This is a genomic window from uncultured Parasphingopyxis sp. (genome assembly GCF_937129435.1).
Taxonomy (GTDB): Bacteria; Pseudomonadota; Alphaproteobacteria; order Sphingomonadales; family Sphingomonadaceae; genus Parasphingopyxis.
Map to the genome: position 1 here is coordinate 1 of NZ_CAKZNF010000091.1, position 57,155 is coordinate 57,155.

Genomic DNA, 57,155 nt, shown 5'->3' on the forward strand with positions numbered 1-57,155 from the left:
CGGCACGGGGAGGTGGCAGCCCGAAGGGCTGACGGAGGGGGCTGTCCTCTTGCGGCGCGCTTTGAGGCGGGCGCCCCTCCACCATGCTTCGCATGGTCCCCCTCCCCGTGCCGGGGAGGAATTAGTCAGCGTAGAGCGGTTCGAAGCTGAAGACCCAAGGCGTTTCGGTGTCGACGCCCACGCGTACGGCGCGAATTTCGGGCGCACCGTAAACCTGCAGTCGGGTGATATTGCCATAGAGCGGCGCCTCGCCTTCGCCGCGATCGACAAGGAAGGGGCGGTCTATCGTGAACTCGTGAAAATCGCCGTTGATCAGCAGCACCGGCTTGCCGAAGCGCGCGGCATAGTCGCGGATGGCGAGGACGATCCAGCCATAGGGTCCCGTTCGCCCGCCGCGGATCGCCTGGCCGGTGAAGCTGTCACCCTCCTCGCCGGTGAACATGCCGGCATGGAGCGCGATGACGATGGCGGGGGCATCGTTTGCCATGGCCTGTGCGAACGTTTCGGCGATCCAGGCGACATTGGCGCGGTTGCGGCGCTGGGCGGCACTGGCCCGCGCCTCGTCATTGATCAGGAAGTCGTTGTCCGACCCGGGTACATGGACGGTCGCGAAGACGACGCCGTCGTGAGTCCAGCGCGCATTCTCGACCATCTCGGGAAAGTCGCCGCCGGCATCGGCCTGCCGCGCCAGCGGCATCGGATTGGCGCCGAGGCTCTCCGATCCCGGATAGAAGACGCCGCGCAGCGTATCGAGCGTCGCCAGCACATCGACATAGGCGGAGTTGGCGAAGGCGTTCTCGAAGCGCATCGCCTCGCCGAGCGCCTGCCGGTCCTCGGGCGAACCCACGCCCATAAATGCGCGCACGATCCGCATGTCGCGGCAATCGGTCCACTCATTGTCGCCCGGCGTATAGACGACCGGTGCCTCGTAGCGCGCAAACCATGTCGCGGCGTCGCGATAGCTTTCCTCATTGCATTCGCGCGCGCCCCAGATGTCGCCGACATGGATGGTAAAAGCGGGATCGGCCGCGTTGATCGTGTCGATCAGCCGCTGATAGTGCGGCAGGTCGCCGGGGAGGTTGTAGGCGGTATCGCCGAGCGCGACGAAATCGAACTGCGCGGCGGTGGCTGGTGCGGCGAGCAGCGTGCCGATGAGCCCGATAGCCAGTTGCACGACTTTCATAGCATTCCCCCTTCGCCCAATTTCGTCATCCTGAACTTGTTTCAGGATCCACTCTTCCAAATGCCGAGCGGGTGCGGAAGGAGGGGTGGATGCTGAAACAAGTTCAGCATGACAGTTGCATTTTTTTTACCCCTCCACCCCGAAATACAACCTCGGCAGGTCCTTCTTCATAATCTTGCCGTTTGCGTTGCGCGGCAGCGTTTCCTCGACGAAGGCGATCTTGACCGGCACCTTGAACCTGGCGAGCCGCTCGGCGACCCAGGCCTGCAATTCCGCCTCGCTCACCTCCTGCCCTTTGGTGCAATGGACGACCGCTGCGGGCTCCTCGCCCAGCTGCTTGTGGGGCAGGCCGACCAGCGCCGCATCGGTGACCGAGGGATGGTCGTAGAGGACGTTCTCGACTTCGCTGGAGTAGATGTTTTCGCCGCCGCGGATGATCATGTCCTTGGCGCGGTCGCAGATATAGCAGAAGCCTTCCTCGTCGAGCTTGGCGAGGTCGCCGGTGCGGATCCAGCCGTCGACAAAGGTTTCGGCATTGGCTTCCGGCTTGTTCCAGTAGCCGCGCACGACCTGCGCGCCGAACGCCCATAATTCGCCGATCTCTCCGGTCGGCAGCTCGCGGCTGCCGTCTTCGGACATGATCTTGAGCTTCGCCACCGGCACGGGCGGGCCGCAGCTGTCGGGTCGGTTCAGATAGTCCTCGGCGCTGTGCCCGGTAACGGTACCCGAGGTTTCGGTCATGCCCCAACCCATCGCCGGTGATGCCTTGAAGTCGCCCTTGATCTTGCGGACGAGATCGGGCGAGGCTGGCGCGCCGCCATAGGTGATACTGTCGAGGCTGGAGAGGTCGTATTTGTCGCGATCGGGATGTTCGAGGATCTGCCAGGCGATGGTCGGGACGCCGCCGGTCAGCGTCACCTTCTCGCGCTCGATCAGCTCCATCGCGCGGACCGTGTCCCATTTGTGCATCAGCACCATCTTCGATCCGCCCGCGATCAGCGGCCCCATCATCGCCGTGCAGCCGGTGACGTGGAATAGCGGGATCACGAGCAGCAAGCACATCGGATCGGGGATCGTGCCGGGCGGCGCGACGGGATCGCCGCGGCGGAGAGCCCCGCGCGCGACGGCATAGCCGGACGAGAGCAGGTTGGTCAGCGAATTGCGATGCGTCGCGATCGCGCCCTTGGGCTTGCCGGTCGTGCCGCTGGTGTAGAGGATCGAGGCGTCGGTTTCGGGCCCGATATCGGCGGCCGGGATATCCTCGTCGGGGAGGTTCGCCCAGTCGGCGCTCGTGCCGATCAGATCGCTCAGGAGCGTCACGTCTTCGCCGAGTTCGCCGCCGGGACGGGTGACGATGATCTTTTCGATTCCGGGAAGGTTCGCAAGGTGCGGGGCGATCCGGTCATAGCGTTCGCCATCGGCGACCAGGATCTTGGCGCCCGAATCAGCCAGCCCATATTCGAGTTCGCCGCCCGTCCACCAGCCATTGAGCGGCACGGCGATGGCGCCGATCGACAGCGTCGCGAAATAGACGACCGGCCATTCGGGAAGGTTGCGGGTGGCAAGCGCGATCCGGTCGCCCTTCTGAACGCCCATCTCCTGGAATTTCCGGGCCAGCGCGGAAACGGCGCGGAACCATGCATCGTAGGTGACGCGCTCGTCTTCGAACACGACGAACTCGCGCGCGGCAAAGGCCATGCGCGCGGCGCGGGCGAAATCGGCGAAGCTCGGCGGGATGTTCTTCCAGACCGTGGTCGGGCGGCCGTTGATCTCGACCGTTTCGGTCTCGAACGTGCTCCCTTCGGCGGTCAGGATCGCATTGGCCTCGGCCAGCGATACCAATGGCCAGTCCGGATGTTCCGGATTGAGCGCCATCGGGTTTTCGGCAATTTCGGCTTCGGTGTCGGCCACCATCTCGTTCACGCTGTCTCTCCATTTCTCCGGCCTCGCCTTTGCGCGAATCCCGGAGCCTATTTGTTTTTTCCGCACGCTATGAGCCGAGCCCGTCAATCTCAAGTGATTCCCGCGCGGCGGGTTGACGTAACGACAGCCTTGCCAAGCCTCGCACCGATGGGCGACACTCGAAAGAAAAAAGCCCGAGTCTTTAGGAGACCCATCACATGTCCGTAGTCACCACCGAACGTCATGGCGACGTGCTCGTCATCGTGTCCGACAACCCGCCCGTCAACGCGCTGGGCGCCGCCGTCCGCCAGGGACTGGTCGACGGCGTCGAGGAGGCGCTGGGCGACGACAGCGTCAAGGCCGTTGTCGTCCGCTGCGACGGCCGGACCTTCCACGCCGGCGCCGACATCACCGAATTCGGCAAGCCACCGCAAGGGCCAAGCCTCGGCGAAGCGCTCGACAAGATGGAAGCGGGCGACAAGCCGGTTGTCGCCGCGATCCACGGAACGGCACTGGGCGGCGGGTGCGAGGTCGCGCTTGCCTGCCATTATCGCGTCGCGGTGCCGAGCGCCAAACTGGGCCTGCCCGAGGTGAAGCTGGGGCTGATTCCGGGTGCTGCGGGGACGCAGCGGCTGCCGCGCGTCGTCGGCGCCAAGGCGGCGCTGCCGATGGTCGTGATCGGCGATCCGATCAGCGCGAAAAAAGCGAAGGAGATCGGCCTGGTCGACGAGATCGTCGGGGAAGACACGCTCGCCGAGGACGCGATCGCCTTTGCGCGCTCGAAGATCGGACAACCCGTCCCGCGTTCGAGCGAGGGCACGGCGAATGAGGACGGCGTCAAGGATCCTTCGATCTTCGACGAGTTCCGCCAGAAGAACGGGCGCCGCCTGCGGGGTTTCGATGCGCCCGAAGCGGGCATCCAGGCGGTCAAGGCGGCGGGCGAGATGTCCTATGCCGACGGCGTGAAGAAAGAGCGCGAGCTCTTCATGCAGCTGATGACCGGCACCCAGTCCGCCGCGATGCGCCACTATTTCTTCGCCGAGCGCGCCGCGAACAAGATCGACGATATCGATCCGAATATCGACCTCATCCCGATCAGGAAGGTCGGCGTGATCGGCGCCGGCACGATGGGCGGCGGCATTTCGATGAACTTCCTCTCGGCGGGCATCCCGGTGACGATCGTCGAGATGCAGCAGGACGCGCTCGACCGCGGCACCGGCACGATGCGGAAGAATTACGAACGGACGGCCCAGCGCGGCCGGATGACCGACGAGCAGGTCGAACAGGCGATGGGCCTGCTCACGCCGAGCCTCGACTATGCCGACTTCGCCGATTGCGACCTCGTGATCGAGGCGGTGTTCGAAAATATGGACATCAAGAAGGAGGTGTTTGCGAAGCTCGACGGCATCGTGAAGCAGGGTGCGATCCTTGCCTCCAACACCTCCTATCTCAACGTCGACGAGATCGCTTCGGCGACGAGCCGGCCGGAATATGTGCTGGGCCTGCATTTCTTCTCGCCGGCCAATGTCATGAAATTGCTCGAGATCGTACGCGGCGAAAAGACCGCCGACGATGTGCTGATGACCTCGATGAAGCTTGCCAAGAAGATCGGCAAGATCGCGGTGGTGGCGGGCGTGTGCCCCGGCTTTATCGGCAACCGCATGCTCTCGCCGCGCCAGCAGCAGGCGCAAAAGCTGATCATGGAGGGCGCGAATTATTGGGACGTCGACGACGTGCTGCTCGATTTCGGTTTCCCGATGGGGCCCTTCCAGATGTCCGACCTCGCCGGCCTCGATATCGGCTGGCATCGGGACCCCGAGCGGATCGAGAGCGTCCGCGATGCGCTGTGCGCGATGGACCGGCGCGGGCAGAAGACCGGCGCGGGCTATTACGATTATGACGAAGCGCGCAACCGCACCCCGTCCGACGATGTGAAGAAGGTCATCGCCGAATTCGCCGAGAAGCAGGGCATCGAGCAGCGCGAGATCTCCAAGGAGGAGATCAAGGAGCGTCTGCTCTACCCGATGGTCAATGAGGGGGCGCTGATCCTCGAGGAAGGCATGTCGCAGCGCGCGAGCGATATCGATGTCGTCTGGATCAACGGCTATGGCTGGCCGCTCTACACCGGCGGGCCGATGTTCTGGGCCGATACCGTCGGTCTCGACAATGTCGTGGCGGGGCTCGAGAAACACGGCGACCGGCTCGGCGAGAACTTCAGGATGTCGAAGCTGCTTAAGGACAAGGCGGCGGCGGGAGAGAAGTTCAACTAGCGATCCTCCCCGGAACGGGGAGGGGGACCGCGACGCGAAGCGGCGGGGTGGAGGGGCGCCTGCCACGTTAGTGTGCCGTTTGTGGTGGGTGCCCCTCCACCAGCCTGCGGCCGGTCCCCCTCCCCGTGACGGGGAGGATTTTGGGAGGAATGCCATGATTCACGTAACCGAAAAGACCGCCATCGAAACCGCCGCCGCGATCGCGAAGGGCGAGAGCAGCGCCGTCGACGAATGCGAGGCGGCGATCCGGCGGATCGAGGAGCGCGACGGCGAGATCAACGCCGTCGTCGTGCGCGATTTCGACCGGGCGATGGATGCGGCCAAGGCGGCCGACGACCGGCGCACGCGGGGCGAAAGCGGGGCGCTGCTCGGTGTGCCGATGACGGTGAAGGAATCGCATGACGTTGCGGGCCTGCCTTCCACCTGGGGCGTGGAATCGAACCGCGACTATATTCCCGGCCGCGATTCCTATGTCGTCCGCCGGCTGAAGGACGCCGGCGCGATCATCCTCGGCAAGACGAACGTGCCGCCGATGCTTGCCGACTGGATGTCGAACAATCCCGTCTACGGCCGCACCAACAACCCGCACGATCATGGCCGCGTCGTCGGCGGGTCGTCGGGCGGCTCGGCGGCGGCGCTGGCGGCGGGGATGGTGCCGCTCGAATATGGGTCGGACATCGGCGGATCGATCCGCATCCCGGCCAATTATTGCGGCGTCTATGGCCTCAAGCCGAGCTATGGCGTCGTCCCGCTCGAGGGGCACTATTTCCCGGGGACCGATACGGCGGATATCCCACTGTCGGTGACGGGGCCGCTGGCACGGTCGACAGACGACCTCGCACTGGCGATCGACCTGACGGCGGAGATCGCGCTGCCGCGGGCGCGCAAGAAGAAGCTTGAGGACTATCGGCTTCTGGTGGTGACGGAGACGGACATGGCGGTCGCCGACGATGCGATCGTGAACGCGGTCGAGGGCATAGCCGAGCTATGCGCCAAAGCCGGCGCCACCGTCGATCACAAGAGCGATCTCGCGCCCGATTTCGCGACGCTGCACAGCCAGTATCTGCACATGCTGCTGACGGTGCTCGCCGTCCGCGATCCGTCGTCCGGATATCCACTGCCCGATTATCCCGGCTGGGTCGAAATGGTGGACCAGCAGGCGCGGGCCGGCCGGCAATATCGCGACCTGTTCGAGGAATATGACGCGATCCTCTGCCCCAATTCGGGCACCACGGCCTTCCCGCACACCGATGTGCCGATGAACGACCGCAAGCTCGTCATCAATGGCGAGGAAACCGAATTCGGCCGCCAGTTCGGCTGGGTGTCGATCGCGACCTATCCGGGCCTTCCGGCCGTTTCGATGCCGATCGGCGAGGATGCCGACGGCCTGCCGATCGGGTTGCAGATCGTGACCGCCAAATATCGCGAACAGGAAGCGGTGACGCTTGCCGACCTGATCGGGAAAGCCATGCAATGAGCGAATCCGATCCGGCGGGCGATTTCGATCCGTACACGGCCTCGCCGCAGCAACTGGTCGACGAGTTCGTCGGGCTGCTCGACGTCGAACCGATCGACACCGATCTGTATCGCGGCGCGCAGCTCCATGGCGGGCGCGGGCGGATCTTCGGCGGGCAGGTGATTGCGCAGGCGCTGGCGGCGGCGGAAAAGTCGGTCGGCGACGATCGCACCGCCCATTCGCTCCACGCCTATTTCACGCGCGCCGGCGATGAGAATTTCCCGGTCATCTACCGCGTGACGCGCGACCGCGACGGCCGCAGCTTTTCGACGCGCCGTGTCATCGCCCAGCAAAAGGGGCGGCCAATCCTGTCGATGGCGGTCAATTTCCAGGTGCCGGAAGAAGGCCTGCATCACCAGTTCGACATGCCCGATGCGCCGCCGCCCGAGAATCTGATCAGCGAGCTCGATTTCTGGAAGGCGCACGAAGACAAAATTCCCGAGGCCTTTCGCTGGATGATGCTGCGGCCGCGACCCATCGAGATGCGGCCCTGCGAAGACTATCGGCCGCAAGGCGGTGCGAAACGCGAACCGGTCTCGAAGCTCTGGATAAAGGCGGTGGCGCCGCTGCCCGATGACCCCGCCATTCATCGCGCGGCGCTTGCCCATGCCTCGGACGCGCGGTTGATGGGCACGTCGATGCTGCCGCACGGCGTCGACTGGCAGAGCGGCGGGATGCAGACCGCCAGCCTCGATCATGCGCTCTGGCTGCACGAGGATTTCCGGATCGACGAATGGCTGCTCTACGTCATGGACAGCCCCTGGTCGGGCCATGCGCGCGGCATGAATCGCGGCCAGATCTATACCCGCGACGGGCGGCTGGTGGCGAGCGTGGCGCAGGAAGGCCTGATCCGGCAGGTCGACAGAGGCTAGCCGATCCGGCCGCCCATGCCGCCGTCGACGGGGAGCAGCGCGCCGGTGACGAAGGCCGCTTCGTCCGAGGCGAGATACAGCGCGGCATAGGCCGCGTCCCAGGCCGTCCCCATCTTGCCGCCGAGCGGCACGCGCTTGTCGCGTTCGGCGCGGCCCTCTTCGACCGGCGCGCCGCGCGCGGCGGCAATGCCTTCGACCGCCATCGGCGTATCGAGAAAACCCGGCAGGATCGCATTGCACCGGATATTGCGCCCGGCATTGGCCTGGGCAACGCTGGTCGTCAGCCGGTTCACCGCCGCCTTGGACATTTCGTAGCCGAGCTGGAAGCCACCGGCGAGCGAGGCCAGCGACGAGACATTGACGATCGCCCCGGCGCGCGCCTCGCGCATCTGCGGCAGCACCGCGCGGATGGTGAGCCACATGCCCTTCAGGTTAACCGCCATGATCCGATCATAGGCATCCTCGGTCCGGGTGTGGGCAGGCCCGTCGCCACCGCCGCCGATCCCGACATTGTTGATCAGGATATCGGCTGCGCCCCAGCGATCGGCCGCCGCTTCGGCAATGGCCGCGCAGTCGTCGGCCTTTGCGATATTGGCGGCCAACGCATGCGCGGTTCCGCCTTCTTCGCCGATCGCGGCCACCGTCTCCCCGGCGCGCTCGCCGTTGCGGTCGACGCACAGGACTTCGGCGCCTTCTCGGGCGAACAGGATCGCGGTCGCCTTGCCGTTGCCCATCGTCTGGCCCGGCGTCTGACCAGCGCCGACGACGATGGCGCGCTTGCTGGCGAGACGGCCGCTCACCGCGTCAGGTCCGGGTCGAGCGTGAGGCCGTCGTCGAGCTGGACGCCGAAACTGTTCAACATCATCGAGACCTGGGTGTACTGGCCGACGGTGAAGACGAGATCCATCTTTGCCTTGTCGGACAGGAAATCGAGCGCCGCCCAGCTCGCATCGCTGATGAAATGATCGCGGACAAGGTCGTCGGTTGCGCGCAGCATCGCCGCGTCCTCGCTGTTCCAGCCATCGGCGTCGGCACCGTCCTTGATACGGGCGATCTCCTTGTCGGTCAGCCCGCAGCGCTTGCCGATCACTTCATGCTGCGCCCATTCATAGCCGGCCGAACACAGAAAGCCGGTGCGCAGGATGACGAGCTCGCGCTCGCGCGGGGGCAGGGCGTTGTGTTCGGAGAGGATATAGCCGCCCCACAGGTTGAACCGCTTCAGCGCCTTGGGGGCATGGGCCAGGGTGCGGAAGATGTTGAAGACCCGCCCGGTCTCGAAAAAGGCGTTGAGCGATTCGCGCTGATCGGCGTCGAGTTCGTCGTCCGCCAGGGGGGCGATTCGGGGGCGATTGAGCCGCATCGGGTTGGGTCCTTTCGATTCGCTGCAGGATGTCACCGGAATTCTTATTGGTGCGTTTGTCAATTTTTCCGGGCGCCGCGCGCCACTTTCCGTAGCGTTAGGGCGCGCAATGCCCGGCCTGTCAGGGCACGCGCGTCGCGAGGGCCCTTGTCTCGCCTTTTCGAACCTGCCTATGATTGCACAAAATAAAAAGAACATATTGCCCCTGGAGAGAAGGCATGGCCTGGGACTTCGAGACCGAACCCGAGTTTCAGGAGAAGCTCGACTGGATGGAGGAATTCGTCCGCGATGAAGTCGAGCCCCTGATTTACGCCGGCGTCCACCCATCGGACGTCACCAACCCGAAATACGAGAAACTGGTGCGACCGTTGCAGCAGCGGGTGAAGGAGAAAGGCCTTTGGGCCTGTCACCTCGGGCCGGAGCTCGGCGGGCAGGGCTATGGCCAGTTGAAGCTCGGTCTGATGAATGAGATCATCGGCGGCTACCCCTTCGCCCCTTCGGTCTTCGGCTGCCAGGCGCCCGATACCGGCAATGCCGAGATCATCGCCCATTTCGGCACCGAGGAGCAGAAGAAGCGCTATCTCGAGCCGTTGCTCGAAAACCGGATCGTCTCGAGCTTCTCGATGACCGAGCCGCAGGGCGGCTCAGACCCGACCAATTTCGTGACGCGCGCCGAACTCGATGGCGGCGATTGGGTCATCAACGGCGAGAAGTGGTTTTCGACCAACGCGAAATGGGCCGAATTCCTCGTCGTCATGGCGGTGACCGACCCGGACGCGGAAAGGCGCCACCATCGCACCTCGATGTTCCTCGTTCCGGCCGACACGCCCGGTGTCGAGGTCGTCCGTTCGCTCGGCGTCGGCGCGGGCAATGACGACGGGTCGGAAGGCTATATCCGCTACACCGATGTTCGCATTCCCGAGGATCATCTTCTCGGCGAACGCGGCAAGGCCTTCATGATCTCGCAGGTGCGGCTGGGCGGCGGGCGCATCCATCACGCGATGCGCACGGTCGGCCAGTGCAAAAAGGCGCTCGACCAGATGTGCCAGCGCGCCGTGTCACGCCAAACGCGCGACGGGACGCTGGCCGACAAGCAACTGGTGCAGGCCGATATCGCCGACAGCTATGTCCAGCTCCAGCAGTTCCGGCTGCAGGTGCTCTACACGGCCTGGCTCATCGACAAGCACAAGGACTATCGAAAGGTGCGAAAGGACATCGCGGCGGTGAAGGTCGCGATGCCCAAGGTCTATCACGACATCGTCAGCCGCGCGATGCACCTGCACGGGTCGCTCGGCGTGTCGAACGAGATGGGCTTCACACGCCAGCTGATCGGCGCCTATGACATGGGCATCGCCGATGGCCCGACCGAGGTCCACAAGGTGACGATCGCCAAGCAATTGCTGCGCGATTACGATGCGGGGAACGAACTTTTCCCGGATTACACCATCCCGAACAAGCGCGCCGCCGCGCTCGCACGGCTTGGCGATCCGACCGAGTTCGCGCAGGACGCCGATGCCGGGGAGCTCGCCCGCAGCGGCAAGCTCGCGCAAGCCTGAGCGCGGATATGGCAAGCACAACCGCGGGCGCGGGAACGACCGAAAATCCGTCCGTGCCGCCCTTGGGGTTCGGCACGAAATTCTCATACGGCTTCGGGGCGATCGCCAATGGCGTGAAGAATGCCGCCTTCGCCACCTACCTGATGCTCTATTTCAATCAGGTGGTGGGGGTTCCGGCGGGAATCGTCGGTACGGCGCTTGCCTGTACGCTGCTGGTCGACGCCTTTGTCGATCCGGCGATCGGCCGCTGGGCCGATGTGACGCGATCGCGCTGGGGACGGCGCCATCCCTTCATCTACGGATCGGCGGTTCCGACGGCGATCTTCTTCATTCTGACATGGTTTCCGCCCGACGGGCTGACCCATGTGCAGCTGGGCTTCTGGATTTTCGCGATGGCGTCGCTGACGCGCGCGTCGATTTCGCTTTTCGAGATCAACGCCAGCGCCATGGCACCGGAACTGTCCGATGTTTATGCAACGCGAACCAAATTGTTCTCGCTGCGATACTGGTTCGGCTATGCGGGCAGCTTCGGCTTTGCCGCCTTTTCGCTCGCCGTCATCTTCGTGGCGACGGACCAATATCCGGTCGGCCAGCTCAATCCCGACAGCTACGCCAATTTCGCCATCCTCGGTGCTGCGTTGATCTTCATCGCGATCGTCGTCTTCGGTGTCGGCACGCACAATCGTATCCCCCATCTGCGGCAGGCTGATGTGCCGACCGGCAAGACATCGCTAGGTCAGCATTTGCGCGAAATGTTCGCCGCATTCCGCAATCGCGGCTTCCTCTCCATTTTCGGTTTCGGCGTGTTCAAATACACGGCGATTGGCCTATACGGCGCGACGACGCTCTATTTCGGCACCTATCTCTTCAAGCTGTCGAGCGGGCAACTGGCGATCCTGACATTCGACAGCCTGGTCGCGGCGACGCTCGCCGCACCGCTCGCGCCGTATTTCTCCAACCTGATGGGCAAGCGTGCCAGCTCGATGATCTTCGCCGTGGTCGGCGTCGGCATCGGGGTCACGCCGCTCTGGATGAGCCTGTTCGACATCTATTTCCCCGTCGGCCATCCGCTGCTCGTGCCGAGCCTGTTTCTCGTCGGAGCGGTCTATGGGGCGATGGTCGCGATCTCGCTGATCAACACGTCCTCGATGCTGGCCGATGTCGTCGAGGACAGCGCCGTCCAGACCGGGCGGCATACGGCGGGCACCTTCTTCGCGGCATCCAGCTTCATGCAGCAATGTTCGGCGGCGCTCGGCGTGTTCGTGGCGGGTCGGGTGCTGGAATGGTCGGCTTTCCCCGAGCGCGCGGATCCCGCAACGATCCCCGACGCAACGGTCGACAGCCTGCTGATTCATTATATTCCGACGTCGTTCGGATTATGGGCAATCGGTTGTCTGTTCCTCTTCTTCTATCCGATCACGCGTCAGCGGCACGAGAGCAATATCGAGATCCTGCGTGCCCGCGAGGCCGAGGCGCGGGAAGCAGAGATGCGCGATGCCCCGATCGGAGCGCCTGCGCGATGACCCAGGCGGCGACGCCTCCACCTCCGCCGCTGTCTCTGCCGACCAAGGTCCTCTACGGCTTTGGATCGGTGGGATATGGCGTGAAGGACGTCGCCTTCCGTTCGTTCCTGCTGCTTTATTACAACCAGGTCATCGGCGTGCGCGCCGAGCTGGTATCGTTCGCGATCCTCGTGGCCCTGGTCGTCGATGCGGTGTCCGACCCGATCGTGGGGCAGTTTTCGGACAATCTGCGGACCCGATGGGGCAGGCGGCATCCGCTGATGTTCGCCTCGGCCATTCCCGCGGCCGGCAGCCTGTTGCTGCTCTTCATGCCGCCCGAGGGGATGAGCGACACGCAGATGTTCGTCTATATCCTGGTCGTCGGTTGCTGCGTCCGGACGTTCATCACATTCTACGAAATCCCTAGCAGCGCGCTCGCGCCCGAGCTGACCACCGACTATGACGAGCGGACATCGGTCGCGAGCTATCGCTATTTCTTTGCCTATCTCGGCGGGATCGCGCTGGCCTTCGCGACGCTGTACATATTCCTCGCGCCGACCGCCGAATATCCGGTCGGCCAGCTCAATCCGGCCGGTTACTGGAAATTCGCGCTGCTCGGATCGGCATTGATGTTCGGGTGTATCGTCATCTCGAGCCTCGGGACCTTCCACCGGGTCAAATATTTCCGGCCGATCGCGCCGCCGGAGAAGATCGGTTTCGTGAGGACGGTCGGCCAGATGCGGACGACGCTCGCCAATCGCGGCTTTCTTGCGATTCTCGCCTTCGGCCTGCTAAAATATACCGCGATCGGGCTCACCTCCGCTCTCAACATCTATTTCGGCACCTATCTCTGGGGGCTGAACTCGGCCGAGCTTGCGATCCTGACGCTCGACTCGCTCGTCGGCGCCTTTCTGGGCCTGCTGATCGCGCCGCAAATCTCCAAACGTTTCGGCAAGCGCAACGCGGCGTTCGGGCTGGCGGTCGTCGCCGTTCTCGTCGTGTCGGCGCCGTACCTGCTGCGGATCGCCGGGCTGTTTTTCGACAATGGAAACCCCGCCCTGGTGCCGACATTGTTCGCCGTCAGCATCGTCTACGCGACCTGCGGCGTTTCGTCCGCGATCCTCGTCCATGCGATGGTCGGCGACGTGGTCGAGGAAAGCGAACTGAAAACCGGCAGGCGTTCGGAAGGCATCTTCTACGCCGCCAATACCTTCATCCAGAAAGCGGTGTCGGGTCTCGGCGTCTTTTTCGCGGGTCTCGTGATCGCGCTGGTCGGGCTGCAGCCGGGAACGGATCCGGCGACCGTCGATCCGGCCGTGCCGCTCAATCTGGCGGTGGTCTATGTGCCGCTTCTCGTCGCCTTCTATATCGTCGGTGCCTGTTTTCTGTTCTATTATCGGATCGACCGTCAGAGCCATCAGGCGAATCTCGACGAGTTGAAGCTGCGCGAAGCCGCCGCACTCGCCGAACAGGAAAAGGAAATCGAGCCGGGCGGCCTGGGGCGCAATGTGAATCCGGCGACGACGAACTGAATGGGAAGATGAGATGACCGACCCCAACCTCACCTGGACCTACGCCGCGATCTGGGAATCGATCGCCGCCGCGCAGCCCGATGCGGATGCGTTCATCCAGGGCGACGAACATCTGAGCTGGGCGGAGTTCGACCGGCAGGGCGATGCGCTGGCCGCGTATCTCGTCGAGGCGGGGCTGGGGCGGCATGCGACGGTCGCCGCCTATATGCCGAACCGGCCGGAGTACATGACGACCTATAATGCCGCGATCAAGGCGGCGCTGACGCCGATCAACATCAACTATCGCTACACATCGGGCGAGCTTGAATATCTGATCGACAATTCGGATGCCGAGGCGGTCGTCTTCGATGCGCGCTATGCCGGAACGATCGAGGAAGTGCGCGGATCGCTCGACCGGGTGAAATGCTGGATCGCGGTCGGCGCCGACAGCGATTGCCCTGACTGGGCCGCGCGCTGGGAAGACGCGATCGCGAAAACGCCCGATGCCCGGCCGTTCGAGGCGCCCTGGGGCCGGTCGAACGACGACATGCTGATGATCTATACCGGCGGCACCACCGGAATGCCCAAGGGCGTGATGTGGCGGCTGTCGGACCTGATCGCCAAGGGAAATTACGGCGCCAATCCGCTGCTCGGCGTTCCGCCGCTCGAAAAGCCCGAAGATGCCGGGCCGCGCGCCGCCGCCGCGGTGTTCAAATCGCGCTCGCTGATCGCGCCGCCGCTGATGCACGGAACCGGGCTGCTGACGGCGATGGCCGCGCTGGTCGCGGGCGGCACGGTGCTGCTGCTCCCCGACGCGAAATTCTCTGCCGAAGGGCTGCTCGACATGGCGCAGCAGCACAAGGCGACGCGGATGACGATCGTCGGCGAACCGTTCGCCCGGCCGATCCTCGATGCGCTCGAGGCCGAGCCCGAACGCTGGGACATGACGGGCGTGCTGCTGATGACGTCCTCGGGCGCGATGTGGACGCGCGAGACCAAGCTGGGGCTGATCAAGCACATGCCCAACGTCAACCTGATGGACGCCTACAGCTCGTCCGAGGCGCTCGGCATGGGAATGTCGGTCACCAATGCGCAGGGCGAGACGCAGACCGCGCGGTTCGAGATCGGCGAGACGTGTTCGGTCTTCACCGAGGACCATCGCCGCGTCGAACCGGGGTCGGGCGAGAAGGGGCTACTCGCGGTCGGCGGCATCAATCCGATCGGATATTACAAGGACGAGGAGAAGACCGCGAAGACCTTCCCCGTGATCGAGGGCGAGCGCTGGTGCATCCCGGGCGACTGGGCGATCGTGCATGCGGACGGCAGCCTCGAAATCCTGGGCCGCGGTTCGCAGTGCATCAATACCGGCGGCGAGAAGGTCTTTCCCGAAGAGGTGGAGGAGGCGCTGCGCAGGCATGAAGCGGTCAACGACGTCGCCGTGACCGGCCTTCCCGATCCGCGCTGGGGCGAACGCATCTGCGCTGTCGTCGAATTGCGCTCTGGTGCGGCGCGGCCCGCCGAACAGGAACTGGCCGACTGGGTGCGCGGGCAGCTTGCCGACTATAAGACCCCGCGCGATTTCGTCTTCGTCGACAGCGTCGGCCGGGCGCCCAATGGCAAGCTCGATTACAAGGCGGTCAAGCAAATCGCGCTCGATGCGGTGGGAGAGCAAGCCGCGTGAGCATCAAGGGCAAGGCGTATATTGCCGGTGCGTTCGAACATCCGCTGCGCAAGGCGCCGGACGTGTCGACGCCGCAGCTTCATGCCGAATGCGCGATGGGGGCGCTGGCCGATGCGGGGCTGAGCCTCGACGATGTCGACGGCTATTTCTGCTCCGGCGATGCGCCGGGGTTCGGCGGGCTGTCGATGGCCGACTATCTGGGGCTGACCGGCCTCTCGCATATCGACAGCACCGAGACGGGCGGATCGTCCTATATCCTGCATGTGAGCCATGCCGCGCAGGCGATCGCGATGGGCAAGTGCACGGTCGCGCTGATCACGCTCGCCGGGCGGCCGCGTTCGGAGCAGGTGCGCTGGCCGCGTCCGAACAGCTTCGAAGGACCGTTCGAGGCCTGGTGCGGCGGATCGACGCACAACACCTATGGGATGGCCGCGATGCGGCACATACATGAGTTTGGGACAACGTCCGAACAGCTCGCCTGGATCAAGGTCGCGGCGAGCCAGCACGCGCAATATAACGAACATGCGATGTTGCGCGACGTCGTGACGGTCGAGGACGTGCTTCAATCGCCGATGATCTCCGATCCGCTCCACCGGCTCGATTGCTGTGTGGTGTCGGACGGCGGCGGCGCGCTCGTCGTCGTCGCGCCCGAGGTGATGAAATCGCTCGACCGGCCGGCGGTGAAAATCCTCGGTGCGGGCGAGGCGGTGAAGGGGCAGAATGGCGGCAAGGTCGATCTGACCTACAGCGCTGCCGCGAAGTCCGGGCCGGCGGCCTTTGCCGAGGCCGGGGTGACGCCTGCCGATATCAAATATGCCTCGATCTACGACAGCTTCACGATCACCGTGCTGATGCAGATCGAGGATCTCGGCTTTTGCGAGAAGGGGAAGGGCGGTGCGTTCGTCACCGACGGCAATTTGATTTCGGGGAGCGGCAAGCTGCCCTTCAACACCGATGGCGGCGGCCTCTGCAACAACCACCCGACCAACAGAGGCGGCATGACCAAGGTGATCGAGGCGGTGCGGCAGCTGCGCGGCGAGGCGCATCCGGCGGTGCAGGTGCCCAATTGCGACCTTGCGCTGGCGACCGGGATCGGCGGCTCGCTCGGCATCCGCCACGGCGCCGCGACCCTGATCATGGAGCGCGCGGCATGAACGAAACGCGCAAACTGGCACAGCCCGAAGCGACACCCGAGACACAGCCCTTCTGGGACGCGGCGCGCGAGGGCAAGCTGCTGATCAAGCGATGCGGCGGATGCGGCGAAGCGCATTATCCGCCGCGTGCGATCTGCCCCTTTTGCCACTCCGCCGATACGGCTTGGGAGAAATCGAAGGGTGCGGGCTCGGTCTACAGCTTCTCGATCATGCGCCGCTCGCCGACCGGGCCCTACACCATCGCCTATGTCCAACTTGACGAAGGTCCGCGCATGCTGACCAATATCATCGATGCCGATCCTGACTCGCTTGCCATTGGCGGGCGTGTGTGCTTGACGTTTACGGAAACCGGCGGCGATGCACCGCCCGTTCCGATGTTCCGACCGGCCCCGCAAGCTAGCTGAATGGAGAGAGATCATGGCCACTGCCGCTGAAACGATCGACGAGAACGAAGCCTTTCGCGAGGAAGCGCGCGCCTGGCTCGCCGAGAATTTTCCCGAAGAGCTGAAGAACCAGGGCAATGCCATGGCAGGCGTCGACGGCCCGACCGCCGAAACGCCGGTGCAGAGGCAGTGGCGCGAGGCGATGGGCGAAAAGGGCTGGGGCGTTCCGACCTGGCCGGAAAAATATGGCGGCGGCGGGCTGACGCCGAAACAGGCGCGCATCCTGACCGAGGAAATGAACCGGATCGGCGCCTATAATCCGATCGGCGGCATGGGCGTCATGATGTTCGGCCCGACGCTGCTCGAATATGGCACCGAGGAACAGAAGCAGGAGCATATCCCGCCGATCTGCAAGGGCGAGATCCGCTGGTGCCAGGGCTATTCGGAGCCGGGCGCGGGATCCGACCTCGCCTCGCTCCAGACCTTCGGTGAGGACAAGGGCGACCATTATCTCGTCAACGGCCAGAAGACCTGGACCAGCGGCGGCCAATGGGCTGACAAATGCTTCTGCCTCGTCCGCACCGACAAGAGCGAGAAGCACAAGGGTATCAGCTTCATGCTCATCGACATGAACGATCCCGGCGTCGAGACGCGGCCGATCCGGCTGATCTCGGGCGCGTCGCCGTTCTGCGAAACTTTCTTCACCGATGTGAAGGTGCCGAAGGAAAACCTCGTCGGGGCCGAGGGAGAGGGCTGGACGATCGGCAAGCGCCTGCTGCAGCATGAACGTTCGAGCCTGTCGGGCGGCGGCGGCGCGGCGGCGCGGATGTTCTCGGGCGGTTCGCTTTCCGATCAGGCCAAGCAGTATCGCGGCGTCAACGACAATGGCGAAATCGCCGACAAGGAGTTGCGCGACAAGATTATCAAGTTCGAGATGCTCCAGCGCAACTTCATGAACACGCTGCGCCGCGCCTCCGAAGAGGCGAAGGGCAATCAGGGGCCGACCGCGGCGACTTCGATCATGAAGAATGTCGGTGGCAAGATCACCCAGGAACGCGCCGAGCTGGTGCTCGAGATCATGGGGATGAACGGGCTCGGTTGGGAAGGCGAAGGCTTCGAACCCGCCGAACTCGCGGCAACGCGCGCCTGGCTCTGGGGCAAGGCGGTGTCGGTCTATGGCGGCAGCTTCGAGATCCAGAACAACATCGTGGCGAAGCGAATTCTGGGCATGCAGGACCACCAATAGCGAAACGCCCTCTCCCCTTCAGGGGAGAGGGAAGAGCCGCGTAGCGGCGAAGGGAGAGGGGCAGTCTCCCGAACAGTTGAAACCTTGGGTCGGTGGACGCCCCCTCTCCCCGGCCCTCTCCCCTGAAGGGGAGAGGGAGATGAATAAATGGCAGCGCTGAACGAAGAACAGACGATGCTCCGCGACATGGCGCGCGACTGGTCGAACGAGAAATCGCCGGTTTCCGCTTTCCGCAAGATGCGCAACGATGCGCCCGCCGAAGGATATGACGTAACGGCCTGGGGCGAGCAGGCGGAAATGGGCTGGGCCGGGATCATCATCCCCGAAGCCTATGGCGGCAGCGATTTCGGCTGGCTGAGCCTTGGCCTCGTGCTCGAGGAACTGGGCCGCAATCTCAACGCCTCACCGCTGGGCGCCAGCGCGGCGGCAGCTTCGGCGATCATCCTCGGCGGGTCCGACGCGCAGAAAGAGGCGTGGCTGCCCAAGCTCGCGAGCGGCGAAGTCGTCGGCACGCTGGCCATCGACGAAGGGCCGCACCACCGTCCCGACAAGATCGAAACGAGCCTATCGGGCGGCAAACTGAGCGGCACCAAGGAGTTCGTGCCCGAGGGCGACAGCGCCGGGCTGTTCGTCGTCGCGGCGACGGACGGGCTTTATCTCGTGGACGGCAGCGACGGCGGCGTGAGTCGCGCCTCGCGCACCATGACCGATCATCGCAGCCATGCGCAGGTGACCTTCGAGGGCGTTGCGGCCGAAAAGCTTGAAGGCGGCGGGGATGACCTCACCGATCAGGTGCTCGACCGCGCCCGCGCCATTGCGTGCGCCGAGATGCTCGGAATGGCGGTGCAGGCCTTCGAGACGACACTCGATTATCTCAAGCAGCGCGTCCAGTTCGGCCAGGTGCTGGCGAGCTTCCAGGCGTTGCAACATCGCATGGCGAACATGTTCGCCGAGATCGAGCTGATGCGCTCTTCGGTCGAGGGCGCGCTGCAGGCGATCGACAGCGGCATGGGCGTCGCCCAGGCCGTCAGCACGGCGAAGGCGACGGCGAACGACACGCTCAACCTCGTCAGCCGCGAGATGATCCAGCTGCATGGCGGCATCGGCATGACCGACGAGCATGATGCGGGCTTCTACATCAAGCGCGCGCGCATCCTGGAGAACCAGTGGGGCAATGCGAGCTTCCACCGCGAGCGGTTTGCCCAGCTGAGCGGCTATTGATCAACCAGTGCTCCCGCGAAGGCGGGAGCCCAGGACCTCGGGCGACACCGCTTGCCGCCCTGGGCTCCTGCCTTCGCAGGAGCACGTGAGAGCGGATGGCCGATAACGCCCCCTCCCTCGCCGAACAGGAGGCCGAGTACGACGCCTTCGTGAACGAGAATTTGCGCGCCAATTACATCGCGCATTTCTCGCACGGCATGCTGGGCATGACCGGCTTTCGCATCATGATGGCGCCGACTTTCCTGCCGGCCTATCTCTTCCTGATCACGGGCTCGAATTTCCTGGTCGGTCTCGGCCAGTCGCTACAGCAGATGGGCGCGGTGCTGTCGCCCATGATCAGCGCATCGAATGTCGAGCACCGCAAGCGCGTGCTGCCCGTCGCGATCCGCATCGGCGCGGCGATGCGCGTGCAGATCCTGCTTCTCGCGCTTGCCGGCTATTTCCTGACCGGCAGCCTGCTGATCTTCGCGACCTTCTTCTTCCTGTTCTGCCTCGGCTTTTTCATGGGACAGCAGCGCGTCGCGTTCCAGATGCTGCTCGCCAAGGTGATCCCGATCGAACGGCGCGGACGGCTTCAGGCTTATCGCAACATTGCCGGCGGCGCTGTCGCCGCGCTGCTCTCCTATTTCGCCGGCGCCTATTTCATCACGCACAATGTACTCGGCAACGGCTATGCGACGACCTTCCTGCTCTCCTTCATTCTCACCAGCATCGGTCTCTACGTGCTCTGGCGTTTCATGCGCGAACCCGAGCCGCCGACGATCCGGCCGCGCGTTTCGATGCGCGAACGGTTGCGCGATTTCCCCGAACTGCTCGGCGATCGCGACTATCGAAACTTCCTGATCGCGCAGCTACTCGTCGTTGCCGCCCGGATATCGACGCCGTTCTGCATCCTCTATGCCGCCGACAAGATGGATATGGACGGCACCGCGATCGGGATGCTGACGCTTGCCTTTCTCGGTGCCGACACGCTCTCCAATCTGATCTGGGGTCATCTGGGGGACCGGCAGGGCTACCGGCTCACCTTCATCGTATCGATCCTGATCTGGATGATCGCGCTGGTGCTGCTGATCGTCGCGCAGGGTGCTGTGCCGATCTATCTCGCCTTTTTCGGAATCGGTGCGTCGATGTCGGGCTATATGATGAGCTCGTCGACGATCATTCTCGAATTCGGCAGCCGCGACGATCTGCCGATGCGGCTTGCCATGTCGACGACGGCGGAAACCTCGATGGCCACGATAGGCCCCCTGGCCGGCGGCGTGATCGCCTGGGGTTTCGGCTATTTGCCGCTGTTCTTCATTTCGATCGCCTTCCTTCTTGCGGCGCTTCTGATCACCGCGTTCATGGTGCGGGAGCCGCGTACGCGCTGACGTTACGTCAACGTCAACTGTTGCCAAAATGCTGCTCAAATCGAACCGTGCACGGAGCGGCTTGACGCCCACACCAATTTAGCCATTATGCACCCAAGGGCACGCCTCCAGCAGAGCGGCGGCCCCTAAGGGAGAGACATCACATGAAAATGCGTTATCGCGCTTGCGCGGCGTCGGCCGCGATCGCTGCTGCTATGGGTATTCCTATGGCGGGGGCCCATGCCCAGGTCGAATCGGGTGCCCAAACAGCAACCGGTCCGCAAATCGTCGTCACCGGCTCGTTCATCCGCGGCACCCCGGAAGACGCCGCGCTTCCCGTCGACGTCTTTTCGTCGGAGGATCTGGCACAGGAGGGCGTCAACTCGCCGCTCGACTTCATCAAGGACCTGCCGTCGGTTGGCGCCGTTCTGGGCGACACCAATCAGTTTTCGACGGCATCGCAGGGTTTCCAGGGCGCTGGCTCGATCAACCTGCGCGGCCTCGGCTCGACGCGCACGCTCGTCCTGCTCAACGGACGCCGGACGATTACGTCGCCGGGCGATGGTTTCGTCGATACCAACTTCATCCCCATCTTCGCGCTCGACCGAATCGAGCTTCTCAAAGACGGCGCCGCCGCGACCTACGGGTCCGACGCGATCGCGGGCGTGGCGAACTTCGTGACACGCGTGGGCTGGGAAGGTGTCGAAATCGCCGGTGACTATGAATTCATCGATGGGTCGAACGACGACTATAATGCCAGCATATTGGTCGGCCAGAATTTCGGCGATGCAAGCTTCCTCGCCGGCTTCGGCTATCAGCATCGCTCCCCGCTCAACGCCTATGAGCGCAGCTTCATCCGCGACGTTCCATATCAAGACAATCCGTCGGGCTATTCGACGCTTGGAAATCCGGGCACCTATTTCCCCGGTCTCGGGCGGCCCGCAACGCCTTATAATGGTGCATCGCCGACAACGCCGCTCGCGGCCCCGGTACTCGATGGTTCGGCCGTGGGTACATGCGAGGCGACCAATGGCGTGCTCGGCAGTACCGGACCCGGCGGTACGGGCCTTCCAGTCTGCCGCTTCACCTATGTGCCGTTCGACAATCTCGTCGAGCGGCAGAACCGCTACCAGGCCTATGGCCAGTTCGATGTCGACCTATCCGACAATCTGAGCGGTCATATCGAAGCGCTCTGGGCACGGACCCGGCAATCGGGGCGCTATTCGCCATCCTTTCCGCCGATTCAGGGTCCGCCCGGCGCCGGCAGCGTCAATCGCTTTTTCGTGCCGGACACGAACCCCGGCTATGCGGGCTTTATTGCTCAATCGGGGCTGACGGGATCAGCGGCCGATCCCTTCACGCCCGGCACATTCGCCAATCTGTTCGGCAGCTATTCGACGGTCCTGCTGTTCCGTCCGCTCGCCAATGGCGGCAACCCGCTGACGGGCGGTGGTCAGCTCGGCGAAGCGAGGCTCGATTCGTGGCGGATCTCGGGCGGTCTCGATTGGGACATCGCCGACAATTTCCGTGTGTCGAGCTACGGCACCTTTATCCGATCGACAGCCGACCGTTTCGTCACCGATTTCGTCGGCCAGCGCCTGCAAATGGCGTTGAGCGGGTTTGGCGGTCCGAACTGTACCGGCATTACGCCCGGCCAGAACGGATGCCAGTATTTCAATCCCTTCTCGAACAGCTTCCCGAACAACCCCATCACCGGCGGCGTGAATCCGGGTTATATTGCGGGCAACGACAACGATCCGGCGCTGATCGACTGGTTGCTCGTCGACAACGGCACTTTCCAGACCGAAGAATCCTTCATCTACGACCTGATCTTCTCGGGCGAGACCGGGATCGATCTGGGGGGCGGTCCGGTGGCCTACGCCTTCGGCGCACAATATCGTGAAACCGCCTTCAACAGCCGGCCCGTCGACGATCTGTCGAACCTCAATCAGAACCCGTGCCTGACGCCGGGGGACATGAGCTGTGTCGGCACGGCCACCGAAGGGGCGGGACCGTTCATTTTCCTCGGAGGTACCCGACCGGTGTCGCTGAACCAGGATGTCCATGCCGTCTTCGCCGAGGTGAACGTGCCGATCGGCAACACGCTCGAACTGACCGGCGCCATTCGCTACGAGGACTATGGTGGTTCGGTCGGATCGACGGTGAACCCGAAAGCCTCGCTGCGCTGGGAAGCGCTGGACTGGCTCGTCCTTCGCGGCTCGGTGGGTACGACCTTCCGCGGCCCGCTGCCCGGTCAGGTGGCGCCGACACAGGTGACTTCGCTGGCCGGCATTCAGGCCGCCCAGAACAACTTCAAGGCGGTCGATATCTTCGGCAACCCGGTCGATCTGGGTCCGGAAACGGCCTTCACCTTCAATATCGGCGCGGTGATCGATTGGGGCGGGTTCCATTTCTCGGTCGATTACTGGTATTTCGATTTCGAAGACCGGATCACGACGACGCCGGGCCAGGCGATTGCATCGGCCGTGGCCAGCGGCGGCGTATCACCCAACGGCACGCAGTTCGCGAACTGCTCCAGCCCGCTGGTCGACCTCATCACCTTTGCTGGTGGTTGTGTCCAGGGCACGACGACGGGCCTCGATATCGCGCGCGTCCGCACCGACTGGGTGAACGGGCCGGCGGTGAAGACCTCGGGCCTCGACTTCGCCATTGATTATACCACCGATCTCGGGCCGGGCGTGTTCTCGATCGGCGGTCAGGCGACGCATGTGTTCGAATATGAATTCGACGACTTCATCTTCCGCGGCGTCAACCTGCAGGACGGGTACGAGGCGGCCGGGTTCGCGAACTTCTTCCGCGATCCGAACACCGTGTCGCAATGGCGGGCCAATGGCTATGTGAACTACAATGTTTCCGGTCTGAACCTGCGCTACTCGGTGCAGTTTATCGACGGTGTGACCGACGATCGTTGCGTCGGGGTCAATCCCTGCGCTTCGACGCCGGAATTCGGCGGCACCAACTTCGCCGCCAACATCCCGTCCTACACGCAGCACGACTTCCATGTGAGCTACCAGCTGCCGTTCCAGTTCATGGATGCGACGCTGCAATTCTCGATCGAGAACTTTACGAACGAGGATCCGTCGGCGGCTCGCCTCGAACTGGGCTACAACCCGTTCATCGGCAATCCGCTGGGCAGGGTTTATCGGCTGGGTGCGCGCGTCGGTTTCTAGGACAAGCTGACAAGCTGGGGGCGGGGGCCTCGCCGCATAAAGCGGCGGGGCCCTTCTGTTTTTGGTATGTCAGAATTTCGCTGACGCGAAATCGCCGCACCGGCCCCCGACCTCCCATGAGCATACACTGAGTGGGAGGTCGGGGGGCGGTGCGGCGCTCGACCGTCAGGTCGAGACTGACAATCAAAACCCCCTAAGGCAGCTTCGCCTTCTCGAAACCGTCCCAACACCGGTCATAGTCGCCCTGTAGCGTGGGCGATTCCATCGCCGCCTTGGTCGGCCGGATCGGCAACCGGCTTTCGAACATGAAAGCCATCGTTCCGTCGATCTTCTGCGGCTTCAGATCGGTGGCCATCGCGGCCTCGGTCGAAGCCTTGTCGGGGCCGTGTGCGTTCATACAGTTGTGCAGGCTCGCCCCGCCCGGCGCGAAACCGCCGGTCTTGGCGTCATATTCGCCGTGGATCAGCCCCATGAACTCGCTCATGATATTGCGATGGAACCAGGGCGGGCGGAACGTGTCCTCTCCGACCAGCCAGCGCGGCGGGAAGATGACGAAGTCGCAATTGGCCGTGCCCGGCGTTTCGGAAGGCGAGGTCAGCACGGTGAAGATCGATGGATCGGGATGGTCGAAGCTGATCGAGCCGATGGTGTTGAAGCGCGCAAGATCATAGCGATAGGGTGCGTTGTTGCCGTGCCATGCGACAACGTCGAGCGGCGAGTGTCCGAGGCTCGCCGTCCAGAGCGCGCCGCCGAATTTCTGGACGATCTCGGTCTTGCGTTCGATATCCTCATAGGCGGCCACCGGCGTTTCGAAGTCGCGCGGATTGGCGAGGCCGTTGGCGCCGATCGGCCCGAGATCGGGAAGGCGGAAGGGCGCGCCGTAATTTTCGCAGACATAGCCGCGCGCGGGCCCGTCGATCTCGACGCGAAACTTCAGGCCGCGCGGGATAACGGCGACATGGTTGGGCGGCACGTCGAGCACGCCCATTTCGGTCACGAGGCGAAGCGCGCCCTGTTGCGGCACAATCAGCAGCTCGCCATCAGCATCGAAGAAGACGCGGTCCGCCATCGAGGCATTGGCGGCGTAATAATGGATGCCGATGCCGGTGAGCGCGGCCGCATCGCCATTGCCCGCCCAGGTGACGAGGCCGTCGACCCAGTCGGTCGGCGCCTCGGGCAGCGGGAACGGGTCCCAGCGCATCCGGTTCGGTTCGAACGGGCCGCGGCCGATCGGCGCCGTCTCGAGCCGCTTATTGCCTGAATAGGGCTCGAAACGCGGATGCATGGCGCTCGGCCGCATCCGGTAGAACCAGCTGCGCCGGTTCTCGCCGCGCGGCGCTGTGAACGCGCTGCCGGAGAATTGCTCGGCATAGAGGCCGAAGGCCGGGCGCTGCGGGCTGTTGCGGCCAACGGGCAGGGCGCCTGATACAGCTTCGGTGGCGAATTCGTTTCCGAAACCGGTGAGATAATCGGTCATTTATCTTCCCCTCCCTTCTCCCTTGATGGGAGAAGGATACGAAATCTTGCCAGCTTGCTGGCTAGATGCAGTTGGATGAGGGTGAGCGGAGCTTCGCTCCGCGCGGTCGCTTCGCGACCGCCTACCCCTCACCCAGCTCCGACTAGGCAGCAAGCTGCCAAGTCTCCACATCCCTCTCCCCCAAGGGGAGAGGGATATCGGGTTTACGCTTCTTGCTTCGCCGGAATCACGCCGCGCTTGATCTGGTCGGCTTCGATGCTTTCGAACAGCGCCTTGAAATTGCCCTCGCCGAAGCCTTCATTGCCCTTGCGCTGGATGATCTCGAAGAAGATCGGGCCGACCATGTTCTCGGTGAAGATCTGCAGCAGCAGGCCCTCGCCGGTTTCGGGCGAACCGTCGATCAGGATGCGGCGCTTGCGCATCTCTTCGATCGAATGGCCATGGCCTGGCAGGCGCTCGTCGATCATATCGTAATAGGTGTCGGGCGTGTCCTGAAAACGGATGCCGTTCGCGCGCAGCGCATCGACGGTCGCGAAGATGTCGTCGGTCGAGAGCGCGAGATGCTGGATGCCCTCGCCCTTATAGTCCTTGATGAACTCCTCGATCTGCGAATGATCGTCGCGGCTCTCGTTCAGCGGGATGCGGATCTTGTCGTCGGGCGCCGTCATCGCGCGGCTGAGCAGGCCGGTCTGCTGTCCTTCGATATCGAAATAGCGGATCTCGCGGAAATTGAAGATGTCCTCGTAATAGCTCGCCCAGTGATCCATCCGCCCGCGCATCAGATTGTGCGTCAGATGATCGAGCGTGTGCAGGCCGACGCTATTGTCTTCGGCGCTCGCGCCGTCGACCGGCTCGAAATCGATGTCGTAGATCGTCGCCGCGCCGCGCTTGTCGACGAGGTAGAGATTGGCGCCGCCAATCCCCTCGATCGCCGGGATGTTGAGCTCCATCGGGCCGACCTTGCCCTCGACCGGCGTCGCGCCTTTCTCGACCGCCAGTTTGAGCGCCTTGCTCGCATCGGCGACGCGGAAGGCCATGGCGTTGGCCGAGGGGCCGTGCGCCTCGCGGAAATCGGCGACCTGCCCTTGTGGCTCCATGTTGAGGATGAAGTTGATGTCGCCCTGTACATAGCGGCGGACATTCTTGCTGCGGTGCGTGGCGATATGGGTGAAGCCCATCGCCGTGAAGAGCGAGGCGAGCGCTTCGGGATCGGGGCCGGTAAATTCGACGAATTCGAAGCCGTCGAGGCCCATGGGGTTTTCGCGTTGTTCGGTCATGATGCTCGTTCCAATATCTTGATATATCCAGAAAGTTCGAAAGGCCGGGAGGTTCCGGCTTTGCGCCCGCGCAGCGGGCGCGGCTCTCTAGCTGGCGAGCGAGCGGCTCAACCGGTGCATCGTCCACCATGCGGTCGATGGGAGGGCTTGGAACATGTGGCATATATAGCAGGAATGTGCGGCTTTGTCAGGTTCGCCGGATTATATGACGCGGCCGTCTCTCAATCTCTCGATCTCATCCGTCGACAGGCCGAGCCGTTCGGCCAGCACCGCCTCGGTATCCTCGCCCAGCACGGGCGGCGCCTTTCCTTCGGGCGGCGGCGAAGCACCGAGGCGGAGCGGGCTCGCGACCTGCGGTACGCCGTCGGTTTCGTAGGACAGGCCGCGATGGCGGGCCTGCGGCTCGGCAAAGGCCTCGGCGATCGTGTTGATCGGGCCGTAAGGGACCTTCGCCGCGATCAGGCCTTCGGTCCATTCGGCGGTCGTCCTGGTCTTTATCGCTTCAACCAGTGGCGGGATCAGCATGTCGCGATTCTCGACCCGCGCGGCATTGGTGCGGTAGCGCTCGTCCTCCGCCAGTTCGCCATGGCCGGTCAGGGCCGCGAACCGCGCGAACTGCCCGTCGTTTCCGACCGCGACGATAATCCAGCCATCGGCGGTTTCGAATGGCTGATAGGGCACGACATTGGGATGCGCGTTGCCCGTCCGCCCCGGCGCTGTGCCCGAGACCAGATAATTGAGCGCCTGATTGCCCAGCCCCGCCATCGCGACGTCGAACAGCGCGATATCGATATGCTGGCCTTCACCGGTCTTCTCGCGCTGATAAAGCGCCGCCAGGATCGCGGCGGCGGCGTTCATGCCCGTGGTCATGTCGACCATCGCGACACCCATCCGGTGCGGCGGGCCGTCCTTCTCGCCCGTCACCGACATGAAGCCGCTCATCGCCTGGATCATCAGGTCGTAGCCGGGCTTGGCGGCGTCGGGCCCGTCCTGCCCGAAGCCGGTAATCGAACAATAGATCAGGCGCGGGTTGATCGCTTTCAGGCTATCATAGTCGAGGCCGTATTTCCTGAGCCCGCCGAGCTTGAAATTCTCGACGACGATATCGCTGTCCTCGGCCAGCCGGCGGATCAGCGCCTGTCCCTCGGGCCTCGCCATGTCGATGGTCACGCTATGCTTGTTGCGGTTGGCGGCGAGATAATAACCGGCGCGGCGGTTTTCGCCCTCGCCATGCCAGGGCGGCCCCCAGCCGCGCGTGTCGTCTCCGGCGCCGGGCTTCTCGATCTTGACGATCTCCGCACCCAGATCGCCCAGCATCTGCGTCGCCCAAGGCCCGGCGAGCACGCGCGAGAGATCGAGGACGCGGACGCCCGATAGTGCGTGCCGCATCAGCCGGTGAAGGCCTGGATACCGGTGATCGCCCGGCCCAGGATCAGCGCGTGGACGTCGTGCGTGCCCTCGTACGTGTTCACCGTCTCCAGGTTGATCGCGTGCCGGATCACGTGGAATTCGTCGGCGATGCCGTTGCCGCCGTGCATGTCGCGCGCCTGCCGCGCGATATCGAGCGCCTTGCCGCAATTGTTGCGCTTGATCAGGCTGATCATCTCCGGCGCCCAGGTGCCGCCATCGATATTGCGGCCCACGGCGAGCGCGGCGTGGAGGCCTAGCGCGATCTCGGTCTGCATATCGGCGAGCTTCTTCTGCACGAGCTGCGTCGCGGCAAGCGGGCGGCCGAATTGCTGCCGGTCGAGCGTGTAGCTGCGGGCGCGGTGCCAGCAATCTTCGGCCGCGCCCATCGCGCCCCAGGCGATGCCGAAGCGCGCCTTGTTGAGGCAGCCGAACGGGCCGCCGAGACCCTGCGCACCCGGCAGCAGGTTCTCTTCGGGCACGAACACCTCGTCCATCACGATCTCGCCGGTGATCGAGGCGCGCAGGCTCATCTTGCCCTCGATCTTCGGCGCCGAAAGGCCGTCCATTCCCTTTTCGAGGATGAAACCCCGGATCACGCCGCCCTCGTCCTTCGCCCAGACGACCATGACATCGGCGATCGGCGAGTTGGAGATCCACATTTTCGAACCGGTCAGCGAATAGCCGCCATCGACCTCTTTCGCGCGCGTCTTCATCCCGCCGGGGTCGGAGCCGGCATCGGGCTCGGTCAGGCCGAAGCAGCCGACCCATTCGCCCGTGGCGAGCTTGGGCAGGTATTTCTCGCGCTGCGCCTCGGTCCCATAGGCGTGAATCGGGTGCATGACGAGCGAGCTCTGCACGCTCATCGCCGAACGATAGCCCGAATCGACCGCCTCGACCGCGCGCGCGACAAGGCCGTAGGCGACATGGGAGACGCCCGCGCAGCCATAGCCGTCGATCGTGCAGCCGAGCAGTCCGAGTTCGCCCAGTTCATTCATGATCTCGCGGTCGAACCGTTCCTCGCGCGTCGCGGAAATCACGCGCGGCAGCAGCTTTTCCTGCGCGTAGTTCCGCGCGGTTTCGTAGACCATCTTCTCTTCGTCGGTGAGCTGCTCCTCGAGCAGGAACGGATCGTCCCAGCGATAGGTGAAAGAGGTGGATTTGGCCGGCTTGACCGGGGTTTCGACGTTCATTGTCAGGGTCTTTCGGATCGGTTCGGAATGTTGCGTAGGGCTTAGCACAGCGCTTTCGCCTTCGCGAGACATGCGATGTCGTGAAATCCGGTGATGCGCGTCACAACGCTGTCACCGGTCCCGGCGCATAAGGCCCTCACCCGATGGGCGCAGCCTCCCAGGCAGGTCCGTCGGCACAAGTCGCCATGGGGGCTGAAGGTTTTATGCGACCCGGCCGGATCCCCCATGGTGGCTTGACCATTTTTGGGGTTTTGATTGTCAGATTTTTTCTAGCGGCGCTCGATCGTCAGGTCGAATCTGACAAAAAAGTCATCTCCGCCCCAGAAATCCGCCGCACTGGACCGACCCGGAACCTACGCTGCGATCGGTGCACGCCGCATCGCCATAGACAGTCACATTGCCGTTGCCGTTGGCGACGATCTCGGCTTCGCGATCGGCCGTCACTTCGATCATGCCGGGGCCGTTCAGGTTTACCGAGAGGTCTTCGATCGTCAGCGCCTGGGCCGAAACCGTTCCCGCGCCCTGCACGGTGATCCGCCCGGTCTCGCCATGACCGCCTGCTTCGATCCCGCCGGCGCCGGTCAGGCTGAGCGCGACATTGTCGGCGTCGAACTCGCGGACTGCCAGCCGGCCGTTGCCGCCCAGGCTGGCAATGACCTGGCCGCCCTCCATCCGGTCGATCTCGAGATCGCCCGTGCCGATGACAGTCGCCTGGGTGAGATTGGGCGTTGTCAGGTAGAGGGTCGCCGCCCCATTGCCCTCACCCGGATAGCCACCCCAGTTGCCCGATACGTTGCGCCGCACGGTCAGCGTGCGGCCGGTGATCTGCACCGAAATCTGCTCGATCGCGCGCGCGTCGCCTTCGGCATAATCCTGGCCGGGCTGCGTCGTCGAAAGGCGCACGACGAAGGGGCCATTGACGATGATCCGGTCGAAGGCGGTCAGCGTGTAGCCCCGCCGCTCGGCCTGTGCGGGCACGGCGAGCGCAGCGATCAGGGTCGCGGCGGCGGCCAGTCGGGCGATCATTTGGTGGCTTCTCCCCATTCGGTCCAGCCGAAGGCGCGCGGCGTTTTCGGCATATAGCCTTGGTCTTGCGCAACGATCCTGAATCCCGCCTGAGCAATGGCGCTGGTGATCGGCCGGGTGAGATGGCAGCCGCCGGCGATCGGCTTCCAGACCGGCTCGATCCGCCGCTGCCATTTCGCCGCCTTCGCGTCCGGTGCGGCGCCATGTTCGAGGAACAGCATCTTGCCGCCGGGCCTCAGCACGCGGCGGGCCTCGGCAAGCGATTGCATCTGATCCTGCACAGAACACAGGGTGAAGGTGGCAAGGACGGTATCGAAACTGTCGTCGTCGAACGGCAGGTTCTCGGCTACGCCCTCCGCGATATCGAATTCGATGCCCTCGGCATGCGCCGCCTCACGCGCGCGTTTCAGCAGGCCGGGGGACGGATCGACGCCCTGCACCGTCGACACCCGTGCCGGATCGTAAAGCTGAAAATTGATGCCGCCGCCCGCGCCAAGCTCGAGCACCTTGCCTTCGGCCAGCGGCACGACCTTGGCGCGGCGCTTCATGATCGGCTTCTGCGAACAGGCGCAGCCGATCAGGCGCGGCACGACATGGCGATCCCAGAAACCCATGGGTCTCCGGGTGCCAGAAAATCAGCGGCAACGAAAGCGCGCGAAGCGCCGGGGCGATTAGCCCTTCTGCGCTTTCTGCCAGGCCTGGACGCGGCGCGAATAGGGCAGGGCGCCCAATACCGCGCCAAGGCCCGTAATGCCGCCCGCGATCGCGCTCCCGGCAATGCCCTCGATCTGTGGTGCAAGAAACCCGAATCCGACCGCCGCGCCGACGGCGGCGCCGACAACGATCAGTACGAGTTCCATGGCGGTCGGTTTCGGTTTGGCCGTATCGGACATAAATCAATTCCCCTCGATTGTTTATGCGCCCTGATCCGTCATTCTTGTGCGGTCTCCCGCCCGATTTCGCAAGTGACGGCCGTCACACGCAACGCAATTCGCCCGATCCCAGCGCGTTCGATCTGCACCGTGCTCCACCGCGCACTTCCACATCGCCCGAGCCCAGCAGCGATGCTTCCGCCGCCTCGGTGGCATAGCCGCGCACATCGCCCGACCCGGCGATATTCGCCTCGAGTGTGGCGACGCGAAGATCGGCGGCCTCCACGTTGCCCGACCCGGCGATGTCGATTTCCAGATCCTGGGCCGTCCCGGCAATTGTAATGGTTCCCGAACCGGCGATGCTCAATTCCGTATCGCGCGCGGTCAGCGAGGCAATGGAAAGATCGCCCGATCCCGCGATCGACGCCTCGAATTCTTCGGCTTCGGCCCGGTCGACGGTCATGTTGCCCGACCCGGCGACTGCCACTTCGGTCAGCCGGGGAAGGGTCACATAGATCGTCGCACGTCCCTCGCTGTCGCCGTCGAACCAGCCGTCGCTCTCTCGCCCGATCCGCAGCGTGTTCCCGCGCACGGTCACTTCCAGATCTTCGAGCGCCGCCTCGTCGCCGACGGCACGGATCGAGAATTCCTCGCCCAGCGTCACCTCGACATTATCGGGACCGCGCAGTTCGACCTCGTCGAAATCGGCGAGGGCAAAGCCGCGTTCGGCGCCATCCTCGCCGCTTACCACGCGGCTTTCCGGATCGGTCTGTCCCGGGCTGGCCAGGCCGTTGCACGCAGCCAGCGCACCCAGCGCCACGAGCGGAAATAGGAAGCGCATCACGACTCTCCTTGCTGTGTTATGTGAACAATACAGCTAAGCGGCGCCGCTGGCAAGTTCGCTCCGATTCAGGAAGGCGCGCCCTTTCGAACGACCGTTTCGCTGGTCCCCGCCACGTCGCCATCGGCGGCGATTTCGCCGGCCTCTGCTGCCTCGATCTCGTCGTGCCGCTCGTGGAGCGGCGCGAAGCGGAGGATCAGATAGCCGGCGATCGCGGAGACGAACGACCCCATCAGCACGCCGATCTTCGCCTCCTCGATCAACAATGGATTGCCCGGGAAGGCGAGCGCGCCGATGAACAGGCTCATCGTGAAGCCGATGCCGCACAAGAGCGCCGTCGCGTAGATTTGCAGCCAGGTGGCGCCGCGCAATTTACCGGCGAAGCCGAGCTTCACCGCGATCCACACGCTGCCGAAGATTCCGATCTGCTTGCCCAAGAACAAGCCGGCCGCGATGCCGAGCGGCAGCGGTGCGAAAATCTGCTCCAGCCCAAGCGCGCCGACCGGTACCCCGGCATTGGCGAAGCCGAACAGCGGCACGATCAGGAAAGCGACCGGCCAGTCGAGACCGTGTTCCAGCCGGTGCAGCGTCGAATCCGCCGCGTCCGGGGCCCCAGGCGTCTTGCGCAGCGGCACCATCATCGCTGCGAGCACGCCTGCAATCGTTGCATGGACGCCCGACAGCAGCACGAAATACCAGAGGATGGCGGCGCACAGCAGATAGGGCCAGATACGGATCACGCCCGACCGGTTGAGCACATACATGACGAGCAGGATCATCGCCGAAATGAAGAGCGCGAAGGTGTTGAGCCCGGCGGTGTAGACCAAAGCGATGATCGCCACCGCGCCCATGTCGTCGACGATTGCGACGGTAACCAGGAAGAGCTTGAGCGATGTCGGCGCCCGCCTGCCCAAGAGGGCAAGCACGCCGATGGCAAAGGCGATGTCGGTCGCCGCCGGGATCGCCCAGCCATTTTGCAGCGCGGGATCGCCGCCGGTGACAACCAGGTAAATAATTGCCGGAACGATCATGCCCGCAGCCGCCGCCAGCACGGGCAGCCGCCGCCGCTCCCATGTCGCCAGCCGCCCGTCGACGAACTCGCGCTTGATCTCGAGGCCGACGAACAGGAAGAATATCGCCATCAACGCATCGTTGATCCACAGATGCATGTTCATCGGGCCGAGCTTTTCGGACAGCACCGGCGAGAGGTTTACCATCCAGCCGAGGCCGGGAATTTCGAACCGGGGCAGGGGATCTTCGAGAAAGTGGTGATAGGGCTCGTACAGGGCTGTGTTGGCAACGATCATCGCGAGCGCCGCCGCGACCATCAGGACGATGCCGCCCGAAGCCTCGCTATTCAAAAATTGCCTTAAAGCGGATCGTACGCCGGTCCGTTTAGTCATGTCTGCTCCCTTGGATCACTGGACCGTTCTCTATCCGCTTCGCGCGCGACTGCAAACCGCGTTGCACCGCACAACACGGATTCCATCAGAAACGGGTTTACTCCGAATCGGATCGAATTAAGAAGAGCAATGACGGGGGGCGCATCAATTGGATGCACTATTACTTTTGGCAGGCGGGCTGCTGCACGAATTGATGCTGTTTGCAGCAATCGGATTCGTGATCGGTGGCGCAAGCGATCTTGCCATCGACTTGATCTGGATAGGCACGGCACTCCGCGCCAAGATTTCCCTGCGGCAGGAGAGTGCCCATTGCTGGAAAAGAAAGCCAGCCACGCATTCAAAATTCGCCATCTTCGTTCCCGCATGGGACGAATCGGCCGTTATTGAGGCCATGCTCGATCATTCGATTGAGAAAGTTACCGGTCACGACGTGGATATTTTCGTCGGTTATTATCCCAATGACAGAAAGACGGGCGACATACTCAAAAGAGTTGCCGTGCGAGGTGGACGCGTTGTTCCGGTTCGCGCGCCACGGCCGGGCCCCACGACGAAGGCCGACTGCCTTAACGCGATCTGGCGAGGCATGGTCGAGGCCGAATCCGACAAGGGGTACCGCTTCGACGCGATCATCCTCCACGATGCCGAGGATCTGATCCACGCAAGTGAACTGGCGCTCTACGATCGGCTGCTGCCGGGCCTCGATTTTGTCCAGTTGCCCGTGCTTCCGCTGCCCGATCCGCATTCGCGCTGGATCGGCAACAGCTATTGCGACGAGTTCGCCGAGGCGCATGGCAAGGCGATGACCGTGCGCCAGTCGCTCGGCGCGGCCATTCCCTCGGCCGGCACGGGCTGTGCGATTTCCCGAAAGGCTCTTGCAGGCCTCGCCGAACAGCGCGGCGGCGTGCCGTTCGATGCCGACAGCCTGACCGAGGATTACGAGCTCGGCCTGCGGATCGCCGAAGCGGGCGGGAAGGGGATTTTCGCCCGGTGTCGCGATGAGGATGGTTCGCTGATCGCAGTCCGCTCGCATTTCCCCTCCAAGCTCGGCACGGCGGTGCGCCAGAAGACGCGCTGGATCATGGGGATCGCGCTGTCGGGTTGGGACCGGCTCGGTTGGCGCGGGGGCTGGGCCGAGCGCTGGATGCGGCTGCGCGACCGCGGCACGATACTGGCGGCGATGGTGCTCTTTGCGGCCTATGCGGCGCTGGCGCTCGCTGCGTTGCTCGGTGCGGCCGCGTTGCTGGGCCACTATGAAATGCCCGAAATTGACCCCCTACTTCGCGTGCTGCTCTGGATCAATTTCGGCCTGCTGATCTGGCGCCTGCTCATGCGGGCCGGCTTCACGGCCCACGCCTATGGCTGGCGTGAGGGACTGCGCGCCATTCCGCGGACCATCACCTCTAATATCGTCGCCATGATGGCGGCGAGGCGGGCGACGGGCCGCTACCTGTTCGGCGGATCGGATGGTGCGAAGCGTTGGGAAAAGACCCATCACGTCTTTCCGGACACGACATTGCTCTGATGAGATTCGGCTCGCCCGTTCGTTTCCCCGTCGCCGTCATCGCGATCTGGATCGGGGTGCGGATCTGGGCGGTGAGCGGGGACGAAGCCGTGGTCGCGAGCGCACCGCAGGCGATGCCTTTCGAGCGTGAAGAGGCAAGGGGTGCTCTGGATGTGGCGGAGCTTGAGACTCTCGCGACCGCCAGGAAATCGGTTGCACCCGATTCTCCCGGTTTCCTGGCCGCGGCGAACGCTGATCATCTTCGGCTAAACGTAGAGGTCGTAGCGCCCCGTGCGCTGAGGCAGGCCGATGCGGTTGCCCTGCCTGCGCCGTTCCAGCAGGGTTCTAGCGCGCGGAGAAACACTGGCTATGAGCCGGTGGTGCGGACAGCCTCGCCGATGATCACGCCTCTCGAACCCCCAAGGGCAAATCCGCTGTCGTTCTCCGGCTGGGCCTTATTGCGAGGCGGGCGGGGACAGGCAGGACTGGCCCCGGGCGGGCAACTCGGCGCGAGCCAGGCAGGGCTTCGCATGCGACTGCCATTTGTTCGGGTCCAGGGCTTCACGCTGGCCGCCAATGCGCGGCTGTCCCGTGCGCTGGACCGTCCACGCACGAGCGAAGCGGCATTCGGTGTATCGGTTCGGCCCGATCGCCGACTGCCCGTCGAACTGATCGCCGAGCGGCGGTTCGATCTGGGCGAGGGCGGCCGGGACGCCTGGGCACTGGGTCTGGCGGGCGGTGTCTCTCGTCGGCCGCTTCCTGCGGGTTTCGAGGTGAGCGCCTATGCACAGGCCGGCGTTGTCGGCGCCCGCAGCCGCGATTTCTATGCCGACGGCGCATTGAGCCTCAACCGCCCTATTGCCGCGATCGGCCGCGCCGAAATCGCGTTTGGCGGCGAGCTTCGTGGCGCCGCCCAGCCGGGGCTGGCCCGCGTCGATGCCGGACCGGAAATGGTCATGCATCTGCCTGTGGCCGGCGGCAATTTCAGATTGAGTGCGGGCTATCGCTTTCGGCTTGCGGGGAATGCGCGGCCGGGCTCCGGCTTCGCCCTGACGGCCGGGACCGATTTCTGACCCCGGGCTGTCTGCTCGCCTTCCGGAGCGGGGAAAAAAGGGATAGGCGGGGCGGGCCATGGACCTCTACCTCCCGATCGCCGAAATGTCGGTCAACGCGCTGGTGATCATCGCGCTGGGCGGCGCGGTCGGGGTGCTGGCGGGGATGTTCGGCGTCGGCGGCGGGTTTCTCACGACGCCGCTCCTGATCTTCTACGGCATATCGCCGGCCGTCGCGGTGGCATCGGCAACGACGCAGATCACCGGCGCCAGCGTTTCCGGCGTGCTCGCTCATGCGCGGCGCGGCGGGGTCGACTATCGGATGGGCGCCGTGCTGGTTGCCGGTGGCGTGCTCGGCGCCATCGCGGGCGGGGCGATGTTCCGGTCGCTTCAACGCGCCGGGCAGATCGATACCATCGTCTCAATCCTCTACGTTTTCCTGCTTGGCGGGATCGGCGTGCTGATGATCAAGGAAAGCTGGACCGTGATCGCAGCTAGGCGGCGCGGGGAAAGGCCAAAGCCGCCGGTCCGCCGCCACCATCCCTTCGTCGCGAGCCTTCCCTTTCGCTGGCGGTTCTACGGATCGGGACTGTACATCTCGCCGATCGCGCCGCTTGCCGTCGGCTTCGCCGTCGGGGCGCTGACGGTCATGCTGGGTATCGGCGGCGGTTTTATCCTGGTGCCCGCGATGATCTACCTGCTCGGCATGGCAACGCGCGTGGTGGTCGGTACCTCGCTGTTCCAGATCCTTTTCGTGACGGCCGCGACGACGATGGTCCACGCCCTGACGACGCAATCGGTCGATATCGTGCTCGCCATCCTGCTGCTGATCGGCAGCGTCAGCGGCGCTCAGATCGGCACGCGGATCGCGATGCGGACCAGCCCCGAATGGCTGCGCCTGATGCTCGCCGCGCTCGTGCTCATCGTCGCGGTTCGTCTGGCGCTGGGGCTCGGCTGGCGGCCCGATGAAATCTATTCGATCGAGCTCAGATGAACCGGCTGCGCCTCCTCCTGCTCGTGTTGCTGACGCCGATGATTATGGCGCAGGCGCGGCCGCGCCTCGTCCCCGCCGTCAGCGACGAGCAGATCGAGATCGTCTACAGCTTCACCGGCGCCGAACTCATGATCTACGGCGCGATCCTCTATCCGGGCGGCCGCCCGCCGGACGATCCCGTCGACATCGTCGTCGTGCTCAAGGGGCCGCAGCAATCGATCCTGATGCGCGAGAAGCAGCAGCGCGCCGGTATCTGGATGAACGCGGCGCAGGCGCGGTTCCGCTCGGCCCCCGCCTTCTATGCCGTCGCCAGTTCGCGCCCGATCGCCGAGATCGTCGACGAGCGCACCGCCGCGATCTACGAACTCGGCATCGACGGGCTGCAATTGTCGCCCGCCAGCGCCAATCCACCCGCCGAAGCGCGGCGTTTCGTCGCCGGTCTTGCCGACCTGCGTCAGCGCACGGGTCTCTATGCCGAACTGCCCGATGCCGTGGAAGTGACCGAAGGCGTGCTGTTCAACGCTCGAATCAGCGTGCCCGCACGCGTGCCGGTCGGCGAATATACGGCCGAGACCTTCCTCATCCAAAACGGCCGCGTGCTGACGGGAGAGGTGCGCGACATCCGGATCGACAAGGGCGGGTTCGAACGTTTCGTTGCCGACGCCGCAAACCGCCACAGCCTGCTCTACGGCCTGTTCGCCGTCGCGATCTCGCTCCTGCTCGGCTGGCTGGCGGGCTTGGCTTTCCGCCGGATCTGAGTGTCCAGCGCGCGGATTAAGGGTAAATCTCTGTTAATCAGTTTTCGGTAAATCGGTTGCTCACCAATGGGGGCATGGGCAGAGAAATATGACCGATTTTGGCGCATTCAGACCGGTAACAGCGGATGAGGACAACAGCGGCCCCGTGCCTCACCTTGTGGCCGAAGAGGGTCTCGTCCTCGGCGAAGTCGTCGATATTGCGGGCTCCGGCTCCCGAATCGCGATCAACATCGATGCGCTGAACAAGGTACGCAATGAGACCGATCAGGTGCTGGCGATGGCCGGCCAGGTCGGCAGCCAGGTCAAGGTCAAGGTCGGCGACAGCTGGCTCATCGCCAATATCCGCACGCTTTCCACAGACGACAACCGGGCGAACCAGGTCACCGCCTATATCGATTTCCTGGGCGAAGGGCAGGTGCTCGAAGGCCGCGAGGATGTCAGCAATTTCCGCCGCGGCGTGACGCGGTACCCGATCCCCGGCTCCGAGGTTCTGGCAGTCACCGAACGCGATATGCGGCAGATGTTCGCGGCCGATAATCGCGCCTATATCGAGGTCGGCAATGTCTATCCGACAAAGGATATCCGCTCGGCGCTCTATATCGATGCGATGCTCGGCAAGCACTTCGCCGTGCTGGGATCGACCGGCACCGGCAAGTCGACCAGCGTTGCGCTGATCCTGCACCGGATCTGCGAAATGGCCCCCGAAGGTCATGTCGTGATGATCGATCCGCACGGCGAATATTCGGCCGCCTTCAAGGGCGCGGGCGAGATTTTCGACGTCAACAATATCGCTCTCCCCTACTGGCTGATGAACTTCGAAGAACATTGCGAAGTGCTGATCACGACCTCGGGCGCCGAAGCGCAACGCGATCGCGACATCCTTGCCAAATGTCTTCTCGCGGCACGGGCGAAAAACCGGCTGTCCGAGGAAATCCCGCAGCTTACGGTCGACAGCCCGATACCCTATCTGCTGTCCGACCTGCTTTCGCTCATCGTCGCTGAAATGGGCCATCTCGACGCGTCCAACGATACCGCGCCGTTCATGCGGCTGAAGAGCAAGATCGAGGAACTCAAGAGCGATCCGCGCTACAGCTTCATGTTTTCGGGCATGCTCGTTGCCGATACGATGGCCGAATTCATCTCCAAGGTCTTTCGCCTGCCTGGCCACGGCAAACCCATCTCGATCGTCGATGTTTCGGGCGTACCATCCGACATCTGCTCGGTCGTCGTCGCTGTCCTGTCACGCATGGTGTTCGACTATGCGATCTGGTCGCGCAATGAATCGCAGCGGCCGATCCTGCTCGTCTGCGAAGAGGCGCACCGTTACGTCCCGTCGGAAAAGCTCGTCGACAAGTCGGCGGTCGGCAAGATCCTGAGCCGGATCGCCAAGGAAGGCCGCAAATACGGCGTGTCGCTGGGCCTCGTGACTCAGCGCCCGTCCGATCTGGCCGAGGGCGTGCTCTCCCAATGCGGAACGATCATCTCGATGCGCCTCAACAACGATCGCGACCAGGCGCATGTCCGCTCGGCCATGCCCGAAGGCGCGCGCGGTTTCCTCGATGTCATCCCGGCGCTTCGCAACCGCGAATGCATCATGTGCGGCGAGGGCGTCGCCGTCCCGGTGCGCGTCACCTTCGACACGCTGGAAAGCGAGAAACGCCCGGCCTCGACCGATCCGCTCTTCTCCGAAATGTGGACGCAGACGGGCGACGAAGCCGGCATCGTCGATCGCACCATCCGCCGCTGGCGCAGCCAGGGGCGGTAACGCTCACCAAACACATTCCGGATACGAAATGGGCCACCCCGGTCTTTCCGGCGCGGCCCATATTTTTTGGAACTTCGAGGCGCTACGAGCGCGAGCGATCGGCCCTGCGTGGTTGGTCGGCACTTGCGGTATCGAGATCCCGCGGCCGTTCGCGCCGGGCGAGCGCGGCGCCGGGCTCGACCTGCATCAGACCGGCCAGCGTCGAGCGGAAGCGTTGCAGCTCTGGTCCCGAAAGCTGGGCGTTCTCGATATAGCGGACGGAGCGCGGATCGATCTTCTGGCCGCCGCGGATCATCTCGTAATGGAGGTGCGGGCCTGTCGACATGCCGGTGGAGCCGACATAGCCGATGACCTGGCCCTGGGTGACGCGCGTGCCCGAGGATACCGCGATCCGGCTCATATGGGCATAGGCGGTCTGGATGCCGCCGCTATGGGCGATCCGGACATAATTGCCATAGCCACCGTTGCGGCCGGAATAGTTGACGGTACCGCTCGCCGCGGCGCGGATCGGCGTGCCGTGACCGGCGGCGATGTCGAGGCCGGTATGCAGGCGGCGATAGCCGAGGATCGGATGACGGCGATATCCGAAGGGCGAGGTAAGACGTCCGTTGACCGGCATCAGCATCTCGCCGGTCGAGCGGCCGACGCCCGACGCTTCGAACCACTGGTCTGTCCCTGCAACCGACCAGCGCAGAAGCTGCGTCTTGCGGTCGCCGCGTTCGACGCCGGCATAGATCAGGCGGCCCATCTCGGTCTCGCCGGTTTCGGCGCGGCGATGCTCGACGATGAGGTCGAAGGTTGCGTCCGAGCCGATATCGTTGATCGACATCTGCGTGCCGATGGCGCGCAGATATTCCTGGATCGCCGAGGGCGGCGCACCGGCGGCGCGGGCCGATCGATAGAGGCTGGCGCCGACTCGGCCGCGAATGCGCAGCGGCGTATCGTCGACCGCGATCTGAATCGGGTTGACCCGCAGCGATCCGTCGACACGATCGAGTTCGATCTTCAGATCGAAGCGGGCGCGGAAAGCGATATGGTCGACCGGGCGTGCGACCGTGCGGTTGGGGCGCCGTCCGAGAATGATGGTCATCGGCGTGCCGGGCCGGATATCGGCGAGCGGGATGATGCCTTCGATCAGCGAGGTGATTTCCTCGGCCTGGTCGCCAGAGACGCCTGCACGTTCGAGAACCCGGGTAAATCCGTCGCCGCGGCCCAGCGTCGCCGTCATTTCGATATGCGGGCGTTCGGGCGTGTCGGCGAGCGGCTCGACGACATCGGTGGCAGCCATGCGGCGGCCGGTATCGGCGCCAAAGGCGAGCGGCGTGATCGCCTGCGCGCGCGCTTCGTCGACTTGGTCCTGGTCGAGCGCGGAGGGCAGGGCGGGAATCGCCTCGACGCTCGGCGCCATCAGGATCGTCGCGCCGCACAGCGCGGTGCAGGTGACGAGACCTCGCCACCATGTCTTCGATCCGATCTGCGCGCCGAGATCCACGACCAGGTCGATCTCGTGCCAGAAGGCGCGGCCGATCGCGGTCCGCGCCGGATGATGGTGATGAGAACCGGCGGCACCCTGATGCGAAAGCGTCGATGCGCCTCCGCCGTTACCGGCGCCATTTCCGGTGGTGAATTCGTTGCGCTGGAACAATTGCGGCCCCGCTCGTAATTCCTGTTCCCGGCGTGCATCGCCTGCACGTCCGGTGCCGAGCACTGTGGTTAAAAACCGTTAAAGTCAAATTAAGAGACGAAGATCGATTCTAGCGATGCGGCGAGCCGTGACGCAGGGCCGATGGACGGTTATCCACCACGGAACCTTGCGTTTTCCGGTTCGACCAACGATCATCGCGGGATGAGCAATTTTGCCCGCGCGCCGCTTGCCGCGGTGCTGGGTCCGACGAACACCGGCAAGACGCATCTCGCGGTCGAACGGATGACCGCGCATTCCAGCGGCATGATCGGTTTTCCGCTCCGTTTGCTCGCGCGAGAGGTCTATGATCGCATCGTCGCGATGAAGGGTCCCAAGGAGGTCGGGCTGCTGACGGGTGAGGAGAAAATCCTGCCCGAAGGCGCGCGCTGGCTCTGCTGCACGGCGGAATCGATGCCGCGCGATCGCGACGTCGCCTTCGCCGCGATCGACGAGGCGCAGCTCGCCGCCGATCGCGAGCGCGGGCATGTCTTTACCGACCGGCTGCTCCACTGTCGGGGCCGCGAGGAGACAATGATCCTCGGTTCGGACACGCTGCGGCCGATCCTCAAAACGCTGGTGCCCGAGGCCGAGATCATCTCGCGCCCACGCTTCTCGACGCTGAGCTATGCCGGCGCGACCAAGCTGTCGCGCCTGCCGCCGCGCTCCGCCGTCGTCGCGTTCAGCGCCGAAGAGGTCTACGCCGTTGCCGAGGCGCTGCGGCGGCTTCGCGGCGGGGCGGCCGTGGTGATGGGCGCACTCTCGCCCCGCACCCGCAACGCCCAGGTTGCGATGTTCCAGGCCGGCGAGGTCGACTATCTCGTCGCCACCGACGCCATCGGCATGGGGCTGAACATGGACGTGCGCCATGTCGCCTTCGCCTCGCTCCACAAATTCGACGGGCGCCGGCAACGCCGCCTGCATGTCCACGAGATGGCGCAGATCGCCGGCCGCGCCGGGCGGCACCAGACCGATGGCACGTTCGGCACGCTCGGGCTCGAAGGCGCGGAAGAGGTTTCCTTCTCGGAAGAAGAAATCAACCGGATCGAGGAGCATGAATTTTCGTGGCTCAAGCAGATTTACTGGCGCGACGGCGATCCGCGTCTCGATACGATCGAGACGTTGATCGCCGATCTCGAAGCCAAGCCCGATGATCCGATGCTCCGCGCTGCGCCAGAGGCGACCGATCTCGCCGTCCTCAAGGCGCTGGCGGGCGAGGGCTGGATCGTCGAGCGGGCGACCGACCCGGGGATGGTGGGTCGGTTGTGGCAAGCCTGCGGCCTTCCCGATTTTCGCAAGATGGGCGTGCAGGGCCATGCGCGACTGGTCTCCAGGCTTTACCGTCATCTGACCGAGGGCGATGGCCATATTCCCGGCGACGTCTTCGCACGCGAGGTGACGGCGCTCGAGAATCTGAACGGCGACGTTGAAACGCTCGCCGGTAGGCTCGCCGCGATCCGGACCTGGGCCTATGTCGCGCATCGCGACGACTGGCTCGCCGATCCGAAGCGCTGGGCGCGGCGGACCGAGGAAATCGAACAGCGATTGAGCGATGCACTGCACGATCGGTTGACGCAGCGCTTCGTCGACCGCCGCACATCGGTGTTGATGCGTGATCTCGGCGCGAAGGGGGAGGAGGCGTTGCCCGTTCGTGTCGATGGCGAGGGCGTTGTCACCGTCGACGACGAACCGATCGGCCGGATCGAGGGCTTTCGCTTCCAGGTCGAGGCCGGGGCGAGCCATACCGACAAAAAGCGCCTCCTCGCGGCCGCCGAGCGGCGGCTGGGCGGTGAATATGCGTCGCGGGCGGCGGCGCTGATCGCCGATGAGGATCGGGAATTCGCGCTCGGCACGGTGGCGGGGAAAGCGGTTGCGATCGACTGGCAAGGGCGTCGCGTTGCCAGGCTGGAGGCCGGGCGGACGCCGCTGGCTCCGCAGATCAAGCTCGACCGCGCACTCGATGTGCTGAGCCCCGAGATGAAGGCGCGTGTCGAGAACCGGTTGATGAGCTGGCTCGACAGCAGACTGGCCGAGGCGCTCGGCCCGCTGCTGCGGATCGACGCGGCGATCGCGGGGGAGAAGACGCCGCCGGCGTTGCGCGCATTGCTCGCGCCGGTTGTCGAGGGGGGCGGGATCGCCGCGCGGGCCGATCTCGGCGATGTAATCGAGACGCTGGACAAGGCGCTGCGTCATCGCGCGGGACAGCTGGGCCTTGTCATCGGCTCGCTCGATATCTTTCACCCGCGAATGCTGAAACCCGAGGCGATCCGCTGGCGGCTCGCGCTGGGTTCGGTATTCGCGGACAAGCCGATGCCGGATTTGCCGCCCGAAGGCGCGACGCTGCTGGCCGAACCCAAGGGCCGCACGGCGGCGCATTGGCGGCGGGCAGGGTTTCGCGGCTTCGCCGGTCAAATGCTCCGTATCGATATGGTCGAGCGGCTGAGCCGGTCGGCGCATGATCGTCGCGACGGGCGCAATCCCTTCGCTGTCGATACCGAACTGGCGACGTCGCTGGGGCTCGAACAAGAGGCGCTGGGTAAATTGATGCACGCGCTGGGCTTCCAGAAGCAGAAGGGCGATCCGCCGCAATGGGCCTGGCGCGGCCGGCGCAGAAAACCAGCCAAGCGTCGTGCGCAGAATGCACCACAGCCCGGCAACGCCTTCGCCAAGCTGGCCGATCTCAAAATTTCGCGTGGCTGACGAGGGGCAACGCATCGACAAGTTCCTCTGGCACGCCCGGCTGGCGCGCACCCGCAGCCTTGCCAAAACCATCGCCGAGAGCGGGCATATCCGCTGCGACGGGCGGCGCATTGATCGCGCCCATGCTGTCGTCCGCGTCGGTGACGTGCTCAGCGTCCCGCTGCCCTCGGGCGTCAGGGTCTTGCGCGTCACCAGCCTGCCGCCCCGGCGGGTACCCGCGAAGCAGGTCGGCGAGGTCTATGAAACGGTCCAGCCTGCACGGCACATCAACCGTTGACGCACAGCGCAAAGCGTGGCTAGCAGGCGGCCGCGCATATTCGAGGGAGAGCCGCGCCCATGACCTATGTCGTCACCGACGCCTGCATCAAATGCAAATATATGGACTGCGTCGAAGTCTGCCCGGTGGATTGCTTCTACGAGGGCGAGAACATGCTCGTCATCCATCCGGCGGAATGCATCGATTGCGGCGTGTGCGAACCGGAATGCCCGGCCGAAGCGATCCTGCCCGATACCGAGCCCGACCAGGAAAAATGGCTCGAGCTCAACGCCAAGTTCGCCGAGGAATGGCCGAACATCACGCAGAGCCGCGAAGCCCCGGAAGACGCCGACGAGCACAAGGGCGAAGAGGACAAATACGACAAGTATTTCTCGCCGGAGCCGGGCGAAGGCGACTGATTCGCCGCGCCCCTGCGGCGCGCCTGAAAATCCGCGAAACTTTCGTGATTCCAGTGTTTTGGACGGCGCGTGCTGCACCGCGTCGAAACACTGGAAATTTTGTTACAACTATGTTATATAATAGGACAAGAGACGGACCGTTTCGGTCCGCTTCGATTGGCTAAGGCACGGACAGAACTGGGCAAATTCGAACTGGCGGCGGGCGGCAGACAGCCCCGTTTGCGCGAGTCGACCCCGGGTCCACAGGAAAGGTCTCCATTATATGGCTAGCAATGCGCTGGACTTCGAAGTCGGCGATTACGTCGTTTATCCGAAACACGGTGTCGGCCGGGTGGTCGAACTGCAGAATGAAGAGATCGCGGGCATGCAGCTCGAACTCTATGTGCTGCGTTTCGAGAAAGAGAAGATGACGCTTCGCGTGCCGACCAACAAGGCCGAGGGCGTGGGGATGCGCAAGCTCTCCTCGGACAAGACGCTCAAGGACGCGCTCAAGACGCTCGAAGGCAAGCCGAAGGTCAAGCGCACCATGTGGTCGCGCCGCGCGCAGGAATATGAAGCCAAGATCAATTCGGGCGACCTCCTCCAGATCGCCGAAGTAACGCGCGACCTGTTTCGCGCCGACGACCAGCCCGAGCAGAGCTATTCGGAGCGGCAGATCTTTGAGGCCGCCTCCTCGCGCCTCGCCCGCGAACTCGCGGCGATGGAGAAGACCGACGAGCCGACAGCGCTCGAGAAAATCCTAGTCATCCTGAACAAGGCGGCCGCGATCTGGAACGCCGAGAAGGAAGAGGAAGAAGCGGCCAAGGAAGCCGCCAAATAACCTTCGTACTCTTTGCAAGAGCGGAAAGGCCCGGCCCGGCAGCAATGCCCGGCCGGGCTTTTTCTTTGCGCTGCGTGTGAGCACGCCCTAGCCTGCGGAAAAAGCAACGAGAGAATGTGTGATGGCGATCAAAGACCAGGTGCCGGTGGATTCGGGCTTCCCGGCGAAAACCGACGGTGCGAACATCATAGCGGATATCGATCTTGCCGGAAAGACGGCAATCGTGACCGGCGGCTATAGCGGGATCGGGCTCGAAACGGTCCGCGCGCTCGCGGCCAAAGGCGTCCAAGTCATCATTCCCGCGCGCAACATTCCCAAGGCGAAGGAAGCGCTCGCCGATGTCGAGGGCGACGTCCGGATCGAGGAAATGGACCTGGCGGACATTCCGTCCGTCCGTGCCTTTGGCGATAAGATGCTGGAAGAGCTGGAGAGCCTCGACCTCCTCATCAACAATGCCGGCGTTATGGCTTGCCCCGAAGAACATATCGGCGCGGGCTGGGAGTTGCAGTTCGGCACCAATCATTTGGGGCATTTCGAGCTGACGCGGAAGCTGATGCCGTTGCTCGAAAAGACGCCCGGCTGCCGCGTCATCGCGCTCTCGTCCACAGGCCACAAGCTTTCCGGAATCCGTTGGGACGATCCGAATTTCGAAATGGAACCCTATGAGAAGTGGCAAGCCTATGGGCAGGCGAAATCGGCCAATGCGCTGTTTGCCAATGCGCTATCGCGGCGGCTGAAGGACAGCGGCGGGCTCGCCTTCGCTGTTCATCCCGGCGGCATCTTCACCCCGCTGCAGCGCCATCTGCCGCAGGAGGAAATGATCGCGCTCGGCTGGCTCGACGAGAATGGCGAGTTGTCCGAAATGGCGAAGGCCGGGTTCAAGACCCCCGAACAGGGCTGCTCGACGACGCTCTGGGCCGCGATCAGCCCAAAGCTCGAAGGCAAGCCGGGCGTCTATTGCGAGGATTGCGACATCGCCGAACCCACCGATCCCGAGGGCCCCATGGCCCGCTACCGCGGCGCTGACCCGCATATCTGCGAAGATGAGGCGGCGGAGCGGCTCTGGGCGATGAGCGAGGAGATGATAGGCGAGGCCTAGGCCAGCCGCGTCGAGTACAGAAACCACGCCGCCACCGCGACGAGCAGTGTGGCAAAGATTCGGCGCGCCGTGCGCTGGCGAGCTTCCTCGGTCAGCCAGGGGCGGAGGGTTCCGGCGAGGGCGACGATGGTCAGGTGGATGGCTGTCGCGAGTGCGACATAGGCGCCCGTCAGGATCGCGGTCTGCGCCGCGACCGCCTGCTCGGGGTCGACGAAGCCTGGCAGGATCGCGATGTAGAACAAGCCTGCCTTCGGGTTGAGCAGGTTGACGACAAGCCCGCGCCGGAAGTGATCGGCAGCCGCGTGCGTTGGCGCGGTCCGGCCCGGCGAAACTTCACCGGTGCCCTGCCACGCCTCATAGGCGAGCCACAGGAGATAGAGCGCTCCGGCCCATCGCAGGACGGCGAAGGTGAGGGGGGAAGCTGCGATCAGCGCGGCAAGGCCCAGCGCCGCTCCGATACCGATCAGCGCCAGCCCGAGCGCTACGCCCGCCGTAGCGGCCAGTCCCGCCCGCCGTCCCTCAACGGCCGAAATCAGCGCCAGATAGGCCATATTCGGTCCCGGCGTCAGTTCGATCACGAGCGCAGTCAGGAGGAAGGCGGGCAGGGCGTCCATCGGGACGCCCTGCCACGCGATAGGATTTGAGAAAAGCTTACAGCTTCTCCGTCAGCTCCGGCACCGCCTTGAACAGATCCGCGACCAGGCCGTAATCGGCGACCTGGAAGATGGGTGCGTCTTCGTCCTTGTTGATGGCGACGATGGTCTTGGAGTCCTTCATGCCGGCAAGGTGTTGGATCGCGCCGGAGATGCCGATGGCGATGTAGAGTTCGGGGGCGACGATCTTGCCGGTCTGGCCGACCTGATAGTCGTTGGGGACATAGCCCGCATCGACCGCGGCGCGCGAGGCGCCGATGCCGGCGCCGAGCTTGTCGGCGAGCGGGGTGATGACCTCCTCGAACTTCTCGCCCGATCCCAGCGCGCGGCCGCCCGAGACGATGATCTTGGCGCTGGTGAGCTCGGGCCGGTCGCTCTCGGCGATCTCTTCGGAGACGAAGCTCGAAAGCCCGGCGTCGGTCGGGCCGGAGACGGCCTCGACGATGCCCGATCCGCCTTCGGTCGCGGCCTTTTCGAAGGCCGTGCCGCGCACGGTGATGACGAGCTTCGCGTCCGCGCTCTCGACCGTCGCGATCGCGTTGCCGGCATAGATCGGCCGCGTGAAGGTCTTGTCGCCCTCGACCGAGAGGATGTCGGAAATCTGCATTACATCGAGCAGCGCGGCGACGCGCGGCGCGACGTTCTTGCCGGTCGTCGTGGCGGGCGCGACGAAGGCGTCATGATCGCCCATCAGTTCGGCGACCAGCGGCGCGATGTTCTCGGCCAAGTGATGGCCATAGGCAGCATCGTCGGCGACATGGACCTTGCCCACGCCGGCGATCTTGGCGGCCGCATCGGCGACGCCGCCGCAATTTTCACCCGCGACGAGCAGATGGACTTCGCCGAGCTTCCCGGCCGCGGTGACGGCGGCGAGCGTTGCATCGGCGACATGGTTATTGTCGTGTTCGACCCAGACGAGCGTTTTCATTCTATTCGCTCCTTTTCCTCTATCCGTTGGCCCTGAGCTTGTCGAAGGGCTGATTTCTTCAAAAAGTGCAGGGCTTCGACAGGCTCAGCCCAAACGGGGTAGGGTGCCTATGCGACCCCCATATCCTTCAGCTTCGCCACAAGCGCGTCGACATCTTCGAGGATCTCCCCGGCTTCGCGCTTGGGCGGTTCGCCGACATTGGTGGTGGTCAGGCGCGGCGTGGTGTCGACGCCGTAATCGCCAGGCGTTTTCGTATCGAGCGGCTTCGACTTCGCCTTCATGATGTTCGGCAGCGAGGCATAGCGCGGCTCGTTCAAGCGAAGATCGGTGGTGACGACGGCGGGAAGGTTCAGCTTCACCGTCTGCAGGCCGCCGTCAATCTCGCGCTTCACGGTGATGGCCTCGCCCTCGACCTCGACCGTGTTGGCGAAGGTGCCCTGGCCCCAGCCGAGCAGCGCGGCGAGCATCTGCCCGGTCTGGTTGCTGTCGTCGTCGATCGCCTGCTTGCCGGTGATGACGAGCCTGGGGCTTTCCTCATCGACAATGGCCTTGAGGATCTTGGCGACGGCGAGCGGTTCGACCTCGTCATCGGTCTCGACCAGGATCGCGCGGTCGGCGCCCATCGCCAGCGCGGTGCGCAGCGTTTCGGTCGCCTTGGCCGGGCCGATCGACACGGCGACGATTTCCTCGGCCTTGCCGGCTTCCTTGAGGCGGATCGCCTCCTCAACGGAGATTTCGTCGAACGGGTTCATGCTCATCTTGACGTTGGCCAGATCCACGCCCGACCCGTCCGCCTTGACGCGCGGCTTCACATTGTAATCGATCACCCGCTTCACGGGCACCAGAATTTTCATCGTTTCAGTCCTCCAGGGCTCTTCCGGCCCGCTTTACGTTCACGTAAACGTCACTAGCATGTTGCGCTGCAATATGTCCAGCGCGGCGACTATTTCTTCACCTCGGCGACGATCTTGCGCGCCGCATCGCCCAGATCGTCGGCGCTGACGATCTTGAGGCCCGAATTGTTCAGGATCTCCTTGCCCTTTTCGACATTCGTGCCTTCCAGTCTAACGACCAGCGGCACGTCGAGATCCACTTCCTTCGCCGCGGCGACGATGCCCTCGGCGATGATGTCGCATTTCATGATCCCGCCGAAGATGTTGACGAGGATGCCCTCGACCGCCGGATCGGACAGGATGATCTTGAACGCGGCGGTCACCTTTTCCTTCGAAGCGCCGCCGCCGACGTCGAGGAAATTGGCGGGGAAGGCCCCGTTCAGCTTGATGATGTCCATCGTCGCCATGGCAAGGCCGGCGCCGTTGACCATGCAGCCGATATTGCCGTCGAGCTTGATATAGGCGAGGTCATGCTTCGATGCCTCGAGCTCCATCGGGTCCTCTTCGCTCTCGTCGCGCAGTTCGGCATATTCCGGGTGCCGGAAATCGGCATTGGAATCGAAGCTCATCTTGGTGTCGAGAACGAGCAACTCGCCGCCATCGGTTTCGACCAGCGGATTGATCTCCAGCATCGAACAGTCGAGTTTGGTGAACGCCTCGTAGAGATTGGCGGTGAGCTTGACGCAGGCATCGGCGAGATCGCCTTCGAGTTTCAGCGCTTCGGCCGCCTTGCGCCCGTCCGCTTCCGTGAAGCCCGCGAGCGGATCGATCGTGATCGTTGCGATCTTTTCGGGGGTCTCGTGCGCGACCGCCTCGATGTCCATGCCGCCTTCGGTCGAAACGACCATCGCGACGCGTCCCGACGCGCGGTCGACGAGCAGCGCGAGATAATATTCCTCTTTGATGTCGACGCCGTCGGTGACGTAGAGGCGGTTCACCTCCTTGCCGGCTTCGCCCGTCTGCACGGTGACGAGCGTGTTGTGCAGCATCTCCTCGGCGTCGGTACGGACATCGTCGATCGACTTGGCGAGCCGCACGCCGCCCTTGGCATCCGGCCCCAGCTCCTTGAACTTGCCCTTGCCGCGCCCGCCGGCATGGATCTGCGCCTTCACGACGTAGAGCGGGCCGGGCAGCTGTTCGGCCGCCGCCACCGCGTCTTCGACCGTGGTCGCCGCAATCCCCTTGGGGACGCCGACGCCGAATTTTCCGAGCAGTTCCTTGGCCTGATATTCGTGAATGTTCATGGCGCGGGCGCGCTCCTTCGATTGGGTCCGTGAGTCGGGTGGATTCGGCTAGCGGCTAAAGCATAGTCGGGCGGGCGTGAAAAGGGTGGGTTGGCTTAGATATCCGCTTGCGCGGATGTGGTTGCGGGTTCGCCGAACTGCCCGTTGGAGCTGGAATGGATAGCGGCCATGATCTCTTCTCGGGAGGCCTCGAACGTACCGAAATCCATTTCGAAATCCGCGCCTCCCAAAAATCGATTCGCCCGGGCCCAGCCCTTCGATCCAAACCTTGATCCGAACACGTTCTTTTCCACAAAGTCGTCGGGACATACGAAATCGACACACAAATTGGTGCCCATATACATCCCTCGATGATAGTATTTTTTCGCGCGAATGGTCGATATCTCGGACCATCCTATAACCCGTTTTCCATAGGGAAGCAGCCACATGCCGTCGTCGCTGACGGACATGTATCCGCCAGAGGTCACATATAGCATCATTAGATGTACGACGAAAAAGTACAGTGTCACCAGATGTACGACGAAAAAGTACAGTGTCACCAATGAGACCGCGATTGGAAAAGCGAACTCCAGCCACGACCAGAAATTTGGTTCGATGTACGGCCATAGGCGATATGCCCAGTAGCCCATTCCAATGCAGACGCCGGCTGAACCGAGGGCACGCAGAACATGCGAGGACTCGGATATGTGGAAAACTCGTCCCGGCCGAGCGTGCAAGTACATGTTGATGAAGTCCGGCACGAAATGGTGAATGTCAAATCGCGTGTTGCGCCCCTCGCATCACGCACGGCGCTTCGCTATATCACTCCCTATGCACTGGGCGCTCGGCCTCCTCCTTTTCTTCGCAACCGTCCTCTTCATGGAGGGCGTGGCCTATGTCGCGCATCGCTGGGTGATGCACGGGCCGGGCTGGTTTCTGCACAAGAGCCATCACGAACCGCGTATAGGCAATTGGGAACTCAACGATTTCTATGCGCTGATCTTCGCGGTACCGTCCTTCGTCATGCTGCTGGGCGGCGTGCAGCTCGGCTGGTGGCCGGGCTTCACCTGGATCGGCGCGGGGATCGCGGCCTATGGCGCCATCTATTTCGGCTTTCACGACGTGATCGTGCACAAGCGGCTCAACCATCGTTACCTGCCGAAATCGGCCTATATGAAACGCATCATCCAGGCGCACCGGCTGCACCATGTCGTCGAGACAAAGCACGGCACGGTGAGCTTCGGCTTCCTCTGGGCACCGAAGCCCGAGGAGTTGAAGGCGGAATTGAAGCGCAGGGAACGCGCCGGTGTGCGCGCGCCGCGTGGGGAGAGGGCGACGGCGGAGCGGTGAATACACCGCCTGATTTTCTGAGATGGCTTGCCGATCGCAGGGATCAGGTCAGTTCCGTGCGATACTGCTCCAGCATCGTCTCGCCGAAACAGGCGAAGGTGACCTGCCCGATCGCGCGGTTGCTTCGGAGGAAATCGCGCACTTCGCGCACCGCAATAGCCACGGCCTGTTCGACCGGATAGCCGTAGACGCCGCAGCTGATCGCCGGGAAGGCGATGCTGGCGATATCGTGATCGGCCGCCAGCGACAGACTGTTGCGATAGCAGGCGGCGAGCAGTTCGGGTTCGCTCGCATTGCCGCCTGTCCAGACCGGCCCGACCGTGTGGATGACGTAATCGGCCGGGAGATCGAAACCCGGCGTAATGACGGCTTCGCCGGTAGGGCAGCCGCCGATTTTTTTGCAGGCGGCGAGCAATTTCGGCCCGGCGGCGCGGTGGATCGCGCCGTCGGCGCCGCCACCTCCGCGCAGGCCTTCATTCGCCGCATTGACGATGGCGTCGACGTCGAGCGTCGTGATGTCGGCCTTGCGGGCCACGATCCGGTCATCGGTCATGCCGGCTCCATAGCACATCGCTGCGCGGCTCGTCCCGGAAGAGGCGCTTGCGGCCACGCGCCTGATAGAAGGCGCGGATCAGCCAGCGCATCTTTTCGGTGCGTGTCGTGACCTGGCGACTGTCGAGCGCTTCCTCGCCCGCCTCGCGCACCTTGCGCGCGATCGCGCCGTAGATGCCCGCAGCGGCCAGCACCGCCCATGCGGAGCGGAAGGGGAGGGCGGGCGTGCCGCGCCGTGCGCTCGCTTCATAGAGCTGCGCCATATCGGCGAGCCGGCCCGCCATGGCAGCAAGGGCAGGGCGATTGGACTGTTGTTCGAGCGCCGTCGGATCGACGTTCGCATCGGCCAGCCAGCGTCGCGGCAGATAGCAGCGGCCGTTGAACGCGTCTTCCCCGATGTCGCGCGCGATATTCGAAAGCTGAAAGGCGAGGCCGAGGTCGCAGGCGCGGTTCATCGTTCGCTTGTCCGCAGGATCGACGCCCATGACATGCGCCATCATGATCCCGACGACACCGGCGACATGATAGCAATAGCGCAGCAAATCGGTTTCGGTTTCGGGCACCCAGCCCTCGGCATCGAGCGCGAAACCGGCGATATGGTCCTCGATATAGCGATGCGGAATCGCGCATTCGGCGGCGACGATGCCGAGCGCGTCGAAACAGGGGTCGCCAGCCGGTTCGCCGGCGAGCGCGCGTGCGGTGCGGGCGCGGATTTCCTCCAGCCGCGCCATCGGATCGGCGACGGCCTGCATGTCGTGCCCCAGTTCCTGCCCATCGGCGAGATCGTCGCAGCGGCGGCACCAGGCGTAGAGCAGCCACACCCGCTCGCGCGTTTTCCTGTCGAACAGTTTCGACGCCATCGCAAAGCTGTACGATCCGCGCGCGATCGTCTCGCGGGCGTGTTCGACGAGTTCGGCGCGCTTCACTCACCCCTCCCCTTCAGGGGAGGGGCCGGGGGTGGGGGCTGTCCGTTGAGCGCGGTGCTTGTGGAACGCCCCCACCCCAACCCCTCCCCTGAAGGGGAGGGGATTTTTCGTTGTCACGGGCCGATCTAAGTTATTGCCGCAGATCATCGAGCATCAACCCGGCGGTCGCCTTGGCGCTGCCGACGACACCCGGAATGCCGGCGCCCGGATGCGTCCCGGCGCCGACGAAATAGAGGTTGGAGACGACATCGTCGCGGTTGTGGACGCGGAACCAGGCGCTCTGCGTCAGTAGGGGCTCGAGGCTGAAGGCGCTGCCCAGATGGGCGTTGAGGTCGCCGGCAAAATCCTGCGGCGTGTACCAGAATCTGGTCACGATCCGGTCGCGCAGGCCCGGGATCAGCCGCGCTTCGACATGGTCGAGGATGCGGTTCGCATAGTCCTCGCCGATCGCGTCCCAGTCGGCCGGGAATTTCCCGAGATGAGGCACGGGCGCGAGCGCGTAAAATGTCGAACATCCTTCCGGCGCCATCGAAGGGTCGGTGACCGTAGGGTGATGGAGATAGAGCGAGAAATCCTCGGCCAGGACGCCGTGATCGTAAATGTCCTTGAGCAGCCCGTCATAGCGCGGGCCGAACAGGATCATATGGTGCGGGATGCCGGGCCAACTGCCCTCGACCCCGAAATGGACGACGAAGAGCGAAGGGGAGAAGCTCTTCTTCTCCAGGCTGCGCGCCGCCCGTTCGCCGCGCTTGGTATCGGTCAGCAGGTCGCGATAGCTGTGGACGATGTCGGCGTTGGAGGCGAGCGCGTCGACATCGTCGCGCCAGCCGCTCTCGCAGGCAACGCCTGTCACCCGCTCGCCGAGCGTTTCGATCTTGGTCACCGGATCGCCGAGCCGGACGGTGCCGCCGAGCCGTTCGAAATGGGTGATCATCCCGGCAATCAGGCGATTGGTGCCACCTTTCGCGAACCACACGCCGCCGTCCTTTTCCAGCTTGTGGATCAGCGCGTAAATGGCACTCGTCTTCATCGGACTGCCGCCGACGAGCAGTGTATGGAAGGACAGTGCCTCGCGCAGCTTCTCGTTCTTCACATAGCTCGAGACGATCGAATAGACCGAGCGCCAGGCCTGCTTCTTCGCCAGTTGCGGCGCGGCGCGGAGCATCGACTTGAAATCGAGAAACGGTACCGCGCCCAGCTTCTCATAGCCTTCCTCGAAGACTCCGGCGGAATAGGTCAGGAACCGGCGATAGCCCTCGACATCGGCCGGATTGAGCTTCTCGATCTCGCGCGTGAGTTCGACCTCGTCGTTCGAATAGTCGAAGCTCGTACCGTCGGGCCAGTTGAGGCGATAGAAGGGCATCACCGGCATAAGATCGACATCCGCTGCGATGTCGGCGCCGGTCAGCTGCCAGAGCTCAGCGAGGCAGTTCGGATCGGTGATGACGGTGGGGCCGGCGTCGAAAGTGAAGCCGTCGCGCTCCCAATGATAGGCGCGGCCGCCGGGCTTGTCGCGGGCTTCGATCACCGTCGTTTCGATTCCCGCCGACTGCAACCGGATGGCGAGCGCTAGACCGCCGAAGCCCGCGCCGATCACGGCTGCCTTGCTCATGCCTTGCTCCCCATCAGCGCCTTCAATCCGCGACCGACCGGGATGGGCGGCTTGCCGGAGACGATACGCAGCTTATCGGACCAGCGACTGCGACCCGCGTAGAAGCGCTCTATAAGCCCGGCATCGAGCGTGTAAAACCGTTCGAGGATCTTGTAGCGGTCTTCGGTGCCCGCGCCGCGGAACATCATCGTGTCGAGCATGCGGTAGAAGCCGCCCGCGCGCCAATGGCCGGCCGCCATGGTGAGCATCGCATCGCGCAGAGCTTCGCCCGAAAAGTCACTCCGTTTCGCCACCATCTGCGCGGTTCGCACGGCATCGGGAAGCGAATAGCCGGTGACGGGATGAAACAGCCCGGCGCGCACGCCCGCCTTGGCTGCCTTGCCGCCGGATCGCCAATATTCGCCGAACTTTCCCCCCGTGCAGGTCACCGGCAGCACCCCCTTTTCCCGGTGCACCACGGCATCGATGATCCAGCCTTTGGTCTCGGCATAATCGAGGCAGCGCTGTTCGATCGCCTTCGCGTCCATTGCCGGCAGGTTGCTATAATAGGTGTCCTCGATGAAGATGCGCGTGCCGGAGAGCGGCAACACATAGACGAAGCGATAGCCGTCGATCTGCTCGACCGTCGCGTCCATCACCACGGGCAACTCCTGCCCGTGCGGCTCTTCGGTCTCGATTTCGACGCCGACGAATTTCTGCCATCCGCATTCGAGCAGCGTCAAATCGCCCGCGCCGCGCGCGTCGATCACGCCGCCGGCCTCGATCCGCTCGCCATTGGAAAGGACGACCGCGTCGGTCGTTGCGCCGAGCACGCGATCGCCCGAACGGATCGCCTCTCGCGGGAGTGTGTCGCGAAGTACCCGTTCGAAATCGCTCGACTTGATCGTGTGATAGCGTGTGTCGAGTTCGCGCCGATGGGCCGGGAAGCGGACTTCATACCCGTCCCAGCTGCGCCCGATCATCGGTCCGAGCAGCGCCATCCCGTCGGCATCGACATCGCTTTCGAAGAACGACCAGCGATGGTTGCCACCCAGCTTTTCGCTCTCTTCGACCACAAGCACCGAAAGGTCGGGCCGGCGCCGGTGCAACTCGAGCGCGATCAAACCGCCGGCCAGCCCCCCGCCCAGAATGGCGACATCGCATGTCGGGCCGGTGGCCATGGTCGGTTTCATGCTCCCTTTTTTGCGCCGCTTCGATCCGTCCAACCTAGGAGGCTCGGTGCGATGTGCAAACGCGCTGGTCGAAATGATCTAGACCGATCGGTCTAATTATGGCAGGGAAGGCCTATGCGAAGCTATTCCGACCCGTCCACCGTCGCCCGTCTCGAAGCCAATGCGAAGGTCGCCGGATTCAATCGATGGTTCGATTTCGATTGTCTCGGCGCCGGTAATGGTGAGGACGAACTGACGCTGGAAATGCGCGATGAGCTGACCCAGCATCATGGCTTCTTCCATGGCGGTTGCGTAACCTCGCTGGCGGACACCGCCTGCGCCTGGGCGGCGTCGACCGTTGCGGGGGATGTCGTCACGGCGTCCTCGACGCTGCATTTTCTCCGCCCCGCCGATGGAGACCGTATCCGTGTTCACGCGACCGTGATCCGGGCGGGGAAACGAACGGTGACGGTGGACGGCAAGGTCTTCAGCGAAAAGGCGGACGAAGCGCCGAAGCTGTGCGCGACGACGCTGGTGTCGGTCGCGGTCCTAGCGCGGTGATGCTGCTCGCTGCGGAACGAGAGCCGCTCACCGATGCGGCAACGCGCGATCGGCTGATCGCCGCCGCCGTGAAGCTGTTTCAACGCAACGGCTATCATGCGGTCGGCGTGGCGGCGATCCTGGCCGAGACGAAGCTTCCCAAGGGCTGCTTCTACCATCATTTTCCGGGCGGTAAGACCGAGTTGGCGGCTGCCGCGGCCGACTGGCTCGGGAATGAAATCGTCGATGCCATGGAGCGCGCTCGCGCCAAGTCGGTCGGCGCGGCGCAGTTCCTCGCGCGCGCGGCCCGCGACACGGCGGAATGGCTCCAGAAACGCGATTTTGCCGAGGGTAGCCTGCTCATGATGCTCGCCGATGAGGGTGTGCCGCACGAACCGGTGATTGCCGAGGCCGTAAGCCGCAACGTTGAAGCTGTCGGGCATGCATTGTGCCGGCTGATTGGCGAGAAAGGGACGGATGAGGCTTTTACCGCCGCCAGCCTTATGTTCGCGATCTATTGCGGCGCAACCGGCCTCGCCCGGGCGCTTCAATCGACGCGTCCGCTGCTGGACGTGGCCACCTTGTTCGAACGGCGTGACGCGGAGACGATGTTCGCCTAAGACCGGCGCGATGCCGGTCACCCTTGCCATTCTCTTCTCCGCTTTCGCCATGACGCTGATCGTCGGCTTGCGCTATCTGGCGGCGTCGGGTTTTTTCGCCTGGCTTACCGAGCGGACGCGGCCCGGCCTTTACCGCGATCTCAAACCGCAAATCGGGCGCGAAATGTGGTGGTCGCTCGCCAGTGCCGCGATCTACGGCATCCCAGCCGGAATCGTCGCCTGGGGCTGGGATACGCAGGGCTGGACAATGATTTACGGCGAGATCGGCG

General features: G+C 64.1%; 50 protein-coding genes (1 of these 50 running past the window's edge). 27 read left to right on the forward strand and 23 right to left on the reverse strand.

Annotated elements, in window-relative coordinates; genetic code table 11:
* Positions 1-121: 121 nt before the first annotated feature.
* Complete coding sequence (locus tag Q0139_RS14600) at positions 122-1,183, reverse strand: hypothetical protein (protein WP_298023686.1); 1,062 nt, start codon at positions 1,181-1,183, stop codon at positions 122-124.
* Positions 1,184-1,309: 126 nt separating this feature from the next.
* Positions 1,310-3,058 carry a class I adenylate-forming enzyme family protein gene (locus tag Q0139_RS14605; RefSeq protein WP_298023854.1) on the reverse strand — a complete coding sequence of 583 codons (1,749 nt, stop codon included), beginning with the start codon at positions 3,056-3,058 and terminating at the stop codon, positions 1,310-1,312.
* A 245-nt stretch (positions 3,059-3,303) separates the two neighbouring features.
* On the opposite strand from Q0139_RS14605, the gene Q0139_RS14610 reads away from it, so the two are divergent.
* The 3 genes from Q0139_RS14610 to Q0139_RS14620 all read left to right on the forward strand — a co-directional run bounded on the left by Q0139_RS14610 (position 3,304) and on the right by Q0139_RS14620 (position 7,743).
* Positions 3,304-5,355, forward strand: a complete 2,052-nt coding sequence (locus tag Q0139_RS14610) for a 3-hydroxyacyl-CoA dehydrogenase NAD-binding domain-containing protein (RefSeq protein ID WP_298023688.1) — start codon at positions 3,304-3,306, stop codon at positions 5,353-5,355.
* Positions 5,356-5,509: 154 nt separating this feature from the next.
* Complete coding sequence (locus tag Q0139_RS14615; RefSeq protein ID WP_298023691.1) at positions 5,510-6,832, forward strand: amidase family protein; 1,323 nt, start codon at positions 5,510-5,512, stop codon at positions 6,830-6,832.
* Positions 6,829-7,743 (forward strand): acyl-CoA thioesterase II, encoded by a 915-nt coding sequence (locus tag Q0139_RS14620; protein ID WP_298023693.1) that lies wholly within the window; start codon positions 6,829-6,831, stop codon positions 7,741-7,743. Before Q0139_RS14615 ends, Q0139_RS14620 begins: the two co-directional genes overlap by 4 nt.
* On the opposite strand, the gene Q0139_RS14625 is transcribed toward Q0139_RS14620, so the two are convergent.
* Together Q0139_RS14625 and Q0139_RS14630 are read right to left on the reverse strand one after the other, a co-directional pair.
* Positions 7,740-8,543: an SDR family oxidoreductase gene (locus Q0139_RS14625; RefSeq protein ID WP_298023697.1), complete on the reverse strand. Its 804-nt coding sequence runs from the start codon at positions 8,541-8,543 to the stop codon at positions 7,740-7,742. The genes Q0139_RS14620 and Q0139_RS14625 overlap by 4 nt on opposite strands.
* Positions 8,540-9,103 (reverse strand): carboxymuconolactone decarboxylase family protein, encoded by a 564-nt coding sequence (locus Q0139_RS14630; protein WP_298023700.1) that lies wholly within the window; start codon positions 9,101-9,103, stop codon positions 8,540-8,542. The genes Q0139_RS14625 and Q0139_RS14630 overlap by 4 nt, the downstream gene beginning before the upstream one ends.
* A 218-nt stretch (positions 9,104-9,321) precedes the next feature.
* Between Q0139_RS14630 and Q0139_RS14635 the strand changes: the two genes are divergently transcribed.
* The 10 genes from Q0139_RS14635 to Q0139_RS14680 all read left to right on the forward strand — a co-directional run bounded on the left by Q0139_RS14635 (position 9,322) and on the right by Q0139_RS14680 (position 23,897).
* Positions 9,322-10,659, forward strand: coding sequence for an acyl-CoA dehydrogenase family protein (locus Q0139_RS14635; RefSeq protein WP_298023703.1), 1,338 nt, complete (start codon positions 9,322-9,324; stop codon positions 10,657-10,659).
* A gap of 8 nt (positions 10,660-10,667) precedes the next feature.
* Complete coding sequence (locus Q0139_RS14640) at positions 10,668-12,182, forward strand: MFS transporter (protein ID WP_298023706.1); 1,515 nt, start codon at positions 10,668-10,670, stop codon at positions 12,180-12,182.
* Positions 12,179-13,693, forward strand: coding sequence for an MFS transporter (locus Q0139_RS14645; protein ID WP_298023709.1), 1,515 nt, complete (start codon positions 12,179-12,181; stop codon positions 13,691-13,693). Before Q0139_RS14640 ends, Q0139_RS14645 begins: the two co-directional genes overlap by 4 nt.
* A 13-nt stretch (positions 13,694-13,706) precedes the next feature.
* Complete coding sequence (locus Q0139_RS14650) at positions 13,707-15,353, forward strand: AMP-binding protein (protein ID WP_298023712.1); 1,647 nt, start codon at positions 13,707-13,709, stop codon at positions 15,351-15,353.
* Positions 15,350-16,507, forward strand: coding sequence for a thiolase domain-containing protein (locus tag Q0139_RS14655; RefSeq protein ID WP_298023715.1), 1,158 nt, complete (start codon positions 15,350-15,352; stop codon positions 16,505-16,507). The genes Q0139_RS14650 and Q0139_RS14655 overlap by 4 nt, the downstream gene beginning before the upstream one ends.
* Positions 16,504-16,911, forward strand: a complete 408-nt coding sequence (locus Q0139_RS14660) for a Zn-ribbon domain-containing OB-fold protein (protein WP_298023720.1) — start codon at positions 16,504-16,506, stop codon at positions 16,909-16,911. The genes Q0139_RS14655 and Q0139_RS14660 overlap by 4 nt, the downstream gene beginning before the upstream one ends.
* A gap of 13 nt (positions 16,912-16,924) precedes the next feature.
* The gene (locus Q0139_RS14665) at positions 16,925-18,136 is read left to right on the forward strand and encodes an acyl-CoA dehydrogenase family protein (protein ID WP_298023722.1); all 1,212 of its coding nucleotides are present in this window, start codon (positions 16,925-16,927) and stop codon (positions 18,134-18,136) included.
* 147 nt (positions 18,137-18,283) lie between these two features.
* Entirely contained in the window at positions 18,284-19,357 is a 1,074-nt protein-coding gene (locus tag Q0139_RS14670) for an acyl-CoA dehydrogenase family protein (RefSeq protein ID WP_298023725.1), read from the forward strand.
* 95 nt (positions 19,358-19,452) lie between these two features.
* A complete protein-coding gene (locus Q0139_RS14675) occupies positions 19,453-20,727 on the forward strand; it encodes an MFS transporter (RefSeq protein ID WP_298023728.1) in 1,275 nt (424 codons plus the stop codon).
* Positions 20,728-20,870: 143 nt separating this feature from the next.
* Positions 20,871-23,897 (forward strand): TonB-dependent receptor, encoded by a 3,027-nt coding sequence (locus Q0139_RS14680; RefSeq protein WP_298023730.1) that lies wholly within the window; start codon positions 20,871-20,873, stop codon positions 23,895-23,897.
* 193 nt (positions 23,898-24,090) lie between these two features.
* Here the strand turns inward: Q0139_RS14680 and hmgA are convergent, their stop codons facing one another.
* The 9 genes from hmgA to nhaA form a co-directional block, all read right to left on the reverse strand.
* Complete coding sequence (hmgA, locus tag Q0139_RS14685) at positions 24,091-25,374, reverse strand: homogentisate 1,2-dioxygenase (protein ID WP_298023733.1); 1,284 nt, start codon at positions 25,372-25,374, stop codon at positions 24,091-24,093.
* 203 nt (positions 25,375-25,577) lie between these two features.
* A complete protein-coding gene (hppD, locus tag Q0139_RS14690) occupies positions 25,578-26,651 on the reverse strand; it encodes a 4-hydroxyphenylpyruvate dioxygenase (protein WP_298023736.1) in 1,074 nt (357 codons plus the stop codon).
* 201 nt (positions 26,652-26,852) lie between these two features.
* Positions 26,853-28,040 carry a CaiB/BaiF CoA-transferase family protein gene (locus tag Q0139_RS14695; protein WP_298023739.1) on the reverse strand — a complete coding sequence of 396 codons (1,188 nt, stop codon included), beginning with the start codon at positions 28,038-28,040 and terminating at the stop codon, positions 26,853-26,855.
* Complete coding sequence (locus Q0139_RS14700) at positions 28,040-29,251, reverse strand: acyl-CoA dehydrogenase (RefSeq protein ID WP_298023742.1); 1,212 nt, start codon at positions 29,249-29,251, stop codon at positions 28,040-28,042. Before Q0139_RS14700 ends, Q0139_RS14695 begins: the two co-directional genes overlap by 1 nt.
* Before the next feature lie 309 nt (positions 29,252-29,560).
* Entirely contained in the window at positions 29,561-30,277 is a 717-nt protein-coding gene (locus Q0139_RS14705; RefSeq protein ID WP_298023745.1) for a DUF2807 domain-containing protein, read from the reverse strand.
* Positions 30,274-30,891, reverse strand: coding sequence for a class I SAM-dependent methyltransferase (locus Q0139_RS14710; protein ID WP_298023748.1), 618 nt, complete (start codon positions 30,889-30,891; stop codon positions 30,274-30,276). The genes Q0139_RS14705 and Q0139_RS14710 overlap by 4 nt, the downstream gene beginning before the upstream one ends.
* 57 nt (positions 30,892-30,948) lie before the next feature.
* Positions 30,949-31,170 carry a hypothetical protein gene (locus Q0139_RS14715; protein ID WP_298023751.1) on the reverse strand — a complete coding sequence of 74 codons (222 nt, stop codon included), beginning with the start codon at positions 31,168-31,170 and terminating at the stop codon, positions 30,949-30,951.
* An 82-nt stretch (positions 31,171-31,252) separates the two neighbouring features.
* Positions 31,253-31,990: a head GIN domain-containing protein gene (locus Q0139_RS14720; protein WP_298023754.1), complete on the reverse strand. Its 738-nt coding sequence runs from the start codon at positions 31,988-31,990 to the stop codon at positions 31,253-31,255.
* A gap of 68 nt (positions 31,991-32,058) precedes the next feature.
* The gene (gene nhaA / locus Q0139_RS14725) at positions 32,059-33,393 is read right to left on the reverse strand and encodes a Na+/H+ antiporter NhaA (protein WP_298023757.1); all 1,335 of its coding nucleotides are present in this window, start codon (positions 33,391-33,393) and stop codon (positions 32,059-32,061) included.
* 193 nt (positions 33,394-33,586) lie between these two features.
* On the opposite strand from nhaA, the gene Q0139_RS14730 reads away from it, so the two are divergent.
* The 5 genes from Q0139_RS14730 to Q0139_RS14750 all read left to right on the forward strand — a co-directional run bounded on the left by Q0139_RS14730 (position 33,587) and on the right by Q0139_RS14750 (position 39,463).
* Positions 33,587-34,915 carry a glycosyl transferase family protein gene (locus Q0139_RS14730; protein WP_298023857.1) on the forward strand — a complete coding sequence of 443 codons (1,329 nt, stop codon included), beginning with the start codon at positions 33,587-33,589 and terminating at the stop codon, positions 34,913-34,915.
* 509 nt (positions 34,916-35,424) lie between these two features.
* The gene (locus Q0139_RS14735; protein ID WP_298023760.1) at positions 35,425-35,967 is read left to right on the forward strand and encodes a hypothetical protein; all 543 of its coding nucleotides are present in this window, start codon (positions 35,425-35,427) and stop codon (positions 35,965-35,967) included.
* A 58-nt stretch (positions 35,968-36,025) separates the two neighbouring features.
* Positions 36,026-36,940, forward strand: coding sequence for a sulfite exporter TauE/SafE family protein (locus tag Q0139_RS14740; protein ID WP_298023763.1), 915 nt, complete (start codon positions 36,026-36,028; stop codon positions 36,938-36,940).
* Positions 36,937-37,698 carry a TIGR02186 family protein gene (locus Q0139_RS14745; protein ID WP_298023765.1) on the forward strand — a complete coding sequence of 254 codons (762 nt, stop codon included), beginning with the start codon at positions 36,937-36,939 and terminating at the stop codon, positions 37,696-37,698. Before Q0139_RS14740 ends, Q0139_RS14745 begins: the two co-directional genes overlap by 4 nt.
* Positions 37,699-37,786: 88 nt before the next feature.
* Complete coding sequence (locus tag Q0139_RS14750) at positions 37,787-39,463, forward strand: DUF87 domain-containing protein (protein WP_298023768.1); 1,677 nt, start codon at positions 37,787-37,789, stop codon at positions 39,461-39,463.
* Positions 39,464-39,545: 82 nt separating this feature from the next.
* Here the strand turns inward: Q0139_RS14750 and Q0139_RS14755 are convergent, their stop codons facing one another.
* Positions 39,546-41,171 (reverse strand): M23 family metallopeptidase, encoded by a 1,626-nt coding sequence (locus Q0139_RS14755; protein ID WP_298023770.1) that lies wholly within the window; start codon positions 41,169-41,171, stop codon positions 39,546-39,548.
* 138 nt (positions 41,172-41,309) lie between these two features.
* Between Q0139_RS14755 and Q0139_RS14760 the strand changes: the two genes are divergently transcribed.
* The 5 genes from Q0139_RS14760 to Q0139_RS14780 all read left to right on the forward strand — a co-directional run bounded on the left by Q0139_RS14760 (position 41,310) and on the right by Q0139_RS14780 (position 46,438).
* Positions 41,310-43,844: a helicase-related protein gene (locus Q0139_RS14760; protein WP_298023773.1), complete on the forward strand. Its 2,535-nt coding sequence runs from the start codon at positions 41,310-41,312 to the stop codon at positions 43,842-43,844.
* On the forward strand, positions 43,837-44,121 hold the full coding sequence (locus Q0139_RS14765; protein WP_298023775.1) for a S4 domain-containing protein: 285 nt from the start codon (positions 43,837-43,839) through the stop codon (positions 44,119-44,121). Before Q0139_RS14760 ends, Q0139_RS14765 begins: the two co-directional genes overlap by 8 nt.
* Before the next feature lie 59 nt (positions 44,122-44,180).
* Positions 44,181-44,519: a ferredoxin FdxA gene (gene fdxA, locus Q0139_RS14770; RefSeq protein WP_298023778.1), complete on the forward strand. Its 339-nt coding sequence runs from the start codon at positions 44,181-44,183 to the stop codon at positions 44,517-44,519.
* Positions 44,520-44,781: 262 nt separating this feature from the next.
* Positions 44,782-45,339: a CarD family transcriptional regulator gene (locus Q0139_RS14775; protein ID WP_298023780.1), complete on the forward strand. Its 558-nt coding sequence runs from the start codon at positions 44,782-44,784 to the stop codon at positions 45,337-45,339.
* A 121-nt stretch (positions 45,340-45,460) separates the two neighbouring features.
* Complete coding sequence (locus Q0139_RS14780) at positions 45,461-46,438, forward strand: oxidoreductase (RefSeq protein WP_298023783.1); 978 nt, start codon at positions 45,461-45,463, stop codon at positions 46,436-46,438.
* On the opposite strand, the gene Q0139_RS14785 is transcribed toward Q0139_RS14780, so the two are convergent.
* From Q0139_RS14785 to Q0139_RS14805, 5 genes are all read right to left on the reverse strand, one after another.
* On the reverse strand, positions 46,435-47,052 hold the full coding sequence (locus tag Q0139_RS14785; protein WP_298023786.1) for a LysE family translocator: 618 nt from the start codon (positions 47,050-47,052) through the stop codon (positions 46,435-46,437). The genes Q0139_RS14780 and Q0139_RS14785 overlap by 4 nt on opposite strands.
* A gap of 37 nt (positions 47,053-47,089) precedes the next feature.
* Positions 47,090-48,019, reverse strand: coding sequence for an electron transfer flavoprotein subunit alpha/FixB family protein (locus Q0139_RS14790; RefSeq protein ID WP_298023789.1), 930 nt, complete (start codon positions 48,017-48,019; stop codon positions 47,090-47,092).
* Positions 48,020-48,126: 107 nt separating this feature from the next.
* Positions 48,127-48,873, reverse strand: a complete 747-nt coding sequence (locus Q0139_RS14795; protein WP_298023792.1) for an electron transfer flavoprotein subunit beta/FixA family protein — start codon at positions 48,871-48,873, stop codon at positions 48,127-48,129.
* Positions 48,874-48,962: 89 nt separating this feature from the next.
* Positions 48,963-50,156, reverse strand: coding sequence for an ADP-forming succinate--CoA ligase subunit beta (sucC, locus tag Q0139_RS14800; RefSeq protein WP_298023795.1), 1,194 nt, complete (start codon positions 50,154-50,156; stop codon positions 48,963-48,965).
* Positions 50,157-50,251: 95 nt separating this feature from the next.
* On the reverse strand, positions 50,252-50,605 hold the full coding sequence (locus tag Q0139_RS14805) for a hypothetical protein (protein ID WP_298023798.1): 354 nt from the start codon (positions 50,603-50,605) through the stop codon (positions 50,252-50,254).
* Between the two features lie 361 nt (positions 50,606-50,966).
* On the opposite strand from Q0139_RS14805, the gene Q0139_RS14810 reads away from it, so the two are divergent.
* The gene (locus Q0139_RS14810) at positions 50,967-51,485 is read left to right on the forward strand and encodes a sterol desaturase family protein (RefSeq protein WP_298023800.1); all 519 of its coding nucleotides are present in this window, start codon (positions 50,967-50,969) and stop codon (positions 51,483-51,485) included.
* Positions 51,486-51,528: 43 nt separating this feature from the next.
* Here the strand turns inward: Q0139_RS14810 and Q0139_RS14815 are convergent, their stop codons facing one another.
* The 4 genes from Q0139_RS14815 to crtY form a co-directional block, all read right to left on the reverse strand.
* On the reverse strand, positions 51,529-52,038 hold the full coding sequence (locus Q0139_RS14815) for an O-acetyl-ADP-ribose deacetylase (protein WP_298023803.1): 510 nt from the start codon (positions 52,036-52,038) through the stop codon (positions 51,529-51,531).
* Positions 52,028-52,963 (reverse strand): phytoene/squalene synthase family protein, encoded by a 936-nt coding sequence (locus Q0139_RS14820; RefSeq protein WP_298023807.1) that lies wholly within the window; start codon positions 52,961-52,963, stop codon positions 52,028-52,030. Before Q0139_RS14820 ends, Q0139_RS14815 begins: the two co-directional genes overlap by 11 nt.
* A 130-nt stretch (positions 52,964-53,093) precedes the next feature.
* The gene (locus tag Q0139_RS14825) at positions 53,094-54,575 is read right to left on the reverse strand and encodes a phytoene desaturase (RefSeq protein WP_298023809.1); all 1,482 of its coding nucleotides are present in this window, start codon (positions 54,573-54,575) and stop codon (positions 53,094-53,096) included.
* Entirely contained in the window at positions 54,572-55,747 is a 1,176-nt protein-coding gene (gene crtY / locus Q0139_RS14830; RefSeq protein ID WP_298023812.1) for a lycopene beta-cyclase CrtY, read from the reverse strand. The genes Q0139_RS14825 and crtY overlap by 4 nt, the downstream gene beginning before the upstream one ends.
* 114 nt (positions 55,748-55,861) lie before the next feature.
* On the opposite strand from crtY, the gene Q0139_RS14835 reads away from it, so the two are divergent.
* The 3 genes in view from Q0139_RS14835 to Q0139_RS14845 are tightly spaced (at most 10 nt apart) and all read left to right on the forward strand, a layout consistent with a single transcriptional unit that may run on beyond the window.
* Positions 55,862-56,287, forward strand: a complete 426-nt coding sequence (locus tag Q0139_RS14835) for a PaaI family thioesterase (protein WP_298023815.1) — start codon at positions 55,862-55,864, stop codon at positions 56,285-56,287.
* Positions 56,245-56,886, forward strand: a complete 642-nt coding sequence (locus Q0139_RS14840; RefSeq protein ID WP_298023818.1) for a TetR/AcrR family transcriptional regulator — start codon at positions 56,245-56,247, stop codon at positions 56,884-56,886. The genes Q0139_RS14835 and Q0139_RS14840 overlap by 43 nt, the downstream gene beginning before the upstream one ends.
* Before the next feature lie 10 nt (positions 56,887-56,896).
* On the forward strand, positions 56,897-57,155 hold the start of the coding sequence (locus Q0139_RS14845) for a sterol desaturase family protein (protein WP_298023821.1). It continues 530 nt past the right edge of the window; 259 of the gene's 789 nt are visible here — the first part of the coding sequence; it begins with the start codon at positions 56,897-56,899; the stop codon falls past the right edge of the window.

Excerpts from the sequence above, each read along its gene's own strand:
- Q0139_RS14715 (WP_298023751.1), bottom strand. The coding sequence starts at position 31,170 with ATGTCCGATACGGCCAAACCGAAACCGACCGCCATGGAACTCGTACTG.
- Q0139_RS14740 (WP_298023763.1), top strand. The coding sequence starts at position 36,026 with ATGGACCTCTACCTCCCGATCGCCGAAATGTCGGTCAACGCGCTGGTG.
- Q0139_RS14630 (WP_298023700.1), bottom strand. The coding sequence starts at position 9,103 with ATGCGGCTCAATCGCCCCCGAATCGCCCCCCTGGCGGACGACGAACTC.
- Q0139_RS14785 (WP_298023786.1), bottom strand. The coding sequence starts at position 47,052 with ATGGACGCCCTGCCCGCCTTCCTCCTGACTGCGCTCGTGATCGAACTG.
- Q0139_RS14795 (WP_298023792.1), bottom strand. The coding sequence starts at position 48,873 with ATGAAAATTCTGGTGCCCGTGAAGCGGGTGATCGATTACAATGTGAAG.
- Q0139_RS14750 (WP_298023768.1), top strand. The coding sequence starts at position 37,787 with ATGACCGATTTTGGCGCATTCAGACCGGTAACAGCGGATGAGGACAAC.
- Q0139_RS14665 (WP_298023722.1), top strand. The coding sequence starts at position 16,925 with ATGGCCACTGCCGCTGAAACGATCGACGAGAACGAAGCCTTTCGCGAG.
- Q0139_RS14730 (WP_298023857.1), top strand. The coding sequence starts at position 33,587 with ATGCTGTTTGCAGCAATCGGATTCGTGATCGGTGGCGCAAGCGATCTT.
- Q0139_RS14835 (WP_298023815.1), top strand. The coding sequence starts at position 55,862 with ATGCGAAGCTATTCCGACCCGTCCACCGTCGCCCGTCTCGAAGCCAAT.
- Q0139_RS14650 (WP_298023712.1), top strand. The coding sequence starts at position 13,707 with ATGACCGACCCCAACCTCACCTGGACCTACGCCGCGATCTGGGAATCG.
- Q0139_RS14790 (WP_298023789.1), bottom strand. The coding sequence starts at position 48,019 with ATGAAAACGCTCGTCTGGGTCGAACACGACAATAACCATGTCGCCGAT.
- Q0139_RS14745 (WP_298023765.1), top strand. The coding sequence starts at position 36,937 with ATGAACCGGCTGCGCCTCCTCCTGCTCGTGTTGCTGACGCCGATGATT.
- hppD (WP_298023736.1), bottom strand. The coding sequence starts at position 26,651 with ATGACCGAACAACGCGAAAACCCCATGGGCCTCGACGGCTTCGAATTC.
- Q0139_RS14660 (WP_298023720.1), top strand. The coding sequence starts at position 16,504 with ATGAACGAAACGCGCAAACTGGCACAGCCCGAAGCGACACCCGAGACA.
- Q0139_RS14670 (WP_298023725.1), top strand. The coding sequence starts at position 18,284 with ATGGCAGCGCTGAACGAAGAACAGACGATGCTCCGCGACATGGCGCGC.
- Q0139_RS14815 (WP_298023803.1), bottom strand. The coding sequence starts at position 52,038 with ATGACCGATGACCGGATCGTGGCCCGCAAGGCCGACATCACGACGCTC.
- Q0139_RS14705 (WP_298023745.1), bottom strand. The coding sequence starts at position 30,277 with ATGATCGCCCGACTGGCCGCCGCCGCGACCCTGATCGCTGCGCTCGCC.
- Q0139_RS14710 (WP_298023748.1), bottom strand. The coding sequence starts at position 30,891 with ATGGGTTTCTGGGATCGCCATGTCGTGCCGCGCCTGATCGGCTGCGCC.
- nhaA (WP_298023757.1), bottom strand. The coding sequence starts at position 33,393 with ATGACTAAACGGACCGGCGTACGATCCGCTTTAAGGCAATTTTTGAAT.
- Q0139_RS14645 (WP_298023709.1), top strand. The coding sequence starts at position 12,179 with ATGACCCAGGCGGCGACGCCTCCACCTCCGCCGCTGTCTCTGCCGACC.
- Q0139_RS14610 (WP_298023688.1), top strand. The coding sequence starts at position 3,304 with ATGTCCGTAGTCACCACCGAACGTCATGGCGACGTGCTCGTCATCGTG.
- Q0139_RS14775 (WP_298023780.1), top strand. The coding sequence starts at position 44,782 with ATGGCTAGCAATGCGCTGGACTTCGAAGTCGGCGATTACGTCGTTTAT.
- Q0139_RS14605 (WP_298023854.1), bottom strand. The coding sequence starts at position 3,058 with ATGGCGCTCAATCCGGAACATCCGGACTGGCCATTGGTATCGCTGGCC.
- Q0139_RS14695 (WP_298023739.1), bottom strand. The coding sequence starts at position 28,040 with ATGCGGCACGCACTATCGGGCGTCCGCGTCCTCGATCTCTCGCGCGTG.
- fdxA (WP_298023778.1), top strand. The coding sequence starts at position 44,181 with ATGACCTATGTCGTCACCGACGCCTGCATCAAATGCAAATATATGGAC.
- Q0139_RS14615 (WP_298023691.1), top strand. The coding sequence starts at position 5,510 with ATGATTCACGTAACCGAAAAGACCGCCATCGAAACCGCCGCCGCGATC.
- Q0139_RS14640 (WP_298023706.1), top strand. The coding sequence starts at position 10,668 with ATGGCAAGCACAACCGCGGGCGCGGGAACGACCGAAAATCCGTCCGTG.
- Q0139_RS14680 (WP_298023730.1), top strand. The coding sequence starts at position 20,871 with ATGAAAATGCGTTATCGCGCTTGCGCGGCGTCGGCCGCGATCGCTGCT.
- Q0139_RS14620 (WP_298023693.1), top strand. The coding sequence starts at position 6,829 with ATGAGCGAATCCGATCCGGCGGGCGATTTCGATCCGTACACGGCCTCG.
- sucC (WP_298023795.1), bottom strand. The coding sequence starts at position 50,156 with ATGAACATTCACGAATATCAGGCCAAGGAACTGCTCGGAAAATTCGGC.
- Q0139_RS14735 (WP_298023760.1), top strand. The coding sequence starts at position 35,425 with ATGCGACTGCCATTTGTTCGGGTCCAGGGCTTCACGCTGGCCGCCAAT.
- Q0139_RS14760 (WP_298023773.1), top strand. The coding sequence starts at position 41,310 with ATGAGCAATTTTGCCCGCGCGCCGCTTGCCGCGGTGCTGGGTCCGACG.
- Q0139_RS14635 (WP_298023703.1), top strand. The coding sequence starts at position 9,322 with ATGGCCTGGGACTTCGAGACCGAACCCGAGTTTCAGGAGAAGCTCGAC.
- Q0139_RS14805 (WP_298023798.1), bottom strand. The coding sequence starts at position 50,605 with ATGTCCGTCAGCGACGACGGCATGTGGCTGCTTCCCTATGGAAAACGG.
- crtY (WP_298023812.1), bottom strand. The coding sequence starts at position 55,747 with ATGAAACCGACCATGGCCACCGGCCCGACATGCGATGTCGCCATTCTG.
- Q0139_RS14600 (WP_298023686.1), bottom strand. The coding sequence starts at position 1,183 with ATGAAAGTCGTGCAACTGGCTATCGGGCTCATCGGCACGCTGCTCGCC.
- Q0139_RS14825 (WP_298023809.1), bottom strand. The coding sequence starts at position 54,575 with ATGAGCAAGGCAGCCGTGATCGGCGCGGGCTTCGGCGGTCTAGCGCTC.
- Q0139_RS14810 (WP_298023800.1), top strand. The coding sequence starts at position 50,967 with ATGCACTGGGCGCTCGGCCTCCTCCTTTTCTTCGCAACCGTCCTCTTC.
- Q0139_RS14675 (WP_298023728.1), top strand. The coding sequence starts at position 19,453 with ATGGCCGATAACGCCCCCTCCCTCGCCGAACAGGAGGCCGAGTACGAC.
- Q0139_RS14780 (WP_298023783.1), top strand. The coding sequence starts at position 45,461 with ATGGCGATCAAAGACCAGGTGCCGGTGGATTCGGGCTTCCCGGCGAAA.
- Q0139_RS14700 (WP_298023742.1), bottom strand. The coding sequence starts at position 29,251 with ATGAACGTCGAAACCCCGGTCAAGCCGGCCAAATCCACCTCTTTCACC.
- hmgA (WP_298023733.1), bottom strand. The coding sequence starts at position 25,374 with ATGACCGATTATCTCACCGGTTTCGGAAACGAATTCGCCACCGAAGCT.
- Q0139_RS14720 (WP_298023754.1), bottom strand. The coding sequence starts at position 31,990 with ATGCGCTTCCTATTTCCGCTCGTGGCGCTGGGTGCGCTGGCTGCGTGC.